The 55,897-nt window shown below is 74.2% G+C and carries 55 protein-coding genes (1 of these 55 cut by a window edge); 32 read left to right on the top strand and 23 right to left on the bottom strand.

The genetic code is table 11. From position 1 onward, the window contains the following. On the bottom strand, positions 1-398 hold the 5' portion of the coding sequence (locus tag ACR9E3_RS30805) for a phosphotransferase family protein (protein ID WP_460384792.1). The gene continues 619 nt to the left of window position 1, outside the view; the window shows 398 of its 1,017 coding nt (coding positions 1-398); the start codon lies at positions 396-398; the stop codon falls past the left edge of the window. A gap of 34 nt (positions 399-432) precedes the next feature. Here ACR9E3_RS30805 and ACR9E3_RS30800 point away from each other — a divergent pair, with 34 nt between their 5' ends. After that, a complete protein-coding gene (locus ACR9E3_RS30800) occupies positions 433-1,176 on the top strand; it encodes an SDR family NAD(P)-dependent oxidoreductase (protein WP_460384791.1) in 744 nt (247 codons plus the stop codon). 18 nt (positions 1,177-1,194) lie between these two features. On the opposite strand, the gene ACR9E3_RS30795 is transcribed toward ACR9E3_RS30800, so the two are convergent. Beyond that, the gene (locus ACR9E3_RS30795; RefSeq protein ID WP_460384789.1) at positions 1,195-2,058 is read right to left on the bottom strand and encodes an alpha/beta hydrolase; all 864 of its coding nucleotides are present in this window, start codon (positions 2,056-2,058) and stop codon (positions 1,195-1,197) included. A gap of 118 nt (positions 2,059-2,176) precedes the next feature. On the opposite strand from ACR9E3_RS30795, the gene ACR9E3_RS30790 reads away from it, so the two are divergent. Then, the gene (locus tag ACR9E3_RS30790; protein ID WP_460384787.1) at positions 2,177-3,127 is read left to right on the top strand and encodes an AraC-like ligand-binding domain-containing protein; all 951 of its coding nucleotides are present in this window, start codon (positions 2,177-2,179) and stop codon (positions 3,125-3,127) included. On the opposite strand, the gene ACR9E3_RS30785 is transcribed toward ACR9E3_RS30790, so the two are convergent. Continuing rightward, on the bottom strand, positions 3,124-3,285 hold the full coding sequence (locus ACR9E3_RS30785) for a DUF1059 domain-containing protein (RefSeq protein ID WP_285659129.1): 162 nt from the start codon (positions 3,283-3,285) through the stop codon (positions 3,124-3,126). The genes ACR9E3_RS30790 and ACR9E3_RS30785 overlap by 4 nt on opposite strands. Positions 3,286-3,441: 156 nt before the next feature. On the opposite strand from ACR9E3_RS30785, the gene ACR9E3_RS30780 reads away from it, so the two are divergent. Beyond that, complete coding sequence (locus ACR9E3_RS30780; RefSeq protein ID WP_460384785.1) at positions 3,442-4,200, top strand: AfsR/SARP family transcriptional regulator; 759 nt, start codon at positions 3,442-3,444, stop codon at positions 4,198-4,200. 13 nt (positions 4,201-4,213) lie between these two features. Here the strand turns inward: ACR9E3_RS30780 and ACR9E3_RS30775 are convergent, their stop codons facing one another. Next, a complete protein-coding gene (locus tag ACR9E3_RS30775) occupies positions 4,214-4,999 on the bottom strand; it encodes an alpha/beta fold hydrolase (RefSeq protein WP_460384784.1) in 786 nt (261 codons plus the stop codon). A gap of 87 nt (positions 5,000-5,086) precedes the next feature. Continuing rightward, positions 5,087-5,902, bottom strand: coding sequence for an SDR family NAD(P)-dependent oxidoreductase (locus tag ACR9E3_RS30770; RefSeq protein ID WP_460384782.1), 816 nt, complete (start codon positions 5,900-5,902; stop codon positions 5,087-5,089). A gap of 75 nt (positions 5,903-5,977) precedes the next feature. Between ACR9E3_RS30770 and ACR9E3_RS30765 the strand changes: the two genes are divergently transcribed. Both ACR9E3_RS30765 and rox read left to right on the top strand, forming a co-directional pair. Next, a complete protein-coding gene (locus tag ACR9E3_RS30765) occupies positions 5,978-8,341 on the top strand; it encodes a xanthine dehydrogenase family protein molybdopterin-binding subunit (RefSeq protein WP_460384780.1) in 2,364 nt (787 codons plus the stop codon). A gap of 107 nt (positions 8,342-8,448) precedes the next feature. Beyond that, positions 8,449-9,978 carry a rifampin monooxygenase gene (gene rox / locus ACR9E3_RS30760; RefSeq protein WP_460384779.1) on the top strand — a complete coding sequence of 510 codons (1,530 nt, stop codon included), beginning with the start codon at positions 8,449-8,451 and terminating at the stop codon, positions 9,976-9,978. Here rox and ACR9E3_RS30755 read toward each other — a convergent pair. After that, positions 9,950-10,252: a hypothetical protein gene (locus tag ACR9E3_RS30755; protein WP_460384777.1), complete on the bottom strand. Its 303-nt coding sequence runs from the start codon at positions 10,250-10,252 to the stop codon at positions 9,950-9,952. The two genes, rox and ACR9E3_RS30755, sit on opposite strands and share 29 nt — an antisense overlap. 91 nt (positions 10,253-10,343) lie before the next feature. Then, positions 10,344-10,979, bottom strand: a complete 636-nt coding sequence (locus ACR9E3_RS30750) for a TetR/AcrR family transcriptional regulator (RefSeq protein WP_460384775.1) — start codon at positions 10,977-10,979, stop codon at positions 10,344-10,346. 261 nt (positions 10,980-11,240) lie between these two features. Between ACR9E3_RS30750 and ACR9E3_RS30745 the strand changes: the two genes are divergently transcribed. Together ACR9E3_RS30745 and ACR9E3_RS30740 are read left to right on the top strand one after the other, a co-directional pair. Further along, the gene (locus ACR9E3_RS30745) at positions 11,241-11,621 is read left to right on the top strand and encodes a hypothetical protein (protein WP_460384774.1); all 381 of its coding nucleotides are present in this window, start codon (positions 11,241-11,243) and stop codon (positions 11,619-11,621) included. Between the two features lie 29 nt (positions 11,622-11,650). Next, a complete protein-coding gene (locus ACR9E3_RS30740) occupies positions 11,651-12,403 on the top strand; it encodes an SDR family NAD(P)-dependent oxidoreductase (protein WP_460384772.1) in 753 nt (250 codons plus the stop codon). Here the strand turns inward: ACR9E3_RS30740 and ACR9E3_RS30735 are convergent. After that, positions 12,391-13,494 (bottom strand): LLM class flavin-dependent oxidoreductase, encoded by a 1,104-nt coding sequence (locus tag ACR9E3_RS30735; protein WP_460384771.1) that lies wholly within the window; start codon positions 13,492-13,494, stop codon positions 12,391-12,393. The genes ACR9E3_RS30740 and ACR9E3_RS30735 overlap by 13 nt on opposite strands. Before the next feature lie 68 nt (positions 13,495-13,562). Here ACR9E3_RS30735 and ACR9E3_RS30730 point away from each other — a divergent pair, with 68 nt between their 5' ends. After that, positions 13,563-14,885 carry a phytoene desaturase family protein gene (locus ACR9E3_RS30730; protein WP_460384769.1) on the top strand — a complete coding sequence of 441 codons (1,323 nt, stop codon included), beginning with the start codon at positions 13,563-13,565 and terminating at the stop codon, positions 14,883-14,885. On the opposite strand, the gene ACR9E3_RS30725 is transcribed toward ACR9E3_RS30730, so the two are convergent. Together ACR9E3_RS30725 and ACR9E3_RS30720 are read right to left on the bottom strand one after the other, a co-directional pair. Next, the gene (locus tag ACR9E3_RS30725; RefSeq protein ID WP_460384767.1) at positions 14,861-16,582 is read right to left on the bottom strand and encodes a class I adenylate-forming enzyme family protein; all 1,722 of its coding nucleotides are present in this window, start codon (positions 16,580-16,582) and stop codon (positions 14,861-14,863) included. The two genes, ACR9E3_RS30730 and ACR9E3_RS30725, sit on opposite strands and share 25 nt — an antisense overlap. A gap of 60 nt (positions 16,583-16,642) precedes the next feature. Further along, positions 16,643-17,398, bottom strand: a complete 756-nt coding sequence (locus ACR9E3_RS30720; RefSeq protein ID WP_460384803.1) for an enoyl-CoA hydratase/isomerase family protein — start codon at positions 17,396-17,398, stop codon at positions 16,643-16,645. 52 nt (positions 17,399-17,450) lie between these two features. On the opposite strand from ACR9E3_RS30720, the gene ACR9E3_RS30715 reads away from it, so the two are divergent. Next, complete coding sequence (locus ACR9E3_RS30715) at positions 17,451-18,653, top strand: enoyl-CoA hydratase-related protein (protein WP_460384765.1); 1,203 nt, start codon at positions 17,451-17,453, stop codon at positions 18,651-18,653. Here ACR9E3_RS30715 and ACR9E3_RS30710 read toward each other — a convergent pair. Genes ACR9E3_RS30710 through ACR9E3_RS30700 form a run of 3 tightly spaced genes read right to left on the bottom strand, consistent with a single transcriptional unit; the run spans position 18,607 to position 21,261 of the window. Next, positions 18,607-19,248 (bottom strand): TetR family transcriptional regulator, encoded by a 642-nt coding sequence (locus ACR9E3_RS30710; RefSeq protein ID WP_460384764.1) that lies wholly within the window; start codon positions 19,246-19,248, stop codon positions 18,607-18,609. The genes ACR9E3_RS30715 and ACR9E3_RS30710 overlap by 47 nt on opposite strands. Next, on the bottom strand, positions 19,229-20,773 hold the full coding sequence (locus ACR9E3_RS30705; protein ID WP_460384763.1) for an AMP-binding protein: 1,545 nt from the start codon (positions 20,771-20,773) through the stop codon (positions 19,229-19,231). The genes ACR9E3_RS30710 and ACR9E3_RS30705 overlap by 20 nt, the downstream gene beginning before the upstream one ends. After that, a complete protein-coding gene (locus ACR9E3_RS30700; protein WP_460384762.1) occupies positions 20,770-21,261 on the bottom strand; it encodes an ester cyclase in 492 nt (163 codons plus the stop codon). The genes ACR9E3_RS30705 and ACR9E3_RS30700 overlap by 4 nt, the downstream gene beginning before the upstream one ends. Positions 21,262-21,337: 76 nt before the next feature. Between ACR9E3_RS30700 and ACR9E3_RS30695 the strand changes: the two genes are divergently transcribed. The 5 genes from ACR9E3_RS30695 to ACR9E3_RS30675 are packed head-to-tail and all read left to right on the top strand — an operon-like array spanning position 21,338 to position 24,738. After that, complete coding sequence (locus ACR9E3_RS30695; RefSeq protein WP_460384761.1) at positions 21,338-21,967, top strand: TetR/AcrR family transcriptional regulator; 630 nt, start codon at positions 21,338-21,340, stop codon at positions 21,965-21,967. A gap of 58 nt (positions 21,968-22,025) precedes the next feature. After that, a complete protein-coding gene (locus ACR9E3_RS30690; RefSeq protein ID WP_460384759.1) occupies positions 22,026-23,300 on the top strand; it encodes an aromatic ring-hydroxylating oxygenase subunit alpha in 1,275 nt (424 codons plus the stop codon). Further along, entirely contained in the window at positions 23,297-23,797 is a 501-nt protein-coding gene (locus ACR9E3_RS30685; RefSeq protein ID WP_460384758.1) for an aromatic-ring-hydroxylating dioxygenase subunit beta, read from the top strand. The genes ACR9E3_RS30690 and ACR9E3_RS30685 overlap by 4 nt, the downstream gene beginning before the upstream one ends. Positions 23,798-23,810: 13 nt before the next feature. Beyond that, the gene (locus ACR9E3_RS30680; RefSeq protein WP_460384756.1) at positions 23,811-24,074 is read left to right on the top strand and encodes a hypothetical protein; all 264 of its coding nucleotides are present in this window, start codon (positions 23,811-23,813) and stop codon (positions 24,072-24,074) included. Positions 24,075-24,084: 10 nt separating this feature from the next. Beyond that, positions 24,085-24,738, top strand: coding sequence for a TetR/AcrR family transcriptional regulator (locus ACR9E3_RS30675; protein WP_460384755.1), 654 nt, complete (start codon positions 24,085-24,087; stop codon positions 24,736-24,738). Here the strand turns inward: ACR9E3_RS30675 and ACR9E3_RS30670 are convergent. Next, positions 24,725-25,534 (bottom strand): enoyl-CoA hydratase/isomerase family protein, encoded by an 810-nt coding sequence (locus tag ACR9E3_RS30670; protein WP_460384753.1) that lies wholly within the window; start codon positions 25,532-25,534, stop codon positions 24,725-24,727. The genes ACR9E3_RS30675 and ACR9E3_RS30670 overlap by 14 nt on opposite strands. Positions 25,535-25,591: 57 nt before the next feature. Here ACR9E3_RS30670 and ACR9E3_RS30665 point away from each other — a divergent pair, with 57 nt between their 5' ends. From ACR9E3_RS30665 to ACR9E3_RS30630, 8 genes are all read left to right on the top strand, one after another. Continuing rightward, on the top strand, positions 25,592-26,386 hold the full coding sequence (locus ACR9E3_RS30665; protein WP_460384751.1) for an SDR family NAD(P)-dependent oxidoreductase: 795 nt from the start codon (positions 25,592-25,594) through the stop codon (positions 26,384-26,386). A 63-nt stretch (positions 26,387-26,449) separates the two neighbouring features. After that, positions 26,450-27,622 (top strand): acyl-CoA dehydrogenase family protein, encoded by a 1,173-nt coding sequence (locus tag ACR9E3_RS30660; RefSeq protein WP_460384750.1) that lies wholly within the window; start codon positions 26,450-26,452, stop codon positions 27,620-27,622. A 21-nt stretch (positions 27,623-27,643) separates the two neighbouring features. Continuing rightward, a complete protein-coding gene (locus ACR9E3_RS30655) occupies positions 27,644-28,249 on the top strand; it encodes a TetR/AcrR family transcriptional regulator (protein ID WP_460384748.1) in 606 nt (201 codons plus the stop codon). Further along, a complete protein-coding gene (locus tag ACR9E3_RS30650; RefSeq protein ID WP_460384747.1) occupies positions 28,246-28,977 on the top strand; it encodes a YoaK family protein in 732 nt (243 codons plus the stop codon). The genes ACR9E3_RS30655 and ACR9E3_RS30650 overlap by 4 nt, the downstream gene beginning before the upstream one ends. 40 nt (positions 28,978-29,017) lie before the next feature. After that, on the top strand, positions 29,018-29,815 hold the full coding sequence (locus tag ACR9E3_RS30645; RefSeq protein ID WP_460384746.1) for a class I SAM-dependent methyltransferase: 798 nt from the start codon (positions 29,018-29,020) through the stop codon (positions 29,813-29,815). 184 nt (positions 29,816-29,999) lie between these two features. After that, positions 30,000-30,404: a hypothetical protein gene (locus ACR9E3_RS30640; protein ID WP_460384744.1), complete on the top strand. Its 405-nt coding sequence runs from the start codon at positions 30,000-30,002 to the stop codon at positions 30,402-30,404. A gap of 148 nt (positions 30,405-30,552) precedes the next feature. Further along, positions 30,553-31,161 carry a DUF3159 domain-containing protein gene (locus ACR9E3_RS30635; protein WP_460384743.1) on the top strand — a complete coding sequence of 203 codons (609 nt, stop codon included), beginning with the start codon at positions 30,553-30,555 and terminating at the stop codon, positions 31,159-31,161. A gap of 11 nt (positions 31,162-31,172) precedes the next feature. Then, on the top strand, positions 31,173-32,612 hold the full coding sequence (locus tag ACR9E3_RS30630) for a carotenoid oxygenase family protein (RefSeq protein WP_460384742.1): 1,440 nt from the start codon (positions 31,173-31,175) through the stop codon (positions 32,610-32,612). Positions 32,613-32,674: 62 nt separating this feature from the next. On the opposite strand, the gene katG is transcribed toward ACR9E3_RS30630, so the two are convergent. Next, entirely contained in the window at positions 32,675-34,858 is a 2,184-nt protein-coding gene (gene katG / locus ACR9E3_RS30625) for a catalase/peroxidase HPI (protein WP_460384802.1), read from the bottom strand. A 308-nt stretch (positions 34,859-35,166) separates the two neighbouring features. Between katG and ppdK the strand changes: the two genes are divergently transcribed. Both ppdK and ACR9E3_RS30615 read left to right on the top strand, forming a co-directional pair. Beyond that, positions 35,167-37,854 (top strand): pyruvate, phosphate dikinase, encoded by a 2,688-nt coding sequence (ppdK, locus tag ACR9E3_RS30620; protein ID WP_460384740.1) that lies wholly within the window; start codon positions 35,167-35,169, stop codon positions 37,852-37,854. 46 nt (positions 37,855-37,900) lie between these two features. Then, the gene (locus ACR9E3_RS30615; RefSeq protein WP_460384739.1) at positions 37,901-39,475 is read left to right on the top strand and encodes an adenylate/guanylate cyclase domain-containing protein; all 1,575 of its coding nucleotides are present in this window, start codon (positions 37,901-37,903) and stop codon (positions 39,473-39,475) included. Between the two features lie 25 nt (positions 39,476-39,500). Here the strand turns inward: ACR9E3_RS30615 and ACR9E3_RS30610 are convergent, their stop codons facing one another. After that, on the bottom strand, positions 39,501-41,276 hold the full coding sequence (locus ACR9E3_RS30610; protein ID WP_460384738.1) for a pyruvate dehydrogenase: 1,776 nt from the start codon (positions 41,274-41,276) through the stop codon (positions 39,501-39,503). Positions 41,277-41,399: 123 nt separating this feature from the next. On the opposite strand from ACR9E3_RS30610, the gene ACR9E3_RS30605 reads away from it, so the two are divergent. After that, a complete protein-coding gene (locus ACR9E3_RS30605; RefSeq protein ID WP_460384736.1) occupies positions 41,400-42,614 on the top strand; it encodes an alpha/beta hydrolase in 1,215 nt (404 codons plus the stop codon). 6 nt (positions 42,615-42,620) lie between these two features. On the opposite strand, the gene ACR9E3_RS30600 is transcribed toward ACR9E3_RS30605, so the two are convergent. Continuing rightward, positions 42,621-43,265, bottom strand: coding sequence for a TetR/AcrR family transcriptional regulator (locus ACR9E3_RS30600; protein WP_460384735.1), 645 nt, complete (start codon positions 43,263-43,265; stop codon positions 42,621-42,623). Positions 43,266-43,357: 92 nt separating this feature from the next. On the opposite strand from ACR9E3_RS30600, the gene ACR9E3_RS30595 reads away from it, so the two are divergent. Further along, positions 43,358-44,575, top strand: coding sequence for a cytochrome P450 (locus ACR9E3_RS30595; RefSeq protein WP_460384734.1), 1,218 nt, complete (start codon positions 43,358-43,360; stop codon positions 44,573-44,575). On the opposite strand, the gene ACR9E3_RS30590 is transcribed toward ACR9E3_RS30595, so the two are convergent. Further along, a complete protein-coding gene (locus tag ACR9E3_RS30590) occupies positions 44,576-45,391 on the bottom strand; it encodes a mycofactocin-coupled SDR family oxidoreductase (protein WP_460384733.1) in 816 nt (271 codons plus the stop codon). It lies immediately after the preceding gene. 27 nt (positions 45,392-45,418) lie between these two features. Between ACR9E3_RS30590 and ACR9E3_RS30585 the strand changes: the two genes are divergently transcribed. Then, positions 45,419-46,051, top strand: a complete 633-nt coding sequence (locus ACR9E3_RS30585) for a hypothetical protein (RefSeq protein ID WP_460384732.1) — start codon at positions 45,419-45,421, stop codon at positions 46,049-46,051. Continuing rightward, complete coding sequence (locus ACR9E3_RS30580) at positions 46,048-47,517, top strand: protein adenylyltransferase SelO (protein ID WP_460384731.1); 1,470 nt, start codon at positions 46,048-46,050, stop codon at positions 47,515-47,517. Before ACR9E3_RS30585 ends, ACR9E3_RS30580 begins: the two co-directional genes overlap by 4 nt. A gap of 13 nt (positions 47,518-47,530) precedes the next feature. Here ACR9E3_RS30580 and ACR9E3_RS30575 read toward each other — a convergent pair whose 3' ends face one another. Together ACR9E3_RS30575 and ACR9E3_RS30570 are read right to left on the bottom strand one after the other, a co-directional pair. Next, positions 47,531-48,631 carry an FAD-dependent monooxygenase gene (locus tag ACR9E3_RS30575; protein WP_460384730.1) on the bottom strand — a complete coding sequence of 367 codons (1,101 nt, stop codon included), beginning with the start codon at positions 48,629-48,631 and terminating at the stop codon, positions 47,531-47,533. Beyond that, the gene (locus ACR9E3_RS30570; RefSeq protein WP_460384729.1) at positions 48,621-49,169 is read right to left on the bottom strand and encodes an FAD-dependent monooxygenase; all 549 of its coding nucleotides are present in this window, start codon (positions 49,167-49,169) and stop codon (positions 48,621-48,623) included. Before ACR9E3_RS30570 ends, ACR9E3_RS30575 begins: the two co-directional genes overlap by 11 nt. Positions 49,170-49,436: 267 nt before the next feature. Here ACR9E3_RS30570 and ACR9E3_RS30565 point away from each other — a divergent pair, with 267 nt between their 5' ends. Next, positions 49,437-50,153 carry an ANTAR domain-containing protein gene (locus tag ACR9E3_RS30565; RefSeq protein WP_460384728.1) on the top strand — a complete coding sequence of 239 codons (717 nt, stop codon included), beginning with the start codon at positions 49,437-49,439 and terminating at the stop codon, positions 50,151-50,153. Between the two features lie 6 nt (positions 50,154-50,159). Here ACR9E3_RS30565 and ACR9E3_RS30560 read toward each other — a convergent pair whose 3' ends face one another. Further along, entirely contained in the window at positions 50,160-51,917 is a 1,758-nt protein-coding gene (locus ACR9E3_RS30560) for an MFS transporter (protein ID WP_460384727.1), read from the bottom strand. A gap of 58 nt (positions 51,918-51,975) precedes the next feature. Here ACR9E3_RS30560 and ACR9E3_RS30555 point away from each other — a divergent pair, with 58 nt between their 5' ends. Further along, positions 51,976-52,635 carry a TetR family transcriptional regulator gene (locus tag ACR9E3_RS30555; protein ID WP_460384726.1) on the top strand — a complete coding sequence of 220 codons (660 nt, stop codon included), beginning with the start codon at positions 51,976-51,978 and terminating at the stop codon, positions 52,633-52,635. Next, the gene (locus ACR9E3_RS30550) at positions 52,632-53,831 is read left to right on the top strand and encodes a cytochrome P450 (protein ID WP_460384725.1); all 1,200 of its coding nucleotides are present in this window, start codon (positions 52,632-52,634) and stop codon (positions 53,829-53,831) included. The genes ACR9E3_RS30555 and ACR9E3_RS30550 overlap by 4 nt, the downstream gene beginning before the upstream one ends. Before the next feature lies 1 nt (position 53,832). On the opposite strand, the gene ACR9E3_RS30545 is transcribed toward ACR9E3_RS30550, so the two are convergent. Then, complete coding sequence (locus ACR9E3_RS30545) at positions 53,833-54,600, bottom strand: alpha/beta fold hydrolase (RefSeq protein WP_460384723.1); 768 nt, start codon at positions 54,598-54,600, stop codon at positions 53,833-53,835. A gap of 59 nt (positions 54,601-54,659) precedes the next feature. On the opposite strand from ACR9E3_RS30545, the gene ACR9E3_RS30540 reads away from it, so the two are divergent. Next, positions 54,660-55,271, top strand: a complete 612-nt coding sequence (locus ACR9E3_RS30540; RefSeq protein WP_460384721.1) for a TetR family transcriptional regulator C-terminal domain-containing protein — start codon at positions 54,660-54,662, stop codon at positions 55,269-55,271. A 12-nt stretch (positions 55,272-55,283) separates the two neighbouring features. On the opposite strand, the gene ACR9E3_RS30535 is transcribed toward ACR9E3_RS30540, so the two are convergent. After that, a partial coding sequence (locus ACR9E3_RS30535) for an HNH endonuclease signature motif containing protein (RefSeq protein ID WP_460384720.1) occupies positions 55,284-55,897 on the bottom strand: 614 nt, incomplete at its 5' end.

Raw genomic sequence — 55,897 nt, 5'->3', positions numbered from 1 at the left:
ACCATCGCCGGACCCAGCCCGTACCGCAGGCCCGCGTCGGCGGCCTGCGCCGGCGACACCCCGGTCGCGACGTTCACGCCCGGCACGTCCGCCATGGCGTAGACGACGCGTCCCGGCAGGACTCCGTCGGCCGGGGCCGTCGCGAGCAGGCGCGGGTGCGGGACGTCGGTCGTCGCGAGGGCGCCCAGCACCCGGATCTCGCGCTCGATGGCCGCGTTGCTGCCCTTGCGCAGGTGCCGGGGCCCGGTGCGGACGACGAGCCGCCGGTCGGGCCCCGCCGCCCGCACCATCAGGTTCTGCGTGCCGCCGGCGAGCGGCTCGAACGTCCACGGCCCGTCGCCGAGTCCGGAGGACGCGAGCCACGCGGCGACGGCGTCGGTCTCGTCGCGTGCCAGCATGCGTCCATCTTCACCGGAGGGGGGATCGCCGCGCATGGGCGGGTTCGAGCGCCAGGTCGTGGTCGTCACCGGCGGCAGCCGCGGCATGGGCCGGGCCATGGTGACGGCCTTCGCCGCCGCCGGCGCGTCCGTGGTGATCGCGAGCCGCAAGATCGAGGCGTGCCGCGAGCTGGCCGAGGAGGTCACCGCCGAGCACGGCGTCGACGCGCTGCCCGTGGCCTGCAACGTCTCGCGCTGGAGCGACTGCGACGCCCTCGTCGACACCGTGTACGACCGGTTCGGACGGGTGGACGTGCTGGTCAACAACGCCGGCCTCTCGCCGCTCTACCCCGCGCTCGACGAGGTGTCGGAGGCGCTCTTCGACAAGGTCGTCGGGGTGAACCTCAAGGGCCCGTTCCGGCTCGCGGCCGCGATCGGCACGCGGATGGTCGCCGCCGGCGGCGGGGCGATCGTCAACATCAGCTCGATCGCCGCGATCCGGCCCGGGCCCGCCGAGCTGCCGTACGCGATGGCGAAGGCCGGTCTCAACACCATGACCGAGGGACTGGCGCAGGCGTTCGGCCCGACCGTGCGCGTCAACGCCGTCCAGGCCGGCCCGTTCCGCACCGACATCTCGACGGCGTGGTCCCCCGACGCCGTCGCGCACTTCGAGCGGAGCGCGGCGCTCGGCCGGATCGGCGAGCCCGAGGAGGTCGTGCCCGCCGTGCTGTACCTCGCCTCGGCGGCCGCCTCGTTCACCTCGGGGGCGGTGCTACGGGTCGACGGGGGCACCGCCTGAGCCCCCGCCGACCGCCGCCTACTTGACGAAGCGCCCGACGAAGTCGAGGCAGGTCCGCGCGACGTCCGGCCAACCCGCGTCGATCGTCAGCGAGTGGCCCCGGCCCTCGATCTCGGTGAACTCGGTCGGGAAGTGCTCGTTGCGCTTCTGCGCCTCGTAGGTCGCGTACGCGATCGCGTGCGGGGCCTGGTGGTCGAGCTCCCCCGACACGACGAGCATCGGACCGCGGTCGTCGCCGGTCTTCTCGGCCGCCACCTCGGTGGACGGGTTGATGTTCGCGAAGGCCGCCTGGAAGACGGGCACGCCCGACCCGGCCACGTGGTACTGCTCGTAGAGCTCGCGGGCCTCCTCCTCGCCCACCGCGTTCGCGAACCCGAAGCGGAACTGGTCGAAGGTCAGCGTCACGGCGCGGTGCCGGTTCGCCGGGTTGCCCAGCACCGGAAAGGACGCCTTGAGCGCGGCCAGCGGCAGCGGGAGCACGCCCCGCGACGGCGCGGGGTCGATCGCGCAGGTGACCGCGGACAGACCCCGGCCGGCGAGGATCTGCACGAGCACCCCGCCGAAGGAGTGCCCGATCAGCGCGGGCTTCCTGTCGAGCCGCTCGATGATCATCTGCTGGTAGGCGGCGACGTCGCCGACGCTCTTGCCCGCGAACACCTCGGGGTGGGCGTGGGCCTCCTCGACCGAGAGCGGGTCGTCGGGCCAGCCCGGCGTGACCGCCACGTAGCCGGCGTCCTCGAAGAACCTCGCCCACTGGTCCCAGCTCGAGTCGAGCAGCCACAACCCGTGCACGAACACCACCGGCTGCTTGCCGGAGGCGTTCGCGCGGTCGATCTCCTCCTGCTCCCCGGGGGTCGGCCCGGTGGGCGCTGATGCGGTCATGGTGTGCTCCCGTCGCCTCGATGACGGGATCGACCCTGGACGACTACAGCCCGCTCGGATGGACTGGCACTGCACGGCGCTGTGCAGAACGTGCAGACCACCGTGGAGGAGACCTCACGTGCCGTCCTCGCTGCGCTTCGCCGACGTCCCCGTGCGCGACCGGATCGAGGTCCTCCACGAGACCGTCTGGACCCACGTCGTGCCGGTCGAGATGACGTTGCCGGCGCCCGCCGCCGTCGACGTCGAGCTGCGGGTCGCCCAGGCGGGCGCCCTGAACGTCTCGTCGGCGCGGACGAGCCCGATCGCCATGGAGCGCACCAGCGCGCTCGTGCGCCGCGACCACGTCCCCCAGGTCTTCCTGGCCGTCCAGGTCGCTGGGACGACGGTGGTCGAGCAGGACGGGCGGCAGGCGCTGCTGCGGCCCGGCGACATGTCCTTCTACGACAGCACCCGGCCGTACCGCATCGAGAACCGCGGGCGCAGCGAGGTGCACTACGTCCGCATCCCGCGCGAGGCCCTGGGCCTGCCCGGACGCCGGCTGGACCCGATGGTGGCCCGGCGGATCGACGCGGCCGGCAACCCGCTCGCCGGGGCCGTCGGCTCGTTCTTCACCTCGCTCGCGACCTCCGACGCGCTCGACCACCCCGACGCCGCCCGGCTGGTGGCGGAGCCCGGCATCGAGCTGGTCCGGGCCCTGCTCGCCGTCCACGCGGACGCCGTCGAGCGTGCCCCTCTCGAGCGCTCGCTGGTCGTCCGCGTCGAGCAGTACGTCCGCGACCACCTGCGCGAACGCGACCTGACCCCGCAGCGGATCGCCGCGGCGCACCACGTCTCGCTGCGCCACCTCTACGCCGCGCTCGCCGCGTCCGGCGTGAGCCTGCACGACACCATCCGCGACCAGCGCCTCGAGGCGGCGCGGCGCGAGCTGCGCGACCCCCGCCACGCCCACCAGGCGGTCGCCACCGTCGGGCGCCACTGGGGCTTCGTCGACCCCTCGCACTTCGGTCGCGCGTTCAAGCAGGCCTTCGGCGTGACGCCCGCGGAGTGGCGCCGATCAGCGGGCCGCTAGTCGGGCACGAGCTCGATCCACCCGCGCACGACCTCCGGCGTCACCTGCCCGACGAGATCCGGGTGGTCCTGGCGCACGTGGGCCAGGACCTGGTCCACGACCTGCCCCTCCGCCGCGCCCCGCGCCGCGTACCCGCACTCGCACGTCACCTGGTTCATCGCCCGCTCCTCTCGTCCTCCCTCGTCCCGACGGTGACCACCCTGGCCGGGCGCGTTGCCGAATTCCTGCCGCGCGACGGTCGCCCGACGAGCGGTCCGTCGTGTCCGGTTCCGCGCACTAGAATGCCGCGGCATCACGGCCCCGGGGGGACGCTCATGGCCGACGAGGACGCTCCGCCGGTACGGATCCAGCTCCACGGCCGCTTCGCCGTGGCCGTCGACGGCCGGACCGTCGAGCAGTCCCTGCCCGGGCGCCGGGCCCGTCTCCTCGTCGCGGTGCTGGCCCACGCGCACCGGGGCGCGGTCGAGCGCTCGGCGCTGCTGGACGTCCTGTGGCGCCCCGCCGAGCCGGGCGACGGCGCCGCCGCGACCTTCTCCGCGTTGCTCTCGAAGGTGCGGACGCTGCTGGCACCCGCCGAGATCCGGGGCCGCGGCTGCCTGCAGCTCGTGCTCCCGGCCGGATCGGTCGTCGACGCGGCGGTGGCCGAGGGCGCGCTGCACGCCGCCGAGTCGGCGAGCGCGCGGGAGGACTGGCCGCGGGCGTGGACCGAGGCGCTCAGCGCCCTGTTCGTGACCCAGCGCGGTTTCCTCGGCGACTTCGACGACCCTTGGAGCGAGGACCGCCGCCGCGACGCCGCGCACCAGCACCGCCGGGTGCTCGCCTGCTACGGCGAGGCGTGCCTGCACCTGGGCCCGGGCGAGCTCGGTGGCGCCGAGCGCAGCGCCCGGGCGCTGATCGAGCTCGACCCGCTCGCCGAGACCGGCCACCGGCTGCTCATGCGCGCCCTCGTCGCCCGGGACGACCGGGCCGCCGCCTTGGGCGTCTACGAGCAGATGCGGCGGGCACTGCGCGAGCAGCTCGGGACGGCCCCGAGCGCGAGCACCCGCGAGCTCCACGCCGCTCTGCTGCGCTGACCGCCGCCCGGACTCAGCCCGCGAGGAACGTCGTCACGACGTCCAGCACGAGCGCCGTGCGAGCCAGGCCGGAGAAGTGCGTGGTGCCCGGCAGCACCGCGAGCTGGGAGGACGGCACGCCGATGAAGTCGCCGTTGACGTCGCCGCCACGCAGGCGCAGGAAGCGCACGGCGTGCTCGAGCCGCACGGCGTCGCAGTCGCCCACGGTGATCAGCGTCGGGGCGGCGATGCCCTCGATCTCGGCGTCGCTCCACCCCGGCCCGCCGTCGAAGGCGCCGAGCTTGTCCAGCAGGCCCTGCAGGCCCTCGGGGTGCGGGGACTTCGCACGGTAGGAGTCCGCCATCGGCGTGCCCTCGATCATGTCGACGGTCATCGCGCCCACGGCCTCGGCGTTCTCGGGGCGCATGCCGTCCGGCGTGAACGACACCGACGACACGACGATCCGGCGCACCAGCTCCGGGTGCCACACCGCGAGGTCCAGCGTCACGGCACCACCGACGCTGAACCCGAAGACGTCGACACGTTCGACACCGAGGTGCGCGAGCAGGCCGACGACGTCCTCGGCCAGGGCGGCGCTCGACAGCGGGCGGTCGAGGTCGTTCGTGCGGCCGTGGCCCTGGAAGTCGGCGGCGATGACCTGCCGGCCGGCCGACAGCCCCGGCAGCAGGGCCCCGAACTGCAGGTCGATGTCGAACAGGCCCCCGTGCAGCAGCAGGAGCGGCGGCGTGCCCTCGCGAGACTCGCCGTGGATCTCGTAGTCCATCCGCAGGTCGCCGACGGGGGCGTGACCGGTGATCATGGAACTTCTCCGTTCGGGGCGGGCCGGTGATCTCACCTCCGCGTCGAACGACCCGGCCGTCCTTCGACAGGCCCTCGGAGAAACTTCTCAGTCCAGCAGGCGCATCCCCGCGTCGAGGGCGGGCAGCAGCACCGACCGTGGCGTGAACCGGCCGCCGAGGGTGCTGAGCTGGTTGATCAGCCCCGGGGTGACGCTGCGGTCGCCGCGGGCCATCGCGGCGACGCCGGCCTCGGCGACGTCCTCCGCCGCGCCGACGACGAGGTCGGGCACCCGGTCGAACCCCTCGGTGTCGGCCGCGTCCGCGAAGCCGGTGCGGGTCAGGCCGGGGCTGACGGTGGTGAGGGTGACGTCGGTGCCGGACAGCTCGGCGTGCACGGCCTCGGAGAACGACTGCACGAAGGCCTTGCTCGCCGCGTAGCTCGCCGCGCCCGGCAGCGGCTGGAACGCGGTGATCGACGAGACGTTGAGGACGGCGCCGGGCCCACCCCGCCGGACCAGCGCCCCCACGGCGGCGACGGTCAGGTCGTGCAGGGCGAGCACGTTGAGCCGGACGAGGCCGTCGAGCGCGGCCCGCTGTTCGACGTCCCCGGCGAGGTCGGCCACCCGGCCCGTGACACCGAACCCGGCGGCGTTGACGAGCCCGACCACGCGCTCGTCGTCGACGAGCTCGCGGACCGCGGCGAGGCCGGCGTCGGAGCCGAGGTCCGCGGGGTGCACCTCCGCCTCGAGACCGGACAGGCGCGTCAGCTCCTCGGCGAGCTCGGCGAGCGCGTCGCCGCTGCGGGCGACGAGCGTGGTCGGGTGCCCGCGGACGGCGAGGGCCCGGGCGACGGCGGCGCCGATCCCGGAGGAGGCACCCGTGACGAGGACACGGGCGAGGGGCCCGGGCGGCGGCAGTGGCATGGCCCCCGAGTACCCCCCGAGCTTGCGTTCGAGCGCACTCGAAGGCATAACGTCGAGGACGTGCCAGGTTCGATCATGGGAACGGCCGTCCGCCGCGTCGAGGACCCCGAGCTCCTCCGTGGCCACGCCACGTACGTCGACAACATCGTCCCCGCGGGGACCCTCCACTGCGTCTTCGTGCGCTCCCCGCTCGCGCACGCGCGCGTCGGGGCCGTGGACGCCGCGAAGGCACGGGAGGCGCCCGGGGTGGTGGCCGTGCTGACCAGCGAGGACGTCGCGGACATCCCCGACCACCGCCCGTTCATGGTCCTCAACGACGCGTGCGCGCGGCCGCTGCTGGCCCGGGGCAAGGTGCGCTTCGTCGGCGACATGGTGGCCGCGGTCGTCGCGACCACCCGCGCGGAGGCGGTCGACGCCGCGGAGCTCGTGGAGATCGACTACGACCCGCTCGAGCCCGTCGTCGACGCCGAGGCCGCCCTCGGCGACGGCGCGCCGCTGCAGTTCGAGGAGCTCGGGTCGAACCTCGCGGCCGGCGTCCGCGACCCCGACGACGTGCACCCGCTCGACGGCGCCGACGTCGTCGTGCGCGCCCGGATCGTCAACCAGCGCCTGGCCGTGGCGTCGATGGAGGGCAACGCGGTCACCGCCACGCCCGGCGGGGCCGACCAGCCCTACGACATGACCGTGCACGTCTCCACGCAGATGCCGCACGGGCTGCGCGGGCAGGTCGCGGCGCAGTGGGGCTGGGACAGCGAGCGGGTGCGGGTCATCGCCCCGGACGTCGGCGGCGGCTTCGGCGGCAAGGCGGGCATGGCGCCCGAGCACGCCGTCGTCATCGAGGCCGCGCGGCAGCTGGGCCGGGCCGTGACCTGGACCGAGACGCGCTCCGAGAACCTCACCGCGATGCCGCACGGCCGCGGCCAGGTGCAGTACGGCGAGCTCGGGCTGCGCCGCGACGGGACGATCGTCGGGCTGCGGGCGCGGGTGGTCGGCGACGCCGGGGCCTACGCCGGGTTCGGCGGCGCGCTCGCCCTCGGCCCGACCCGCAACATGGCCCAGGGCGTGTACCGCATCCCGACGATCGCCTACGACGCCGCGGCCGCGCTGACCACGACGACGCCCATGGGCGCGTTCCGCGGGGCCGGGCGCCCGGAGGCCGCGGCGATGCTCGAGCGCCTGGTCGACATGGCCGCCCGCGAGCTCGACGTCGACCCCGTGGAACTGCGGCGGAAGAACTTCCTCCAGCCCGACGAGTTCCCGCTGACCACGCAGACCGGATCGCTCTACGACTCGGGCGACTACGCGACCGCGCTGGACAAGGCGCTGGAGATCGCCGGGTACGAGGAGCTGCGCCGCGACCAGGCCGAGCGCCGCGCCCGCGGGGACCGGGTCGCGCTCGGGATCGGCCTCGCGGTCTACGTCGAGGTCACCGCCGGGGGCGGCGGCGCGGAGTACGGCTCCGTCGCCGTCGACGCCGACGGCGGCGCGACCGTGTCGGTGGGGACGTCGGCGCACGGGCAGGGCCACGCGACCTCGTTCGCGATGATCGTCGCCGACCGGCTCGGCATCCCGATGGACCAGGTGCGGTTCGTGCAGTCCGACACCGCGGCGGTGCCGCGCGGCGGCGGGACGGGCGGATCGCGGTCGCTGCAGCTCGCCGGCTCGAGCGTCCTCGTCGCCGCGGAGACGGTGCTGGAGCGGGCCCGGGAGGTCGTCGCCACCGCGCTCGAGGCCGACGCGGACGACATCACTGCAGTTGACGAAGGTCTCGGCGTCGCGGGCGTGCCCGACCGGGCGCTGTCCTGGCGGGAGATCGCGGCCGCGGCGGGCGAGCAGGGTGTGTCGCTCACCGAGGTCCGCGACGAGGCGCAGGCCGGGGCCACGTACCCCTTCGGCGCCCACGTGTCGGTGGTCGAGGTCGACCTCGACACCGGTCGGGTCACCCCGGTGCGCCACGTCGCGGTCGACGACTGCGGCACGGTGCTCAACCCGACCCTCGTCGCCGGCCAGCAGCACGGCGGGCTCGCCCAGGGGATCTCGCAGGCGCTCTGGGAGGGCTTCTCCTACGACGCCGACGGCAACCCGTCGACCGGCAGCTTCGCGGCCTACCTGCTGCCGACCGCCGCCGAGCTCCCGAGCTACGAGGCCGCGAGCACCGAGACGCCGACGCCCTACAACCCGCTCGGGGCCAAGGGCATCGGCGAGGCGGCGACGATCGGGTCGACGCCCGCGGTGCAGAACGCCGTGGTCGACGCGCTCGCCCCGCTGGGCGTGCGCCACGTCGACATGCCGCTGACGCCCGACCGCGTCTGGCGGGCGATCCGCGACGCCGAGGCCGGGACCGCGGCCGACCCGTGGACGGAGCCGCCGGCCTTCTTCGCGGCGCTGCCCGTGCGCGGGGACTCGGCGGACCCGGAGGCCGCGGCCGTCGACGTGTGAGCACGTCCCCCCGCCCACTTCAAGCTATAGCGGGCGGGGGGACTTGCCGCAAGACCCGGGTCGTTCCCCAGAATCGCCGCCTCGACGGCGGTGGACAGGGGGAACGCGTGATCGACGTGATCGTCGCCGGCGGTGGCCCGACCGGCATGATGCTGGCCGCCGAGCTGCGGCTCCACGGGGTGCGGGTCGTCGTCCTCGAGAGGGCGACCGAACGCGCGCCGTACGTCCGCTCGCTCGGCCTGCACGTGCGCAGCATCGAGCTGATGGACGCGCGGGGGCTGCTCGACCGGTTCCTCGAGCACGGCACGATCCACCCGCTGGGCGGGTTCTTCGCCGGGATCCCGAAGCCGGCCCCGACCGGGCTGGACACGGCCCACGGCTACGTGCTCGGCATCCCGCAGACGATCACCGACCGGCTGCTCGAGGAGCACGCAGGCGAGGTCGGTGCGGACATCCGCCGCGGGTGCGAGCTGGTGGGGCTGGAGCAGGACGAGCACGGCGTCTCCGCGGAGCTCGCGGACGGCACCCGCCTGCGCGCCGGCTGGCTCGTCGGGTGCGACGGCGGCCGCAGCCCGGTGCGCAAGCTGCTCGGCGTCGGTTTCCCCGGGGAGCCCGCGACGCTCGAGACGCTGATCGGTGAGATGGAGGTCGGGGTCCCGGCCGAGACGGTGACCTCGGTGGTCGCGACGGTCCGGGAGACCGAGCGGTGGTTCGGCCTCGGGCCCGCGGGCGAGGACGGCGTGTACCGGGTCGTGGTGCGGGCCGCGGGGACCACCGGCGAGCGGGGGGCGCCGACGACGCTCGACGAGATCCGGACACAGCTGCGGGCGGTCGCCGGCACCGACTTCGGCGTCCACTCCCCGCGGTGGCTCTCACGCTTCGGTGACGCCACGCGACAGGCCGAGCGCTACCGCGTCGGGCGGGTCCTGCTCGCCGGCGACGCGGCGCACATCCACCCGCCCACCGGCGGCCAGGGGCTCAACCTCGGCATCCAGGACGCGGTCAACCTCGGCTGGAAGCTGGCCGCCGAGGTCCGGGGCGAGGCACCCGCCGGGCTGCTCGACACCTACGGCGCCGAGCGGCACCCGGTCGCCGCCGATGTCCTGGAGAACACCCGCGCGCAGGTGGAGCTGATGCGCCCTGAGACCGGGCCACGCTCGGTGCAGCGGCTGGTGGCCCGCCTCATGGATTTCCCGGAGGTCAGCCGCCACCTCACCGAGATGATCACGGCCATCGGGATCCGGTACGACCTCGGCGACGACCACCCGCTCGTCGGGCGCCGGCTGCGGGACGTCCCGCTGACCGACGGCCGTCTCTACGAGCGGATGCGCGCGGGACGCGGCCTGCTCCTCGACCGCACGGGCGGGCTGACGGTCGGCGGCTGGGCGGACCGGGTCGACCACGTCGTCGACCACCGGGCGGATCTCCCCGTGGCACGGGGCGCGGACCCCACCGTGTCCGCGGTGCTGCTGCGCCCGGACGGCCACGTCGCGTGGGCCGGCGGCGAGCAGGACCGGGAGCAGCTGACCCAGCGGTTGGCGGCGTGGTTCGGGCCCGGTCGTCCCGGGCACGGCCCGGACCACGCCCCGGGCCGTGCCACCGCGACGATCAGGAGTGTGCGCGCGGGCGGGGCGTGAGCGGGAAGACCGGAGCCGGCGAGCAGACGCCGCAGCGGCGGCGCTGGGCCTCGAGATCCCCGCCGTCGGCCCAGACGCGGACGACGTCGACCGCGTGCGACCGGCGCGGGGCCGGGATCTCGTCGTAGCGGTGGTGGTGCAGCGAGCCGTCGCGCAGCGCGGCGCGCAGGCGGGCGATGCCGGCGCGCAGCCGGGTGCCGTCGGGGGCTGTGACGGTGGCGGCGACGGGGGTGGCGGTCGCGGGGACGGGGGAGAGCTCCGGGGACGCGGTCATGTCCCCGGCAACGGCCGGCGCAGCCCCGAACTGGATCACCCACAAGGTGCGGCGCGCCGACTGGACACCTCACACGGGACACACCCGGGACTCACCCCGGCACGCCGCCGCAGGCCGCCCACACCATCGCGGCGGTGCGTCGCGCCCAGTCGTCGCCGAGGTCCTCCCCGCAGGCGGCGTGCGCCAGCCACGATCCGGCGAGGAGGTCCTCGGCCGTGGCGTGGTCCGCCTGCGCCCGCAGGGCCCCGGCGGCGACCCCGGCCGCCAGGCAGTCCCGCAGGCGCCGCCTGCGGGGCTCCACGAGCTGGTGGCGGACCTGTTCGCGCACGCGCGCGTGGGTCCCCTGCAGCAGCGCCACGGCCACGAGCGCGGTCGCGTCCGTCTCGGCGACGAAGCGACGGAAGCGCTCGAGCTCGGCCACCAGGTCGGCGTAGGAGTCCCCCGTCGCCGGCGCGAGGCCGCCGTCGGCGATCGTGCCGAGCGCGGCCACGGCCAGCTCGGTGCGGCCGGTCCAGCGGCGGTACACGGCCGCCCGCGTGGTCCCGGCCTCCTCGGCGACCGCCGCGACCGACAGACCCGGGAGCCCGGCACTGCGCAGGTGGCGCAGCGCGACCTCCAGGACGTGCCGGTCGATCTCGGCGTTGCGCGGCCGGCCCCCGACACCGGCCGAGGCGGCGCGCTCGATGTCCTGCTCCGCGGGCGGCACCCCCATCAGGTGACCCAGCACCCGGGATACACAAACGTTGTGTAACCCCGCTTCCCGGCACGACGCGGACGTCGAACGTCGAACTCTCACGTCAAGCGACAACGGCTAGGCCGTCCGAGTGAGGAGCGAGCGTGGACAACCCTGAGGACACCTGAGAGCTGCCACGGTCCGTGTTGTCACCGCACTGTGACGATGTTAACGTTTCGATCCGATTCGATACATGTCTGCCGTGTATCGCCGGGGGTGCGGCGAGGCGAATCGCACGGCAGCGGGGAGGGCTGCATGATCACGAACCGCGATCTGGACGTCATCGGCCTGCGCGGCCTCACCCCTCCGGCCGCCGCGGCCCCCAGCCCCCGCTCCGCCCCCGACGAGGCGGACACCTACGAGCTCGTCCGCGACGTGCCGACCCTGCACGGCGGCTGGTCGCTGCGGTGCCGGCACGCCGGACGCGTCGCGTGGTCGATGCCCCTGGCCTCCCGGGGCGCCGCTCCCGGCGTGCGACCGGGCGTCGCCCAGGCCGTCGCGGTGCGCGTGCTCTCCGAGCTCGGCGTCTTCGTCAGCGGGTGGAACCAGCTCGACGACGGCGACGACGGCTCCCTCGACGACGCCTGGCGCTTCGTCGCGCGCCGCCCGCGCGGCGCCGACGCCGTGCCCGTGTAGGCCTCCACCGACTCCTTACGATCATCGGGGTGGGCACACCCTGGGCACTGGTGGCAGGCGGGTCCGGCGGCATCGGGCGCGCGATCGGGCGGCGTCTGGCCGCCGACGGGTGGGACGTCGCGCTGACCTACCGGAGCCGGCCGGAGGCCGCCGCCGCCGCGGCCGCGGAGGTGGAGGCGTCCGGGCGCCGGGCGATCACGGTGCCGCTCGACCTCGAGGACGCGGCGGCGACCGCCGAGGTCGTGCGCACCGCGACCCCCGAGCCCGTGCGGGCGGTCGTGTACGCCGCGGGCCCGCACATCCCCATGCGCTACCTCTCGTCGATCACCCCCGACGAGTACCGCCGGCAGATCCTCGGCGACACCGTCGCCGCCTACAACCTGTTCCACCCGTCTCTCGAGGTGCTGCGCGCGACGCGGGGCTGCCTCGTCGCCCTGGTGACCCCGGCGATCGAGCGCTACTCGAAGAAGGACGCGCTGTCGTCGGCGCCGAAGGCCGGCGTGGCCGCGACGATCCGGGGCATCGCGGCCGAGGAGGGCCGCTACGGCGTGCGCGCCAACTGCGTGGGCGTCGGGCTCGTCGAGGGCGAGGGCATGTGGCGGGAGCTCGTCGCCCGCGGCGACTACACCGACGAGCTGCTCGACACCGCGCGCCGCAACCTCGCGCTGCGGCGCTTCGGCTCGGTCGACGACGTCGCCGAGGTCGTCGCGTTCCTGGCGTCGTCGCGGGCCGGGTGGATCACGGGGCAGACCGTCGACGTCGACGGCGGCTACGCCCTCTGAGCCGCCGCGGCCCCGATGTCGCGCTGCGGGTCGATCCCCGCGAGCTTCGGCAGGACCTGCTCGCCGTAGACGTCGAACGACCGCTCCGCGACGTCCTGGGGCATGCCCCCGAACGCGAAGAGGTTGACGACGCCGCCGGCGTCGAGCGCCCGGACCCGCTCGACGGTCTGCTCGACGAGCTCGTCGGGCGTGCCGCCCATCTGCAGGTCGGCGAGGAACCGGTTGAACGCCGGCAGCCCGTGCTTGGTGATGTTGCGCCGCAGTCCCGCGTAGTACTCGTAGCCCGGGACGTGCTCGAGCCGGGAGTTCGTGAACTCGTAGTGGTCGATCGTCGAGCGCGCGTAGGCCGTGGCGTACTCGTCGTGCAGCTCGCGCGCCCGCGCCGGGTCCGGGTCGACCGTCGTGAAGTTGACCAGCACCGGGGCGGGCGGGTCGACGCCGTGGATCCCGCGGAACAGCTCGGCGTACTCACGGGTCTCGCGGACGGTGACGTCCCACGGCTTCTGCGCGATGAGCATGAGCCCGTAGCCGAGCGTCGCCATGATCTGCGCGGACTCGGGGGACACCGCCGAGGCGTAGGTCCGCCCGCGGAAGCTGGTGAAGGCCGGCGGGTGCAGCTCGGCACATGGCTGGCGGTAGAGCTCGCCGTCGGCCTCGATGGCCCCGGTCTCGAACGCCGACGAGATCGCGCTCGCGTACTCGACGAACCGTTGCCGTGACTCGCCCATGTCGAGGCGGAACCCGTCGAACTCGATCGATCCCAGGCCGCGGCCGAGCCCGAGTACCACCCGCCCGCCCGACACCGAGTCGAGCCACGCGATCTCCTCGGCCACCCGCACCGGGTCGTGCCAGGGCAGCACCATGACCATCGTGCCCAGCCGCGCGTGGGTCGTGCGGCCCGCGAGGTAGGTCAACAGCTGGGCCGGGTTCGGCATCATGTGGTAGCGCGTGAAGTGGTGCTCCGCGGTCCAGATCGACCGGAAACCCCGCGGCTCGGCCTGGTCGGCCAGCGCGAGCCCGCCGCGGACCACGTCGTGGTCGTCGCGCCCGTCCTCCAGGCCCTGGAAGAACAGCCCCATGCCGACGTGCACGCCGACCGCCTCCTCGATTTCTGAACTCAGACTAGAAAAAGTCGCGGCGGTGGGCAACGATCCGGGCCATGGAGCAGCACGACACCATCCACGACGTCGACGTCCTCGTGATCGGAGCCGGGGCGGGCGGGCTGTTCACCGCCGCGCGGCTGGCCCACCGCGGCTACCGCACGCTGGTGGTCGAGCGCCGCGACCGCGTCGGCGGGCGCGCCTCCAGCGAGGTGATCGACGGCTTCACGGTCAACAACGGCGCGATCGTCATCGAGACCGGCGGGATCACCGAGCAGACGTTCGCCGAGGTGGGCGCCCGGTTCGACGTCCGCCCCGCGAAGCCGCCGATCCTCTACCGGATCGGCGGCAAGGACGTCGACGTCACCGGCGGCGGCTGGGGCTTCCTGCTGGGCAAGCTCACCCGCCAGGGCGCGAAGCTGCTCGAGGGCCTCGGTGCGGCGCGGACCGACGACGGGCTGCCCGAAGGCCGGCTCTCGACCGCGGACTGGGTGCGGCGGTACACGGACAACGAGAAGGTCCACGGGATCTTCCGCAACATGTGCGCGTCGATCTTCGCGGTGAGCTCCGCGGACCTGCCGGCCGCCGTCTTCCTCACGTACTTCACCCGGCGCAGCGCGTTCAAGAAGTTCGGCTTCTGCCCCGAGGGCACGATCGGGATCTGGCGCTCGCTGGCCGACGCGGTGGAGGGGACGGGGTGCGGCGACGTCTGGCTGGACAGCGAGGTGCGCTCGCTCGAGCGCGGCGACGACGGCACCGTCACCGGTGCCACGGTCGTGCGGGACGGGCGCGAGGTGGCCGTGCGCAGCCGGGTCGTCGTGAGCGACGCCGGGCCCGCCGCGACCGCCGACCTCGTCGGCCGCGAGCACCTGCCCGGCGACTACACCGCCACGGTCGACACCACGCCGTGCGCCATGATCGTCGTGAACTTCGCGAGCCGCGAGCCGCTCGTGACCGCACCCGGCCTGCTGAGCTTCGCCACGACCCGGCGCCTGTGCTACGTCGCGAACTTCACCGCGACCTGCCCGGAGATGGCCCCCGAGGGCTGGCACCTCTACAACGGCACGTCGGTGCCCGAGCCCGCGACCGGGGACTTCGACGAGGACTCCGAGCGCGCGCTCCTGTACGCCGACCTCCGCGAGCAGATCCCCGGGTTCGACACCGCGCGCGTGCTCTCCGAGACCGTGTGGCGCGACGGGTGGCCCCCGCAGCGAGCCGTCGCCGGCCACGACCTGCCGCACACGACGCCGATCGCCAACCTGTGGAACGTCGGCGACGCGGTCAAGCAGTACGCGAACGGGGGCACCACGGCGTGCGCCGAGACCGCGGCGCTCGTGACCGACGAGATCGTCGCGCGCTACCCGGCGACCACACCGGCCTGAGCCGGCGCGACCATCCGCGCCAGCCGGAACTTCTGGACCTTGCCGGTCGGGGTGGTCGGGAGCTGCGCCGCGTCGAGGAACACCACGCGGCGCGGGACCTTGAAGCGCGCGAGCTCGGCCTTGCAGAGCGCGATCAGGTCGTCGGCGGTGACCTCGGACCCCGGCTTGGCGACGACGCACGCGACCCCGATCTCGCCCCACCGTTCGTCGGCGACGCCGACCGCGAACGCCTGGCTGACCCCGGGATGGCGGGAGAGGACCTCCTCGACCTCCTTGGGCATGACGAGCTCGCCGCCGGACTTGTAGAGCTCCTTGCTGCGCCCGGTGAGCACGACGTAGCGGTCCTCGGTGACGTAGCCGAGATCGCCCGAGCGCACCCAGCCCTCGTCGTCGAGGGCGAGGGCGGTCTCCTCGGGCTTGCCGTAGAACCCGAGCATGTTCGTCGGGCCGCGGGCGGCGAGCTCGCCCTCCTCGCCGGCGGGCAGCGGCTCGCCGGTCATCACGTCGATCGTCCGGTACTCCGTGAGGTCCCCCGACCCTGGCAGCCCGGCGGACCCGGCGAGCTTGACCCGTCCGACCGTGCCGGACAGGCGCTCGAAGGGGTCCTCGGGCAGCGACAGGGTCATCGCGCCGCCCTGCTCGGTCATGCCGTAGCCGGTGACGATCTCGTCGACGCCGAGGGCGTCGCGCACCTTCTCCCACAGCCACACCGGGGCGGGCGCGGCGCCGGAGAGGATGGCGCGCAGGCTCGACAGGTCGCGCGTGGCGAGGTCGGGGTGCTCGAGCAGCGCGACGGTCATCGTCGGCACGCAGAGGATGTCGGTGGCCCGGTGGCGCTCGATGCCCTCGAGGTAGCGGCCCGGGTCGAACGCGGTCTGCGGGATGATCGCGCCGCCGACCATCATCGCCGCCATGAGGCCCTCGACGTAGCCGAACATGTGGTAGCAGGGAAGGCTGAACAGGATGCGCCGGCCGTCCTCGAACGCCCGCGTCAGCGCGGACGCGTAGCCGGTGCGCTGGCTCGCGTCGTGGGTGATCAGCACGCCCTTGGGCGAGCCGGTGGTGCCCGAGGTGTAGAGGATGTCGGCGACGTCGTCCGGGCCCTGACCCTGATCGGCCCCGCGTCCCGCGCTGCCACCCGGGTGCTCGCGGCCGAGCTGCTCCAGGTCCTCCACCGATCCGACGCCCGCCCGCGAGCGGCCGTCGGTGGAGAACGTGACGACGCCCCGCAGCTCCGGGAGCGCGTCCTGCTCGCCGCTGTCCCAGCCCGGCGCGATCTCGTCGAGCATCCCCAGGTGGTCGAGCCCGGCGAACCCGGTCATGGTGATCAGCAGGTGCGCCTCGGACTGCTCGAGGACGTAGCGCAGCTCGTCGGTGCGGTAGAGGTAGTTGAACGGGATCGCGACCGCGCCGGCCCGGGAGATCGCGAACTTCAGCGGCACGAACTCGACGTAGTTGGCCATGACGAGCCCGACCCGGTCGCCGGGCCGGACGCCGAGCGCCACGAGCCCGTCGGCGAGCCGCTCGGTCCACGCCGCGACGTCGGCGTAGCTCACGGTGCGCTCATCGGTGATCACCATCGGCCGGTCGGCGAACTCCTCGGCGCACCGCTCGAGCCGCTCGTGCAGCGTCATCGGCGTCCACGTCGCGAACCGCCGCCGCAGCACGTCGCGCCGCTCGTCCAGGCTCGCACCCATCGCCCACCGCTCCTTCGGGTTCGTCCCCCGATTTTTTAGTCGCGAGAAGAATACAGAGCTTCAGCGGGTGCGGAAGCCCTGCAGCCGCGCGCTGACCGCGGGGTCGGCGAGGTGCTCCAGCACGACCTCCGTCTCGCGCGCCAGCCCGTCCTCGAGCGACCCCCGCAGGCCCTCGTGCACCAGGGCCTTCGTCCGCGCCGTCGCCGCGGGGTCGGCGCGGAGCAGCCGCGCGACGACGTCGTCGACCAGGGCCTCGAACCCCGCGGCGGGCGCGCTGCGCCAGGCCAGTCCGAGCGCGACCGCCTCGGTCCCGGAGAGCCGCTCGCCCAGCAGGATGTGGGTCAGCGCGCGCTGCGCCCCGAGCAGGCGCGGCAGACGCTGCGAGCCGCCACCGGCCGGGACCTGGCCGAGGCGCGCGTGGTTGTCGGCGAGCAGGGCGTCGTCGCGCACCACCACGACGTCGGCGGCCTGGGCGAGCTCGAAGCCGCCGGCGGTCGCGGAGCCCTCGACCGCCGCCACCACGGGCACCGGCAGCGTCGCCACGACCGAGCAGGCGCGGTGGAAGGCGTCGAACAGCCCGCGCAGCTCATCGGAGGCGCCCAGGCGCGTGACCTCCTCGACGTCGCCGCCCGCGCAGAAGTGCCCGCCCGCGCCGCGCACGACGATCACCCGGGCCCGTCCGGCGAGGTCGACGAGCGCGTCGTGCACGCCGTCGGCGAGCGCGATCGTGATCGCGTTGCGGGCGTGCGGGCGGTTCAGGACGACGTGGCCGACCTCGCCGTCGAGCCGGGTGAGCACCACGTCGGACAACACCATCACCTCGTCGGCAGGATATTCTCATCCACATTAGAAGAACGAGGAGGCCGGCATGGAGTCGCCCGAGAAGACCGCGCGCCTGCTGTACGACGCCCTGGCCACGGGCGACCGGGCGATCCTCGACACGCTGCTCGACCCGGCGTTCGCCGGGCAGGCCACCGAAGGGCTCCCGTTCGACCTCGGTGGCACGCACGACGGCGCCGAGGCGATGATCCGCGACTTCTGGTGGGCGATCGGGCGGCACTACCGCGCCCGCGCCGAGCCCGCCGAGTTCCTCGCGCTCGCCGACGGCGGCCTCGTCGTGCTCGGGCGCTACACCGGCACGGCGCGCGACGGCGGCCGGGCGCTCGACGCGGCGTTCGCGCACGTCATCACGTTCACCGACGACGGCCGCATCGCCTCGCTGCGCCAGTACACCGACAGCGCCCGCTGGGCCGGCGCTGCCCGGTCGACACCGGCCGGGCAGCGCGAGCTGCGCGTCGTCCGGTACGACGTCGCCGACGGCGTCGCCACGATCACGCTGGACCGCCCCGAGGCGGGCAACGCGATCGACCCGACGATGGTCGAGGACCTCGACGAGGCCACGTTCCGTGCCGCGCACGACCCGGCGGTGCGCGCGGTCCTGGTCCGCGGCACCGGTCGGAGCCTGTCGGTGGGCGGCGACCTCGCGTTCTTCGCCGGTGCCGCCGACGCCATCCCGGAGCGGCTGCGCGGCATCATCGACCGCTACCACGTGACGCTCGACCGCCTGGCCACGCTCGACGCGCCGGTGGTGTGCGCGGTGCACGGCGCGCTCGCGGGCGGCGGGCTCGGGCTCGCGCACGTCGCCGACATCGTCGTCGCCGCCGACGACAGCCGCTTCGCGGTCGGCTACGGCGCCATCGGGCTGGCCTCCGACGGCGCCAACACCTGGTACCTGCCCCGGCTGGTGGGGATGCGGCGCGCCCAGGAGATGTTCCTGCTGAACCGGATGCTGACCGGACCCGAGGCCCTCGACGCCGGACTCGTCACCGAGGTCGTGCCCGCCGACGCGCTCGCCGCCCGGGCGCAGGAGCTGGCGGCGACCCTCGCCGCGGGCCCGACGCAGGCGTTCGGCCACATGAAGCGCCTCCTGCTGCGCAGCCAGGACGCCGATCTGTCCGATCAGCTCGCCGAGGAGACCCGGCGCATGACCGCCTCGGGCGCGACGGACGACGCCCGCGAGGGGATCACGGCGTTCGTGGAGCGCCGGCGTCCGGACTTCCGGGGTCGCTAGCCGGGGGCGGGAGGCGCAGCAGCGCGGCGACGGACTCCGCCGTGCGCGCGGGCGACCGTCCCGCGAGGCCCGCGGCGTTGAGCGCGCCGAGCAGCAGGTCGCGCACCTCGGCGGGGTCCGGGCCGGCCGCGAGCGTGCCGTCCGCCTGCGCGGCGGCGATGAGCTCCGCCCACCGTCGCAGGTACTCGCGGCGCAGGGCGCGGAAGCCGGCCGCGTCCGGGCGGGACGCCGCGAACGGCGGCGCGAGCACCACGACCGCGTAGTCGGCGAGCTCCGCGAGGGCGCGCAGGTGGGCGCGGACACCCGCGCGCAGACGGTCCGCCGGCGGCCCGGCGGGCACCGCCATCGCCTCGTCGAGGCGCTCCAGCGACGCCCGGATGCCCTCCTCGAGCACGGCCTCGACGAGCTGCTGCTTGGACGCGAAGTGGAAGTAGAGGCTGCCGGTGCGCAGCCCGGCCGCGGCCGCGATCGCGCCGAGGCCGGCGCCCGCCGGGCCGTGCCGGGCGATCTCGGCCGCGGCGGCGTCGAGGATCCGGCGCCGGGTCAGATCCCCTTTGCTGCCGACCGCCGGATCGTCAGTGGATGCGCCTGTCATGTCCGCGCCAGTATGGCTCGCGCAGCACCGGCTTGATGACCTTGCCGGTGGCGGTGCGCGGGAGCGCGTCGACGAGGTCGACGGACTTCGGGCTCTGGAAGCCGGCGAGCCGTCGGCGGGCGAAGGCGGCGATCTCGGCGGGGTCGGGAGACGCGCCCGCGGGGACGACGACGGCCTTCACCGCCTCACCCCACCGGTCGTCCGGGACCCCGATGACGGCGACCTCCGCGACGTCCGGGTGCAGGGCGACGACCTGCTCGACCTCGGCCGGGTAGACGTTCTCCCCGCCGGTGACGATGCGGTCGCCGGCCCGGTCGACCAGGTGGATCCGGCCGGCCTCGTCGAGCCGGCCGAGGTCGCCGGTGCACAGCCAGCCCTCTGGGGTGATGGCCGCGGCGGTCGCGTCCGGACGGTGCCAGTAGCCGACCATGTTCTGCGCCGAACGGGTCCGGATCTCGCCGATCGCGCCGTCGGCGACCTCGTCGCCGGTGGCCGGGTCGACGACCCGCACCTCCACCCACGGGTACGCGCGCCCGGCGGAGCCCAGGGCCTCGCCACCCGCCCGGTGCTCCGCGGCCGAGAGCTGCGCGAACGCGCCGGTCGCTTCGGTCAGACCATAGATCTGCACGAAGTCGCAGCGCAGCGCGGCCATCGCCCGCTCCAGCGCGTCCTCGCCGATCGGGGACCCGGAGTAGATCATCTGCCGCAGGCCGAGGTCGCGGCCGTCGACGCCGGGCACCGCGCACAGCGCCGCGAGCATCGTCGGGACGCAGAACGCCGTCGTGACACCGTGCGCCTCGATCACGTCGAGCACGTCGCCCGGCACGAAGTCGCGGACGACCACGGCGCGGGCGCCGCGGGCCATCCCCGCCAGGGCCCACGCGAGCCCGCCCATGTGGAACAGCGGCATCGCGACGAGGCTGACGTCCCCGTCGCGGAACCCCCACGCCGTGGCGATCTCGTCGATCAGTACCGCGAGGTTCGTGCCCGCGAACATCGCACCCTTCGGCCGCCCGGTGGTGCCCGACGTGTAGAGCTGGAAGGCGACGTCGCCGGGCGCCACCGACCGCTCGGGGTCGTGCGCCGGCCCCACCCAGTCCGCGAACGACCGCCAGGACGCGTCCCCGTCCACCGGGACCTCGCCGAGGACGACCACGTGCCGGCCGGACAGGACGTCCGCGAGCGCCGCCGCGAGGGCCTCGTCGACGAGCACGACCGTCGCCCCGGAGTCGTCGATCATCGACAGGAGGTCGTCGGTGGCCAGGCGCCAGTTCAGGGGCGTGAGCACCGCCGCGGCCAGCCCGGCGCCGAAGAGGATCGGGAAGTACGACGGGTCGTTGCGCGCGACCAGCACGACCCGCTCGCCCGGCGCCACGCCGTCCCGCACGAGGGCCGCGGCGACCGAGCGCGCCTGGTCGCGCAGCGCTGCCCACGTCGTCCCCTCGCCGGGTCGTCCCGCGGCCTCGACGGCGATCGCATCCGGAGCCTCGGCGCACCGGCCCTCGAGCAGCGCGCGCAGGCTCATGACCGCCCGCCTCCCCGGTGCACCCCGATCTGCTTCATCAGCCCGAGCAGGTCGTAGGTGGCGTTGAGGTAGCACGCGCGCCCGCCACGGAAGTCGAAGACCTCCAGGCCGGCGAAGGAGAACGCGCGCCCCGTCCCCTCGATGCCGGGCGGGTCGAGACGCCCGGAGAAGTGCCCGGTGCCGCGCCAGTGGAACGCCGCGCGGGCACGGTCGTCGGCGTAGAGCGGCGGGGCCGTCACCTCCCACTGCAGGTCGGGGTAGGCGCCGAGCACGTAGGCGATGTAGCCCTCGGCCGCGGCCGGGCCCCGCACCTGCCAGCCGGTGTGGCGCGTGGTGGGGCTGTCGAGCAGGAAGTCGTCGGTCAGCAGCTCGCGGCAGAGCTCCGGGCGGTTCTCGTTCCATGCCGCGATCCAGCCCTCGTACCAGCGCACGGCGAAGGCGCGGTCGAGGACCGTGTCGTCGCACTCCGGGACCACCACGGCGGTCATGCGGCCTCCTCGTCGTCTAAATCACGTTAGAATCTAACGAGACTCAGATTCGAGGGCAAGAAGTACGTTGGGCCGCGTGGCATCGGTGACCCGGCGAGCGCAGGGCTCCCGCGCCCGGCGGAGAGCAGAGAACCTCGCCAAGCTCCTCGATGCGCTCGAGGCGATGCTCGCCGAGGGCGAGTCGTTCACGGAGGTCAGCGTCGAGCGCCTCGCCGCCCGCGCAGGCGTCTCGCGGTCGACGTTCTACGTGCACTTCGCGGACAAGGGTCAGCTGCTCAACGAGCTGACCGCCGACGTCGTCGAGCAGCTGCTCGAGGCCGGTCGCGGCTGGTGGGGCCACGAACCGCCGGCGACGCGCGCGGAGCTCCGAGCCCGCGCGGCGACGATCGTCGCCACGTATCGCCCGCGCGCTGAGCTCATGCGGGCGGTCATCGACTCGTCGAGCCACGACCCCGCGGTCCGCGAGGTCTTCCGGGAGCTCACGGGCCGCTACGTCACCGAGATCGCCGCCCACATCGCCGCCGGGCAGGAGGCGGGCCGCGTACGCCGGGACGTCCCGGCCGGGCCGACCGCGCAGATGCTCACGTCGATGGCCGAACGCGGGCTCGACCGAATGCTGCGCGGCGCCGACGACGCCGCCGCCGAGGACGCCGTCGAGGCGTTCACCGCGATCGTCTGGAACACCCTCTACCGCGACGCGCCCTGAACCTGGACACTGTGTCCAGACAATGCGTCCAGTTCCGGGGTGTCCTGAGGGGGAGCCCATGACCACCACCGACGTCGGCCGGGATGCCGAGGCGGACCGGATCCGCTCGCTCGTGCGTCCCGACGCCGTCCACGGCTCGCTCTACACCGACCCGGCCGTGTACGCCCGGGAGCTCGAGCGCATCTGGTACTCGACCTGGGTGTACGTCGGGCACACGAGCGAGGTGCCGGAGCCGAACGACTACGTCCGCACGACGATCGGGCCGCAGCAGGTCGTCATGACCCGCGACAGGACCGGCGCGATCCACGTCCTGCACAACCGGTGCTCGCACCGCGGGAACCTCGTCTGCGACGCCGACCGCGGCAACGCCGGATCGTTCCGCTGCCCGTACCACGGCTGGACGTTCGCGAACACCGGCGACCTGCTCGGCTTCCCGTTCAACCAGGGCTACGGCGGCTCGAGCGCCCGCGACCGGCTCCCGGGTCTCGCCGCGGCGCCGCGGGTCGAGGTCTACCGCGGGTTCGTCTTCGCGAGCCTCGCGGCGGAGGGGCCGACGCTGCGCGAGCACCTCGGCGCCGCGGCGGAGCGTCTCGACCGGCTCTGCGCGCTCTCCCCCGCCGGCGAGGTGGAGATGACGGCGGGCTGGGTCCGCCACGAGGTCAGCGCGAACTGGAAGATGCTCGTCGAGAACGAGACCGACGGGTACCACCCGCAGTTCGTCCACTCCTCGATCTTCTCGATCTCCGGCAGCGGCATCGGCGCGCTCTACAGCGACAAGTCCACGGCGGTGACGCGGGCCCTCGGCGGGGGGCACACCGAGAACGACCTCTCCCCCGAGTTCCGCCGCCTCGGCGTCCCGATGGGCTGGGCGGGCACGCCCGAGGCGAAGATCCCGGACTACGTCGCGGCCATGCGGCGGGCGCACGGCACCGCGGCCGCCGACGAGATCATGATCAACGGCTCGCCGCACGTCATGATCTTCCCGAACCTCTTCATCGCGGAGATCCAGCTCTTCGCGATCCAGCCCCTCGCCGTCGACCGGACCGTCCAGCACGTCACGGCGATCCAGTTCAAGGACGCGCCGGACCTCAACCGCCGGCTCGTCACCCAGTGCGTCGGCTCGGTCGGGCCCGCCGGGATGCTGCTCGCCGACGACGCGGAGATGTACGAGCGCAACCAGCGCGGCGTCGCGGCGCGGCAGCCGGAGTGGCTGGACCTCAGCCGCGGTCTGCAGCGCGAGGGCGTCGACGACGACGGGTTCACGATCGGCACCGCGACCGACGAGACGTCGATGCGGGCGATGTGGGCGCACTACCTGGAGCTGATGACGTGACCGCGCTCCCCGACGTCGACGCCGCCCTCGACATCGATCTCCGCGAGGCCGAGCGGTTCCTCTACCGCGAGGCGCGGCTGGCCGATGCGTTCGCGCTCGAGGAGTGGGAGGCGCTCTGGACCGACGACGCCGTCTACCACGTGCCGGTGGACCCGGAGGCCGACCCGCGGACCCACATGTCGATCATCTTCGACAACCGCGCCCGGATCGCGACGAGGATCCAGCAGCTGCAGACCGGGCGCCGGCACTCCCAGCGCCCGCCGTCGCGGCTGTGCCGGTCGGTGACGAACGTGGAGATCCTCGGCCAGGAGGAGGACGACACGATCGTCGGGTCCGTCGTCCAGATCCTCGAGTCGCGCGACCGCGGCACGACGTGGTGGGTCGGGCGGGTCACCCACCGGCTGCGGCGGGTGGACGGCGGACTGCGGATGGCGGCGAAGACGATCGTGCTCGTCGACAGCGACCGCTCGCTGCCGACGATGTCGTTCCTCATCTGATGGACTGCCGCTGATGGAACCCGACATCGTCGCCAACGAGTTCGCGGCCGTCGCCGTCTCGGTCGACGACCGGGGCAACGGCACGCGCCTGCGCCTCGAGGACCGGCGCACCGGCACGGTGCGCTACCTCGACGCGCTCGAGCTGGAGTCGATCGTGTGGGCCCCGGAGGAGTGGATGCGGGCGCTGCTGGATCCGTCGCGACACCGGTGGCGCGACGCGGACCGCGGCCCGGCGCGGGAGTCGATCCACGAGTCACGGCCGGAGTCGCCGACCTAGGATCACGCGCGTGCCCCGCGAGCGGACCGCCCCGCCGTCGCCCGACGCCCCCTCAGCCGGCGGGCGGAAGTCGGCCCGCACCCGCGAGCGGATCCTCGCCGCCGCGGCGCAGATCCTCAGCCGCCAGGGCTGGGCGGGCACCCGGCTGGTCGACATCGCCGAGGTCGCGGCCGTGCAGGCGCCCGCCGTCTACTACTACTGGCCCTCGCGCGAGGACCTGCTCGCCGAGGTCGTCACCGTCGGCCAGCAGGCGACGCACGCCCACGTCGTCGCGTCGCTCGAGGCGCTGCCCCGCGACGCGGGCGCGTTCGACCGGATCGACCGGGCCATCGCCGCGCACCTCGAGGTCGTGCTGGACCGCTCCGACTTCGCCCTCGCCGCGATCCGCAACGCCGCGCAGCTGCCCCTCGACATCCGCGAGCGCCAGCTGGTCGGTCAGCGCGACTACGCCGACGTCTGGCGCGGGCTCGTCGAGGACGCCGTCGCCGCCGGCGAGCTCGCCGCCGACGTCGACGCCCGCGCCGCGCGCATGCTCGTGCTCGGGGCACTCAACTGGGCGCCGGAGTGGTGGAACCCGGACCGCGGGTCGCTCGACGAGGTCGTCGCGACGACCCAGCACGTGGTGCGCAGCGGCTTGGGTCGGTCGGGGGCTACTCCCCGCTGAAGCGCGGCGCCCGGCGCTCGATCACGGCGTCGAGGCCCTCGCGGGCGTCGGCGGTGCCCGAGAGCTCGGAGACGGTGCGCGCCTCCTCCGGGAGCTGCGCCTCGACCCGCGAGCCGATGCCCGACCACAGCAGCCGCTTCGTCGCCGCGAGGGCGCGCGGCGCCCCGGCGACCAGCGTCGCCACCAGTTCCTCGGTCCGTGGGGCGAGCTCCTCGTCGGGCACGACCGCGGTGAGCAGACCCGCGTCGAGCGCCTCGGCGGCCGTGAGGACGGGGTTGGTCAGCGCGATCTCCAGCGCCTTGCGCATCCCGACGAGCGCAGGGAGGGTCACCGTCGCGCCCGCGTCCGGCGCCATCCCGACCCGCGTCGCCCCGCCGAGGAACTTCGCCGACTCCGCGGCGACGACGAGGTCGCAGGCGCACACGAGACCGAAGCCGCCGCCGCCCGCCGCGAAGCCCTGCACCGAGGCCACCACCGGAGCCGGCAGCGCGAGCAGGGCGGAGACGACCATCTGCAGCCGCGCCGTCGCCTCGCGCAGGTAGTCGGGCAGCCCGGTCCCCTTGCTCGCGAACGTCTTGACGTCGCCGCCCGCGCAGAAGTGCCGTCCCTCGCCGGTGATCACCAGGGCCCGCAGGCCCGGGCGCGCGTGGCAGGTCATCACCGCGTCGTGGAACGCGGTCAGCAGCTCGACGTCGAGCCCGTTGGACGCCTCCGGGCGGTTGAGCCGCAGCCGGGCCACCCCGCGGTCGTCGACGTCCAGCAGCACGGGACCGGACGCGACCAGCTCCTCCGTCACCGGTAGCCTCGCTTTCTAACGCAGATTAATCAGGGCGGACCCTACACGGGAGGACCCATGGACCTCGGCCTCGCCGACGCCCGCGTGATCGTCACGGGCGGCGCGTCGAACATCGGCCGCGGGATCGTGCACGGCTTCGCCCGCGAGGGCGCCCGGATCGTCCTCGCCGACCGCGACGCGGACCAGGCCGCGACGGTGCGCGGGGAGGCGCTCGACCTCGGCGCCGCGGCGGTCGAGGTCCTGGTGATCGACCTGACCACCGACGGCGCGGGCGGCCGGGTCGTCGGCACCGCGGTGGACGCGTGGGGCGGGGTCGACGTGCTGGTCAACAACGCCGGGTGGAGCGTGCCGGGCTTCCTCACCGAGCAGACCGACCGCGCGCTGTGGCAGCGCACGATCGAGACCAACCTCTACACCGCCATCGACTGCACGCAGGCCGCGCTCAGGCCGATGGGCGAGGCCGGCGACGGCGCGGTCGTGTTCATCTCCAGCGACGCCGCGTTCGGCGCGATCCGCCAGGGCGTCTACGGCACGACGAAGGCCGGCCTGATCGCGCTCGCGCGCACCACCGCGCGCGAGCAGGGCCGCCGGGGCGTGCGGTCCAACGTCGTGTGCCCCGGCCTCGTGCTGCCCGAGGACGACGGCATCGGCGCCGACAGCCTGTGGGCCGGTGGCCGGGACGCGGTGTTCGACGAGGACCAGATCGCGTCCGTCCTCAAGCAGCAGGCGCTGCGCCGGCTCACGACGCCGGCCGACGTCGCCGACGCGGTCGTCTGGCTGTCCTCACCGCGCGCGGCCCGACAGGTGACGGGCCAGGTGGTCGCGGTCGGGGGCGGCTCGTCGATGCCGTGAGCACGTTGACGCCGACCCGAGCATTTTTTACTCTGCATGAAATTCGAGCAGCCGGGAGCACGCGTGAACAGGTCGTCCATCGTCCCCGAGTCCGACGAGCGCGCTGCGCTGCGCGACGCCGTCACGGCGCTCGTCTCCCGGTACGGGCACTCCTACTTCGTCGCGCGCGCCCGCGCGCACGAGGAGCCGGCCGCGCTGTGGAAGGAGCTCGGGGCCGCCGGGTTCCTCGGGGTGCACCTGCCCGAGGAGTACGGGGGTGGCGGCGGGACGCTGGGTGACCTGTCGGTGGTCGTCGAGGCCGCGAGCGCGGCGGGCTGCCCGCTGCTCATGACCGTCATCTCGCCCGCGATCTGCGGCACGATCCTCGCCCGCCACGGCTCGCACGCGATGAAGCAGCGCTGGCTCACCGGCATCGCCGACGGCTCGCTGAAGATGGCGTTCGCGATCACCGAGCCCGACGCCGGGTCGAACTCCCACGAGATCACGACGACGGCGCATGAGGACGGCGACGGCTGGCGGCTGACCGGCACCAAGTACTGGACCTCCGGTGTCGACGAGGCCGACGCGATCCTGGTCGTCGCGCGCAGCGGCTCCGCGGAGTCCGGCGGTCCGCGGCGCCCGCTCTCGCTGTTCGTCGTGCCCACCGACTCCCCCGGCCTGAGCTGGCAGCCGATCGAGGCCGCGCTCGTGCAGCCCGAGCACCAGTTCACGGTGTGGTTCGACGACGTCGCGCTCGAGCCCGACGCGCTGATCGGCGACGACGGCAACGGGCTGCGCCAGGTGTTCTCCGGGCTCAACCCGGAGCGGATCACGGCCGCCTCGATCAGCAACGGCATCTCGCTCTACGCCCTGGCGAAGGCGACCGAGTACGCGAACCAGCGCGCGGTGTGGAAGGGCGTGCCGATCGGGGCGCACCAGGGCGTCGCGCACCCGCTCGCCGAGGCCTACATCGGGGTGACGCAGGCTCGGCTGATGACCGCCCGCGCCGCCGACCTGTTCGACGAGGGTGCCGACGCCGCCGAGGCGTCGAACATCGCGAAGTTCGCGGCGGCCGACGCCTCGCTGCGGGCGCTCGACCAGGCCATCCAGACCCACGGCGGCAACGGGCTGTCCCACGAGTACGGGCTCGCCGACCTGTGGTTCCTCGCGCGGATGCTCAAGACCGCGCCGGTGAGCCGCGAGATGGTGCTGAACTTCGTCGCGCAGCGCAGCCTCGGCCTGCCGTCGTCCTACTGACGTGCGACCTACGCTGGGCCGGTGACCGAGGCGGCCGTGCGCGACACCAAGTCCGCGCGCACCCGACGGCGCGTCGTCGACGCCGCGGCGCACGTGCTGCTGCGCCGCGGCTACGCGGGCACCCGGCTCTCCGACGTCGCCGAGGTCGCGCAGGTGCAGGCGCCGGCGATCTACTACTACTTCTCCTCGCGCGACGAGCTGATCGACGAGGCCGTGGCCGTCGGGCTCGACCGTGCGCGCTCGCTGGTGTCCGAGGCGCTCGCCGCGGCGCCCCCGGACCTGCCCGCGATCGACCGGCTCGCGATCGCGGTGTCCGCACACCTGCGCACCCTGCTGACGCACTCCGACCACGCCGCCGCCGCGATCCGCACGGTGCCGCAGCTGCCCGAGGCGATGCGCGAGCGTCACCGCCAGGCACAGCGCGACTACGTCGGCGTGTGGCGGGAGCTCATCGCGCAGGTGCAGGACGAGGGCGACCTCGACGCCGGCCTCGCGCCGGGCACCGCGCTGATGGTCGTGCTCGGCGCGCTGAACTGGACCGCGGAGTGGTGGGACCCCGCCCGCGGCTCGCTCGACGCCGTCATCGACGCCGCGCAGAGGCTCGTCCGGCACGGGCTCGCGACGTGAGCGCCCCGGCCGGCGGTTCGGCATTGCGCCGTGCGCTGGTCGACGAGAAGGACGGCCCGCTGCCCGCCCTGCTGCTCGGGTTCACGGCACTCGCCGGTGTCGTCGACGCGACGAGCATCCTCGCGCTGGACCACGTCTTCGTCGCCGCGATCACCGGCAACATCGTCTTCCTCGGGCTCGGGGTCGCGGGTGCGAGCGGCTTCTCGATCGTCTCCCCCGCCGTCGCGGTCGGCGGTTTCGTGGTCGGCGCGATCGTCGCGGGCCGCGTCTGCCGGCGCCCCGGCGGCCACCACCGCGGCCGCGCCGTCCGCGACGTCGCGGTGTTCAAGACGGTCCTCGCGGTGCCGGTGACGGTCGTGGTGGTCCTCGCCGCCGAGCCGCTGCACCCCGCGGTCCGGCTCGCCGTGACGGTCCTGCTCGCCGCGTCGATGGGCGGGCAGCTCGCGCTCATCCGCTACCTCAAGGTCCCCGACCTGCTCACCGCGATGGTCACGCTCACGACGATCGGGATGCTCACCGAGCGCGGCGCGGAGCACCACGACCCGCTCGTGCTGCGACGCGGGCTCGCGATCGCGGCGTTCGTCGTCGGCGTCGTCGCCGGCGGTCTGCTGGCCCGGCTGGTCGCCCCGGGTGCGGCGCTGGCCCTCGGCCTGCTGATCATCCTCGCCGTCGGCGTGGGCAGCCACACGGTGTCGCGGGCCGAGCAGCCCTGGGTGGCGCCGCGGTAGGAGGTCTTGCCCCCCGGCGTCCGGTCTGGGACAAGGACCCATGGGCGTCGACGAGAGCACGCGCTGGGTCGGGTCGATGCCCGAGGTCTACGAGCGCTGCCTGGTGCCGCCGGTGTTCCGCCCGTTCGCCCGCGAGCTGGCGTCCCGGGCCGCCGGGCACCGCGTCCTGGAGATCGCCGCCGGCACGGGCGTCGTGACCGCGGAGCTGCTCGCCGCGCTCCCCGGCGTCGACCTCACCGCCACCGACCTCAACCCGGCGATGGTGGAGCTGGGCGCCTCGCGCGTGCCCGGGGCGGTGTGGCGGACCGCCGACGCGTCGGACCTGCCGTTCGCGGACGCGTCCTTCGACCTCGTCGTCTGCGGCTTCGGCGTCATGTTCCTGCCGGACCGCCCGGCCGCCTACGCCGAGGTCGCCCGCGTCCTCGCGCCGTCGGGACGCTTCCTGTTCACGACGTGGGACACGCTGCCGACGCACGGCTTCGCCGACTCTCTCGCCCGCGCGCTGGACCAGGTGTTCCCGGGCGACGTCCCGGCGTTCCTCACCGCCGTGCCCCACGGCTACACGGACCCGGAACGGATCACCGCCGACCTGCGCGCGGGCGGGTTCGACGGCGTCGACGTCGACACCGTGACGCTGTCCGGGCGGGCGGAGGAGCCGACGCAGATCGCGGTCGGCTTCGGCACCGGCTCGCCGCTGCGCGCCGAGCTCGCGCGCCGGGGCGACCTCGACGACGTCGTCGCGCGCGTCGCGGCGGCGATGACCGCGGACCTCGGAGACGGTCCCGTCACCGCGGCGATGACCGCGCACCTGGTGGAGGCGGCGCTCCCGCGACCGTGATCAGCAGGGCGAAAGGCACCTCTGAGGGACTCGCGGAGGTGTCTTTCGGCCTGGTGATCTCCGCGGCGCGCGCCGACGAGCCCCAGCAACCCCAGAAACCCCAACTGCCTCAGAGAAGGGGCTCGCCCCGCGGGCCGCGGCAGGGAATCATGGGCCCCGGCGCCGGGAGCGGGGAGGGCGGATCGTGCACGCTGACCTGCTGGCCCAGCGCGTGGTCGAACTGATCGAGGGCGCGGCCTTCCCCCACCTCGACCCCGCCTCGGTGATCAGCGTGATCGCACTGCTGCTCGCGGGCGCCGGGCTGGTCACCGTGCGGGACTACGCGCTCGGAAGCGGCGACCGCCTGCCCCTGCTGGTCGCCGAGCCGTTCCCCCGGGTCGAGGCCTCGATCGGGATCGTGCCCGCGCTCGCCGGTCTCGACGACGCGACCATCGCGCGCCTCACCCGCTACGCCCAGCACCCCGCGGTGGACGGCCTCGTCGTGGTCGGTGCGACACCGAACCCGGTGCCGATGCCGCGTGCGGTCGGCGGGGTGCCGCTGCGGACCGTCCTCGCGACGCCCTCCCGCGCCACCGGACCCGCCCACTGACCCGAACGGCGATCATTCGCCCGTCCAGGTGACACCCCACCGCGCGATCGTTACCCAGCGCCGGTCAGATCTCCGACCGGGACCTTGAATCCTCCGGCCGCCTCCTTTCATGATGACGGAGAGTCATCAGCATCGGCAGGAGGCCGTCGTGCAGAAAGCGTCCATCTTCCTGGGTTTCGTGCCCTGGATCGTCTTCTCGGTCGTCGCGGGGCCGAGCACCTGGGAGTGGGCGGCGCTGGCCGCGCTGGCCTGCTCGCTCATCCTCGCGGTGCCGGACTGGCGCCGGAGTCGCTCGATCAGCATCCTCGACGCGGCGGCGCTCGTGTTCTTCGCGGTGCTGTTCGTCCTCTCGCTCGTGCTCGACCGCGCGGCCCTGCAGCCGATCGAGGACCGTGCGCAGCTGCTCTCCAGCGTCGTGATCGCCCTCGTCGCGCTGGGCTCGCTGGCCGTCGGCCGGCCGTTCACCGAGTTCTACGCCAAGAAGCAGGCGCCGCCCGAGGTGTGGAACACGCCGACGTTCAAGCAGGTCAACCGCGTGCTCACCGGCCTGTGGGGCGTCGTGTTCGTGATCAACGCGCTGTGTGACGCGGCCGTCGGCTACTGGGGGGCGAACCCCGACGTCTTCAACTGGGTCGTGCCGATCGTGGCGATCGTCGTCGCGGTCAAGATCACCGCCTGGTATCCGGAGCACGTCCGCTCCCGCCTGCACGCCGGCGGGAGCCACGGCGCGCACGAGGCCCCGGCCCAGCCGGCCTGACGGGAGGCACCGTGACCACCACCGTCCCCGGCGGACCCCCGCCCGTCGACGCCGCGCACGACCCGCACCTGTCGGGCGTCTTCGAGCCGGTGATCGACGAGATCGACGCAGGCGACCTCGAGGTCACCGGCGAGCTCCCGTCCGAGATGGACGGAATGTACGTGCGCAACGGCCCCAACCCGCGCTTCACCCCGCTCGGCTCGTACATCTATCCCCTCGAGGGCGACGGGATGGTGCACGGGCTGTGGGTGTCGGGCGGGAAGGCCCGCTACGCGAACCGCTTCGTGCACACGCCGATGCTCGACGCCGAGATCGGCGCCGGCCGGGCGCTGTGGGGCGGGCTGATGACGGGGTACACGCCCGGCGAGGACGAGGTCGGGCCGAGCCTCGCGCACGTCGCGAAGGACCTGCCCGACATCAACGTCGTCCGGCACGCCGGGAAGCTCCTCGCGCTCGCCGAGTCGAGCCCGCCGTACGCGCTGACCCCGGAGCTCGCGACGGTCGGCAAGGAGACCTTCGGCGGCACGATCCCCGCCGGGCTCTGCGCCCACCCGAAGGTCGATCCGCGCACCGGCGAGATGATCATGTTCTGCTACGGGCTCGAGGCGCCGTACCTCACGTGGGCGGTCCTCGGCCCCGACGGCGGCACGCGCCGGGCGCCCACGCCGATCCCGGACGTCGACCAGCCGGTGATGATCCACGACATGGCGATCACCGAGCGCTACGTCGTCCTCGTGCTCGGACCGCTGTACTTCGACATGGCCGCGGCGATGCGCGGCGGGTCGCTGCTCGCGTGGCGCCCCGAGGACGGCACGCGGATCGCGCTGATCCCGCGCGACGGCAGCGCGGTGCGGTGGGCGCACACGGAGGCGTTCTGGAGCTGGCACAACGCCAACGCGTACGACACCGTCGACGACCGGGGCGACGGCAGAGTCGTCCTCGACCTCGTCGCGTGGGCCTATCCCGGAGGCCTGGCCCGCGACCCACACCCCAACGTCGGCGGCATCGCGCGGGCGGAGATCGACCCGACGACGGGCTCGATCACCCGCCGGTTCCTCACCGACCCGCACGGCATGGAGTTCCCGCGCGTCGACGACCGCCGGATCGGCCGCCCGCACGGCGTGGTCGCGCTCGGGGCCAAGACGGGGAAGGTCGAGCTCGCGAACGGCAACTTCGACGCGGTCCTCTGGCTCGACTCCGCCACCGAGCGGGCCGTGACGTGGGACGCCGGTGACCTGTCGGTCGGCGAACCGTGCTTCGTGCCGAAGCCCGGGGCGGACGACACCGCGCAGGGCTGGTGGGTCACGTTCGCCACCGACCGCACCGACCGGTCGAGCTGGTTCGTCGTGTTCGCCGCGGCCGACCCCGGCGCCGGCCCGGTCGCGAAGGTCCGGATCCCCGTGCGCGTCCCGCTGGGGCTGCACGGGGCGTGGCTGCCGACGGAGGAATAGCCCCGACGCACGAGGGCCCCGGCCGCACCGCAGCGACCGGGGCCCTCGTCGTCGGTGCCGGATCAGTTCAGGTCGTAGCGGTCCAGCATCATGACCTTGTCCCACGCGGCGACGAAGTCGCGGACGAACTTCTGCGCACCGTCGGACGAGGCGTAGACCTCCGCGACCGCGCGCAGCTCGGAGTTCGAGCCGAACACGAGGTCGTTGCGGGTACCGGTCCAGTGGACCTCGCCGTCGGCCCCGCGGGCCTCGAAGATCCCGTCCTCCTCGGCCACCTTCGCCCACTGGGTGTTCATGTCGAGCAGGTTGACGAAGAAGTCGTTCGTCAGCTGCCCGGGACGGTTCGTCAGCACACCGTGCGTCGAGCCGGCGGTGTTGGCGCCCAGCACGCGCAGGCCGCCGACGAGGACCGTCATCTCCGGGGCGGAGAGGTTGAGCAGGTTCGCGCGGTCGACGAGCAGGTACTCGGCGGGGAGCTGGTGGCCCTTGCCGAGGTAGTTGCGGAACCCGTCGGCCGTCGGCTCGAGGTGGGTGAACGAGTCGACGTCGGTCCACTCGAGCGAGGCGTCCGTGCGGCCCGGGGTGAAGGGCACGCTGACGTCGACCCCGGCGTCCTTCGCGGCCTTCTCCACCGCCGCGACACCGCCGAGCACGATGACGTCGGCCAGCGAGACGTTCCCGGAGAACGCCTTCTGGACCTCCTCGAGGGCCGCGAGGGTGCGGCGCAGCTCCTGCGGGTCGTTGACCTCCCAGTCGATCTGCGGCTCGAGGCGGACGCGGGCGCCGTTGGCGCCGCCGCGCTTGTCGCCGATGCGGAACGTCGACGCGGACGCCCAGGCGGCCTTGACGAGCGACGACACCGACAGGCCGGCGTCGAGGATCCGCTTCTTCAGGTCGGCGATCTCGGAGGAGCTGACGACCGGGCCCTCGTGGGCGGGCACCGGGTCCTGCCAGATCAGCGTCTCCTGCGGCACCCAGGGGCCGAGGTAGCGCTGGATCGGGCCCATGTCGCGGTGGGTCAGCTTGTACCAGGCGCGGGCGAACGCGTCGGCGAGCTGCTCCGGGTTCTGGTGGAACCGCTGCGAGATCTCCTTGTAGACCGGGTCGACCTTCAGCGAGACGTCGGTGACGAGCATCGTCGGCTGGCGGGTGAGCTCGCCGGTCTCCGGGTCGGGCACGGTGTTCGCGCCGCCGTTGTCCACCGGCCGGTACTGCCACGCGCCGGCCGGCGACTTGTGCAGCTCCCACTCGTAGCCGAAGAGGTTGTCGAAGTAGGCGTTGCTCCACTGCGCGGGCGTGGAGGTCCAGGTGACCTCGAGCCCGGAGGTGATCGCGTCACGGCCCTTGCCGGAGCCGAAGCTCTGGTGCCAGCCCAGGCCCTGCTCCTCGATGCCCGCGCCCTCGGGCTCGGCACCGACGTACTGGTCGGGGTCGGCCGCGCCGTGCGTCTTGCCGAACGTGTGCCCGCCGGCGATCAGGGCGACGGTCTCCTCGTCGTTCATCGCCATCCGGCCGAAGGTCTCGCGGATGTCGCGCGCGGCGGCCAGCGGGTCGGGGTTGCCGTCCGGGCCCTCCGGGTTGACGTAGATCAGGCCCATCTGCGAGGCGCCGAGCGGCTGCTCGAGCCGGCGGTCGCCGCTGTAGCGCTGGTCGCCGCCGAGCCAGTAGTTCTCCGGGCCCCAGTAGGTCTCGTTGTCGGGCTCCCAGACGTCGGGACGCCCGCCGGCGAAGCCGAAGGTCGTGAAGCCCATGGTGTCGAGGGCCCGGTTGCCCGTGAAGATCATCAGGTCGGCCCAGGAGACCTTCTGGCCCCACTTCTGCTTGACCGGCCACAGCAGGCGGCGCGCCTTGTCGAGGTTGCCGTTGTCCGGCCAGCTGTTGAGCGGGGCGAAGCGCTGCATGCCCATGCCGGCGCCGCCGCGGCCGTCGGCGAGGCGGTAGGTGCCGGCCGAGTGCCAGGCCATGCGGATCATGAAGCCGCCGTAGTGGCCGAAGTCGGCGGGCCACCAGTCCTGCGAGGTCGTGAGGACCGCGTCGACGTCCTTCGCGAGCTCGTCGAGGTCGACGGTCTTGAAGGCCTCGGCGTAGTCGAAGCCGTCGTCCATCGGGTTGGACGCGGGGGCGTGCGAGCGCAGGATGCGCAGGTTCAGCTGGTTGGGCCACCAGTCGACGTTGCCGCCGCCCTCGGTCGGGTGCGCGAGACGGCCGGCGTGGACGGGGCAGCCGCCCGCGTCCTCGGTGTTCATCTCGGTCTCGCGGGTCACGTGGCTCTCGGACACGGGGAGGTCCCTCCGGATCACTGAACGGTCACTGGACGGTCGGACTGGGTGGTGTGGCGGTGGTTCGGCCTGCGGAGCCCGTCCGGGCGGGGGAGGCCGGTGGTGACACGGGTCGCAGTGTCGCGCCTAGTCTGGAATGAATCAAGTTTCCGTCATGGTCAGCATCATCTGCGCGTCGGGGTCTGGCCGCCGTGACGTGCCTCGGCCACGCTGGCACGGTCGGCGCCCGAGGACGGAGCCGGCGGGGGACCAGGCGTCGCGCAGACGGAGGCAGCATGCCCAAGCTCGTGTACTCGTTCGGCGAGGGCGACAAGGACCAGAAGGACCTGCTCGGTGGCAAGGGCGCCAACCTGGCCGAGATGACCAACCTGGGGCTGCCCGTGCCGCCCGGGTTCACCATCACCACCGAGGCCTGCCGGGCCTACCTCGCGGACGGTCACGAGCCCGCCGGCCTCGCCGACGAGGTCAGCGAGCACCTCGCGGCCCTCGAGAAGTCGATGGGCAAGCAGCTGGGCCAGGCCGACGACCCGCTGCTGGTGTCCGTCCGCTCGGGGGCGAAGTTCTCGATGCCCGGGATGATGGAGACCGTCCTCAACGTCGGCCTCAACGACTCCTCGGTCCGCGGCCTCGCGACCCAGGCCGGCGACGACCGCTTCGCCTGGGACTCCTACCGCCGCCTCGTGCAGATGTTCGGCGCGACCGTGCTGGACATCTCCGCCGAGCACTTCGCCGAGGCGCTCGACGCGGCGAAGAAGGCGAAGGGCACGGCGAACGACCTCGACCTCGACGCCAGCGACCTCGCCGCGCTCGTGGAGACGTTCAAGGGCATCGTGCGCGAGCACGCGGGCCGTGACTTCCCGCAGGACCCGCGCGAGCAGATGGACCTCGCGATCCGCGCGGTCTTCGAGTCGTGGAACTCCCCCCGCGCGAACGTCTACCGCCGCCAGGAGCGCATCCCCGCCGACCTCGGCACGGCCGTGAGCGTCTGCTCGATGGTCTTCGGCAACCTCGGCATGGACTCCGGCACCGGCGTCGCGTTCACCCGCGACCCCGCGTCGGGCGCCCAGGGCATCTACGGCGACTACCTGCAGAACGCGCAGGGCGAGGACGTCGTCGCCGGCATCCGCAACACCCTGCACCTCACCGAGCTCGAGCGGATCGACAAGGCGTCGTACGACCACCTGCTCGAGATCATGGCGACGCTCGAGAACCACTACCGCGACCTGTGCGACATCGAGTTCACGATCGAGCGCGGCAAGCTCTGGATGCTGCAGACGCGCGTCGGCAAGCGCACGGCCGCGGCGGCCTTCACCGTCGCCTGCCAGCTGGTCGACGAGGGCCTCATCGACGCCGACGAGGCGCTCCAGCGCGTCACCGGCCAGCAGCTCGCGCAGCTGATGTTCCCGCGCTTCGACCGCGATGCGGAGAAGGAGCTGCTCACGACGGGGATGAACGCCTCCCCGGGCGCGGCCAGCGGGATCGCGGTGTTCGACTCGCCCACCGCGGTCCGGCGGGCGAAGACCGGCGAGAAGGTCGTGCTCGTCCGCCGGGAGACCAACCCCGACGACCTCGACGGCATGATCGCCGCGGAGGGCGTGCTGACGAGCCGGGGCGGGCGCACCTCGCACGCCGCGGTCGTCGCGCGCGGCATGGGCAAGACCGCCGTGTGCGGCGCCGAGGAGCTCGAGGTCGACGTCCGCGCGAAGACGATGACCACGCCCGACGGCCGGGTGGTGGCCGAGGGCGACACGATCTCGATCGACGGCACGAACGGCGAGGTCTACCTCGGGCGGGTCCCCGTGGTGTCCAGCCCCGTCATGTCCTACTTCGAGGGCTCGACGGGGCTCGCCGAGAACGACGACCTCGTCGCGGCGGTCGACCGGATCCTGCGCCACGCCGACGACCGGCGCCGGCTGCGGGTGCGCGTCAACGCCGACACCGGCGAGGACTGCGCGACCGCGCGGACGTTCGGCGCCGAGGGCGTGGGGCTCTGCCGCACCGAGCACATGTTCCTGGGCGAGCGCCGCGCGCTGGTCGAGGCGCTGGTGCTGGCCGAGACGCGCGAGGAGCGCGAGAAGCAGCTCGCCGCGCTCCTGCCGCTGCAGATCGAGGACTTCACCGCGATCTACCGGGCGATGGAGGGCCTGCCGGTGACGATCCGGCTGCTCGACCCGCCGCTGCACGAGTTCCTGCCGGACTACACCGAGCTCTCCGTCGAGGTGGCCGTGGCCCGCGAGCGCGGCGAGCTGACCGAGGAGAAGGAGGAACTGCTCGCCAACGTCCGGCGCCTGCACGAGCAGAACCCGATGCTCGGCCTGCGCGGGGTGCGCCTCGGCATCGCGGTGCCCGGCCTGTACGCGATGCAGGTCCGGGCGATCACGCGCGCCGCGGCGACGCTCGCGGCCGAGGGCGTGACGGTGCTGCCGGAGATCATGGTGCCGCTGGTCGGCACGGTGCAGGAGCTGCAGGCGGTCGCGGCCGAGATCGCCGACGTGGTGGCCGAGCCCGAGTCGCTGGTGGACGGCGCGCCCGTCGAGCACCAGATCGGCACGATGATCGAGCTGCCGCGTGCGGCGCTGGTCGCGGCCCAGATCGCCGAGGTCGCGCAGTTCTTCTCCTTCGGCACCAACGACCTCACCCAGACGACGTGGGGCTTCTCCCGCGACGACGTCGAGAGCTCGTTCTTCTCCGAGTACCTCGAGACCGGCGTCTTCGGGGTGTCGCCGTTCGAGTCGCTCGACACCGAGGGCGTCGGGGAGCTCGTGGAGATCGCGTCGTGGCGGGGCCGGGAGGTGCGCCACGACCTCAAGCTCGGCATCTGCGGCGAGCACGGTGGCGACCCGGACTCGGTGCACTTCTTCCACCGGTCGGGCCTGGACTACGTGTCCTGCTCGCCGTTCCGCGTGCCGGTCGCCCGGCTCGAGGCGGGACGGGCCGCCACCGCGGGGTACGGCGAGAGCTGACTCCCTCTACGCGGTACCAGCGGTACCGCATGGCTAGCATCGAGGCATGACCGATCCCCCGGAGCGCGGTCCCGTGCACCGCGACTTCCGGCCGTCCACCAAGGCCGTGATCGGCGCGCAGGTGGTCGTGGCCAACGTCGTGGGGGCGGCGATCGTGCTCGGGCTGGCCGGCTGGCTGCTGCCGACGCAGTCGCTGGTGGGAGACGTCGAGGGCGTGCTGAGCCGCAACCTCTGGGCGTTCGGGATCTACCTGCTCGCCTCGGGCGTCGTCGGCCTGACCTGGGGTTTCCTCTGGGTCCGCGTCCCGCGGGCCCCCGCCGAGGACGCGGGCGAGGACGCGTGGCGACAGCACCGCCGGCTCGTGCGGCGCGCCGTCCTGGGCGCCCCGCTGCGGATCACGGTCGTCCAGGCCGTGCCGTGGGTGGTCGCGACGGTGCTGTTCACCGTCCTCAACGCGTTCTCCTCCGCCACCGTGGCGGTGACGGTCGGCTGCGTGGTCGGGCTCGGCGGCATCGCGACCGTCGCCGTGGTCTACCGGCTCTCCGAGCTGACGCTGCGCGGCGAGGTCGCCCGCGTGCTGGCCGAGGACCCGCCCACCCGGCTCGGTGTGCTCCCCGCCGTCGCGGCCCGGTCGCTCTCGGCCTGGGTGCTGGGTACGGGCGTGCCGCTGCTCGGGATCGCGCTGGCCGCCGCGGCGTCGCTGCTGTTCCGCGACTACTACACGGTCACCCGGCTCGGGCTCGTCGTGCTGGTGCTGGCCGTCGTCGCGCTCGCCGTCGGGTTCCTGCTCACGGCGCTGACGTCGACGTCGCTCGCGACGCCGGTCATGAACGTGCGCCGGGCGATGCGCCGCGTCCGCGACGGCGAGCTCGACACCCGGGTGGACGTCACCGACACCACCGAGCTCGGCATGCTCCAGGCGGGCTTCAACGAGATGGCGGGCGGTCTGCGCGAGCGCGACCAGCTCCGCGAGCTCTTCGGCCGCCACGTCGGCGAGGAGGTGGCGCGCGCGGCGCTCGCCGGCCGGCTCGATCTCGGCGGCGAGGTGCGCGAGGTCGCGGTGCTGTTCGTCGACCTCGTGGGATCCACCGAGATGGCGTTCGACCGCCCGCCCCACGAGGTCGTGTCGGTGCTCAACGCGTTCTTCGCCGAGGTCGTCGACGTCGTGGAGGGCCACGGGGGCTGGATCAACAAGTTCGAGGGCGACGCGGCGCTCGCGGTCTTCGGCGCGCCGGACGACACGGACGACCCGGCCGCCGCCGCCCTCGCCGCCGCGCGAGCGCTCGCCGACCGGCTCGAGGGGGGGCACGACCCCGCCGGGATCGCGGTCTCCGCCGGTCCCGCCGTCGCGGGCAACATCGGCGACGCCCGCCGGTACGAGTACACGGTCATCGGCGACCCCGTGAACGAGGCGGCCCGCCTCTGCGACGTCGCCAAGGGCCTGCCCGGACGCGTCGCCGCCTCCGACGCCGCGATCCGGCGCGCCGGTGACCGCGAGGCGGGGCAGTGGGTCGAGGTCGACGTCCTGCGCCTGCGCGGGCGCCACCGCGCGACCCACGTCCACGCCCCGCGGTCCCGCACCGTCGGCGTCGAGGAGGACCGGGCCGAGCTGCGGGCGTGACCTGCCGCAGCGTCCACCGAAGCGTCTATCGCAGGGGGTGGCGCGGGATCGAGCGCAGGTTCGACCGGGCGAGGTCGACCATCTTCCCGACCCCGCCGGCGAGCACGGTCCGCATCCCGGCGAGCGCGAACCCGCGGACCTGCTCGGCGGTGATGTGCGGCGGGATCGACAGCGCGTTCGGGTCGGTGCGCACGTCGACCAGCGAGGGCCCGCGGTGGTCGAGGGCCCCGCGCAGCGCGCCCCGCAGCTCGTGGGGGTCCTCGACGGTCACGGCGTGCAGCCCGGCGGCGCGGGCGATGGCACCGAGGTCGGCCGGGCCGTGATCGGTCTGGAACGACGGGAAGCCCGACACCATCATCTCGAGGCGGATCATGCCCAGCGAGCCGTTGTTGAAGGCGACCACCGTGAGGTCGAGATCGTGCTCGACCGCGGTCAGCAGCTCGCCCAGGAGCATCGTGAGCCCGCCGTCGCCGGACATCGAGACGACCTGGCGCCCGGGCTGCCCGTCGCGGTACAGCGTGGCGGCCCCGATCGCGTGCGGCAGCGCGTTGGCCATCGTCCCGTGGCGGAACGACCCGACGATGCGCCGCCGCCCGGTGGGGCTGATGTAGCGGGCGGCCCAGACGTTGCACATCCCGGTGTCGACGGTGACGACGGCGTCGTCGGCGAGCTCCTCGTCGAGCACCGACGCCACGTACTCGGGGTGCACCGGCCGGTGGTCCTCGACGCGCTGCGTGTAGGCGTCGACGACGTGCTCGAGCGCGTCGGCGTGGTGGCGCAGCATCCGGTCGAGGAAGGTGCGGTCGGCCTTCTCCTCGACGAGCGGCAGCAGTGCCCGCAGCGTGGCGCCGACGTCGCCCTCGACGCCGAGGTCGAGCACGGTGCGGCGCCCGAGGTGCCGCGCGTCGCGGTCGACCTGCACCGTGTGCGCCTGGGGCAGGAACCCGTCGTAGGGGAAGTCGGTGCCCAGCAGCACGAGCAGGTCGGCCTCGTGGCTCGCCTCGAAGCAGGCGCCGTACCCGAGCAGCCCGCTCATCCCCACGTCGTAGGGGTTGTCGTACTGGATCCACTCCTTGCCGCCGAGGGAGTGGCCCACCGGCGCCTTGACGCGCTCGGCGAGCGCGAGCACCTCGTCGCGCGCCTCGCGGACCCCGGCGCCGACGAAGAGCGTCACCGACGCCGCCGCGTTGATCCGCTCGGCGAGGGCCTCGACGCGGTCGGGCGGCGGCATCAGCACCGAGGACGGCGCCACGAGGTCGCCCTGCCCGGTGGGGTGCGCGGCGGGCAGGGCCGTGATGTCACCGGGCAGGACGAGCACGGAGACCCCGCGGTCGGCGAGCGCGGTCTGCAGGGCGATGCGCTGCAGGCGGGGCAGCTGCTGCGGCCGCGAGATCAGCTCGACCCACGAGGAGCACTCGACGAAGAGCCGCTCGGGGTGGGTCTCCTGGAAGTACTGGGTTCCGATCTGGAGCGAGGGGATGTGCGACGCGATCGCGAGCACCGGCGCTCCCGAGCGGTGCGCGTCGTAGAGGCCCTGGATCAGGTGGGTGTTGCCGGGCCCGCAGCTGCCGGCGCACACGGCCAGGGTGCCGGTGAGCTGGGCCTCGGCCGCCGCCGCGAGGGCGCCCGCCTCCTCGTTGTGGACGTGGATCCAGTCGATCCCGCCCGCCGCGGCGCCCCCGGAGCGCCGCACCGCGTCGACGATCGGGTTGAGGCTGTCCCCCACGAGCCCGTAGATCCGGCGGACCCCGGCCTGCAGGAGGACCTCGATGAGCTGATCGGCGACGGTGCGGGCGGCCATGGGCGCGATCTTCCACCCCGGTGCGCCTCCGGCGCACGTGAGCAGTTCGGCGTGCTCCGGCACTCGAAAGTGCTCACGGGCGCGGAGGCGCACCGCGCGTGCTTCGCTGGGACCGTGGTGCGCGTGAGCGAGGAGGACACGACGGCCCGCACGATGCCGCCTGCGGTGGTCCTCGTCGTGCTCGTCGTGCTGGGCCTGGCCACCCTGCTGCTGCTCGCCGCCGCGGTGACCGCGGTCGCACCGGGCTCGTCGCTGCTCGGCTCCACGGCCTCGCCGAACCTCGTCCACGTGTACGGCCCCCCGCTCGTGGTCCTCGGGGTGGTGGTGACCGCCGGGGCGTGGCTCGTCCGCCGGCGCCGGCGCCGCACCCGCGCGGTCACGACGGTCGTCGCCGCCGTCGCCACGGTCGCGACGCTCGTGCTCGCGGGCGCGGTCGGCGCGGTGGTGACGGCGACGCTCGGTGCGGGCGGGAGCGTCGACCCGCTGCGCGCGGTGGCGCTCTCCGGCCCGCCCGAGGGCTCGGCGCCGGACGCGCGCCCGGTCTACGCGACCGGCCCCGAGGGGCAGCAGCTGCACCTGGCGGTCACGCGCCCGCGGGCGGCCGCCGGTCCGGCTCCGGTGTTCGTCTGGGTGCACGGCGGCGGCTGGACCACCGGGTCGGAGCTCGACCGCGCCGCCGACATGCGCCGTATGGCCGACGCGGGCTGGCTGGCGGTGTCGGTCGAGTACACGCTGACCCGCCCCGGCCGCCCGACCTGGGACGTCGCCGGTCCCCAGGTCGCGTGCGCGCTCGCCCGCGTCGCCGAGCACGCGGGGGAGTACGGCGCCGACCCGTCCCGGATCGTCCTGGGCGGGGACTCGGCGGGCGGGCAGCTCGCCGTCACCGTCGGCCAGCGCGCGGCGGCGGGCGCGCAGCCCTCGGCGTGCGCGTCGCCGGTCCCGGTCCCCCGCCCGCGCGCGATCGCCACGATCTACCCGGCGGTCGACCTCGCCGACACCTACGTCCACGGCCGCGGCGCCCAGCGCTTCGCCGTCGCCTACACCGGCGCGACGCCCGAGCAGCGTCCCGAGCGCTACCGCGCGGTGACCGGCACCGACTCCCTGCGCGCCGGCGGGCCGCCCGTCCTCGCCGTCACCCCGAGCCGTGACCGCCTCGTCCCCCCGGGCGGCACGAGCCGCTACGTCGAGACCGCGCAGGGGTCGGGGGTCACCGCCGAGCGGGTCGCGATCCCGTTCGCGGACCACGCCTTCGACACGGGCCCGGACGGCTCGCTCGGGCACCAGGCCGCGTTCTCGGTGCTGGCGCACTGGGCGGGCGGGCAGGTCGGGCTGGGGTGAGCCCGCTCAGTCGGTGAGCGCGTCCCCGACGACGCCGTGGGTGGCCGCGCGGACGGCCTCCGAGAGCCGCGACATCCCGTCGGGCGGCGGGCTCGTCCCGTCCGCGACCCGCGCCGCGTGGTCCTCGGTGGTGATCCGCAGTGCCGCAGCGAGCGTGGCCGCCTGGACCCGCACCTCGAGCTCGTCGGGCGCGCGGCCGAGCCGCTCGGCGATGACCTCCGCGAGCACCGGCTCGGCGCGCTCGAAGACCACGAGCCAGATCGCGCGCAGGGCGGGCTCGGTCCGCGACATCGCGATCATCGCGAGCGACGCCTCGTCGTCACCCGGCGCCGCGTGCGCGGGCAGCCGGGCGTCGGCGACGAGGTGCTCCTCCAGCGACCGATCGCGCGGCCACCGGCGCAGCGTGGCGACGAACGCGTCGGCGGTCAGCGACAGCAGCGGCTCCGCGCAGCTCTCCTTGCTGCGGAAGTAGCGCCACAGGGTCCGCACGGACAGTCCCACGCCCTCGGCGATCTGCTCGCCGCTCGTGGCCGCGACGCCCTGGGCGCGGAAGAGCCGGGCGGCCTCCCGGGAGATCTCCAGGCGCTGCAGCCCGCGCCGCCGCTCGCTCATGGGGCGGCGGCCGCGCGGTGCGCGCAGCTGCTCGGTCACGGCGGGGGAGCCTAGCTCATCGTCGTGGTGCGACTTTCTGTCGCGGAGTGCCATAATAGACTCACGCGGGAATCCACCACGGAGGAGCACCGATGACCACCGAGGCGCGCACGTGCCCGTTCGCCCACGACTACCCCTTCGGCGAGGCCGAGGCGCTCGAGTTCGACCCCACCTACGCGCAGCTGCGCGCCGAGGAACCCCTGGCCCGCATCCGCATGCCCTACGGCGAGGAGGGCTGGCTCGCCACGCGCTACGACGACGTGCGCACGGTGCTCTCCGACCCGCGCTTCAGCCGCGCCGCCGTCGTGGGCGCCGACGTGCCGCGGGCGATCCCCGAGCGGGTCGAGCGCGGCGACACGATCACCAGCATCGACCCGCCGGAGCACGGCCGGGTCCGCCGCCTCGTGGCCTCGGCGTTCACCGCACGACGGGCGGAGGCGCTGCGCCCGCGGGTGCGGGAGATCGCCGAGGAGCTGGTCGACGGCATGCTCGCCGGCGGCGCGCCCGCGAACCTCGTCGAGGCCGTGGCCATGCCGCTGCCCGTGGTCGTCATCTGCGAGCTGCTCGGCGTGCCGCTCGAGGACCGCCCGCTGTTCCGGGCCGGCGCGGACGCCGCGCTGTCGACGTCGAAGGTGCCCGCCGAGGAGCGCCGGCAGGCGATGCGCGACCTGCAGACCTACATCGCCTCGCTCGTCGCCGACCGCCGCTCGCGCCCCGAGGGGCCGGGCGACGACGTGCTCGGCACGCTGGTCGCGGCGCGCGACGACGACGGCGACCGCCTCTCCGAGGCCGAGCTGGTGATGCTCGGCGTCGCCATCCTCGTCGCCGGCCACGAGACGACCATGAACATGACCAGCGACATGGTGCTGACGCTGCTGTCGGACCGCTCGCGCTGGGAGTCGCTGGTCGCCGACCCCGAGCGCGTGCCCGCCGCGGTCGAGGAGATGCTGCGGATCACCCCGCTCGGCCGCAATGCCGGCATGCCGCGCATCGCCACCGAGGACGTCGAGCTCACGGGCGGCACCGTGCGCGCCGGCGACGCCGTGCTCGTGTCGACGGTCGCCGCCAACCGCGACCCGGAGGTCTTCGACCGCCCCGAGGACCTCGACCTCGACCGCGAGCCCGGCAGCCACGTCGCGTTCGGCTTCGGCCCCCACCACTGCCTCGGCGCCTCGCTCGCCCGCATGGAGCTGCAGACGGCGATCACGACGCTGGTCACCCGCGTGCCGACGCTCGACCTCGCCGGCGACGTCACCTGGCGCGCGACGGCGCTGGTCCGCGGCCCGGCGGAGCTGCCGGTCCGGTGGTGATCAGTACTCGGTGACGCCCGCGTCCGGGGCGATCTCGTGGGCCGTGATCCACCGGGACTCGTCGGAGGCGAGGAACAGCACGGTCTCCGCGACGTCCTCGGGCGCCGTGACGTCGACCGGCAGCATGTTGGTGAACATGTGGCGGGGCCGGGGGTTCTCCGCCATCGCCGCGCCGAGCGCGGCCTGCATGGCCTCGCTGCCCATGCCGGTGGCCATGCCGGTGGGGTGCACGGTGTTGACGCGGACGTGGTGCGCGGCGAGCTCGGCGGCGAAGGCCTTGGCCATGCCGCGGACGGCCCACTTGCTCGTCGTGTACGGCACCATGTACGGCTGCACCTTCAGCCCCGCCGCCGAGCTGATGACGACCACCGAGCCGCCGCCCGCGGCGACGAGGTGCGGCGCGCCGGCCATGATCGTGTTCCACACGCCGGTCACGTTGACGTCGAGCGTGTCGCGGAGGATCTCCGGTGTCACGCGGTGCCAGGAGCGCGGGATGCAGATGCCGGCATTGGCGACCACGACGTCGAGGCGGCCGAGCCGGGCGACGGCGTCGTCGACCGCGGCGCGCAGCGCGTCGAGGTCGCGCACGTCGACCTGCGCCGCGACCACCCGCCGATCGGCCGCCTCGACGCCCGCCACCGTCGCCGCCAGGTCGTCCGGGGTCGCCGACGCGTAGTCCACGCCGGGCAGGGGTCCGCAGACGTCGACCGCGACGACGTCGGCGCCCTCCTGCGCGAGGCGCAGCGCGTCCGCCCGCCCCTGGCCCCGCGCCGCCCCGGTGATCAGTGCGACCTTGCCCTCCACCCGTCCGGTCATGCGGTCATCTTCGGGTAGCCCGGAACCATGCGCACCGACCGCTTCGACGGGTGGATCGCCGGCGTCGGGACGGCGGCGGGCCTGCGCGTCGTCGTCGGGCACTGGCCGTCGTCGCCGTTCGGGGCGTTCACCGACGTCATGGTCGAGCGGCCCGACGGGCGGCGGATCCTGCTCGCTCCCGACCCGCCGACCCGCGACTTCGTCACGGCGACCTACACGTTCGACGAGGTCCGCCTGGGGCCCGTGACGCACCGGCAGGACGGCGCCGCCCACCACGTCGACACCGCCGAGCTCGAGGTAACGCTGCGGGTGGGGCGGCGCTCCGCGCTGGGGTGGCTCCTGCGCGCCGTGCCGGCGCCGCTGGCGACCGCGCCCGCGTGGATCACCGCGATCGACGCGGTCGCGCGGCGGGTGCTGCCCGGGGTCCGCACGGTCGGCACCGCGGGCGGTGGTCGCCGCGAGTACTACGGCGCCCGGGACCTGCACCGCGTCACGAGTGCCCGGGTGCGCTGGGACGGCGTCGACCAGGGCCCGCTGACCGCGGTGTCGCCGCCGGTGCGGTTCGGCTTCGGGTCGACGCCGGCAGCCCCGTCGCTCGTACGCATCACGACCTTGATCAGGCATGACGGGCCGGCCGCGCGGTTAGCCTCGGAGACATGACCGTCGCCGCGTCGCCCCTCATCCTCGACGACTGGTTCGCCCGGGACCTCGGGGGGCTCCACCAACCCTGGCAGGCCGAGCCCGCGCCGTCGCCCGAGGCCGTGGTGGTCAACGACGGGCTGGCCGCCGAGCTCGGGCTCGACGCCGACGCCCTGCGCACGCCCGAGGGCGTCGCCGTCCTCGCGGGCGCGGCCGTGCCCGCGGGTGCGACGCCGGTGGCCCAGGCCTACGCCGGGCACCAGTTCGGCAACTACTCCCCCCGCCTCGGCGACGGCCGCGCCCTGCTGCTCGGCGAGCTCACCGACCCGGAGGGCCGGCGCCGCGACCTGCACCTCAAGGGCTCCGGACGCACGCCGTTCGCCCGCGGCGGCGACGGCAAGGCGCCGCTCGGTCCGATGCTGCGCGAGTACGTCATCAGCGAGGCGATGCACGCGCTCGGCATCCCCACCACGCGGTCGCTCGCCGTGGTCACCACCGGCGAGCCGGTGGTCCGCGACGGACGGCGCCAGCCCGGCGCCGTGCTCGCGCGGGTCGCGTCGAGCCACCTGCGCGTCGGCACGTTCCAGTACGCGGCCGCCTCCGGCGACGCCGACCTCCTGCGCCGGCTCACCGAGCACGCGATCGCCCGCCACCACCCGGAGGCCGCCGACGCCGAGAACCCGCCGCTCGCCCTGCTGCAGGCGGTCGTGGAGGCGCAGGCCCGGCTCGTCGCGCAGTGGATGGACGTCGGCTTCGTGCACGGCGTCATGAACACCGACAACATGACGATCTCCGGCGAGACCATCGACTACGGGCCGTGCGCCTTCCTCGACGCCTACGACCCGGCCACGGTGTACAGCTCGATCGACCACGGCGGCCGCTACGCGTTCGGCAACCAGCCACGGATCGCGCAGTGGGACCTCGCGCGGTTCGCCGAGTCGCTGCTGGCGGTGATCGATGACGATCCCGAGCACGCCATCGCCCCCGCCACCGACGCGGTCTCCGCGTTCGCCGAGAGCTTCACGCGTCATCGCACGGCAGGGCTGCACGCGAAGCTCGGCCTCACCGGCGAGCACACCGCGCTGGTGGAGGACCTCGTGTCGCTGATGGCCACCGAGCACCCCGACCACACGCGCTTCTTCCGGGGTCTGGCGACCGCCGCGCGCGGCGACGCCGGCCCGGTGCGCGACCTCGTCGTCGACCGCGACGCCGTCGACGCGTGGCTGGAGCGCTGGCGGACCGCGCTCGAGGACCAGGACCGCCCGGCGGACGAGAGCGCGAACGCGATGGACCGCGTCAACCCCGTCTACATCCCCCGCAACCACCAGGTGGAGGCGGCGCTGGAGGCGGCGGTCGGGGGCGACCTCGACCCGTTCCACCGGCTGGTCGACGTGGTCACGCGCCCGTACGACGAGCGCGCCGGGCTCGAGGAGTACGCCACCGGCGACCCGTCGGGCACGGGCTACGTCACCTACTGCGGGACCTGACCCGACGCCTCGCTCAGGTCCAGCACACCCGTGAGCACGGCGAGGTGGGCCCCGAGCGCCCGGCCGTGACGGGGCGGGCCGTCCAGCCGACGTAGCCGTCGGGGCGGATCAGCACGGCGTCGCCGCCGCGCATCCCGTACGCCGCGGCGAGGTCCCCGGCACTGTCGACGAGACACGGCTCGCCGGCGTCGGCGAACGCGGCGCCGAGCTCGGGCGCGACCACCACGTGCACGCGCAGCGGCAGTGCCGACGACGCGGCGAGCGCGCGCACCTCGGCGATCTCGTCCAGCTGGGCGGCGGCGTCGTCCTCGACATCGGGGCCGTCGTCCTCGTCCACGTAGGCGAGCAGCGCGAACTCGGTCGCGGCGAGCACCGCGTGCAGGCGGATCGGGTCGGTGACCGCCGTGCGGCGCAGGCCCCGCGCGTCGGGAGCGCGGCCGCCGGGCCGCACGGCGAGGTTCCCGCCGGTCGCGCCGACGATCGGGCTGTCCGGGTACGCCACGAGCAGCTGCGCCTCGCGGCTCAGCATCGCCACGGGGTCGGACGTGTCGAAGCCTTCCCGGGCGTGCCGCACGGTGCGCCCGACGACCTCCTCCCCGACCGGGTGGCGCTCGGCGTGATAGGTCTCGAGCAGCGTGGGCGCGGCGATCCCGTCGACGACGAGCGCGAGCTTCCACGCGAGGTTGAGCGCGTCCTGGATGCCGGTATTCATGCCCTGCCCGCCGGTGGGCGGGTGGATGTGGGCGGCGTCGCCGGCGACGAACACGCGCCCGCTGCCGTAGCGGTCCACGAGCCGGTGGCTGATCCGGAACACCGACGACCAGCGCAGGTCGGACACGGTCACCGGCTCCGGCGAGAGACGGTCGACGACGGCCTGGAGGTGGTGCAGCGCGGGCGGCTCACCCGCCTCGAGGCCGTGGACGATCCCGTCGGTGGACCCGCCCGCCGGCGGGCGGCGCAGCTCCGGCGGCGCCAGCATCGAGAGGCGGTAGCGCCCCCGTCCGGGCAGGGGGATGGCGACCAGGCCGTCCTCCGTGCCGTCCGGGCCCCGGCGCGTGCAGCGCACGGCGTATCCCGGGGGCATCGACCAGTCGAGCACGACGTCACCGAGCATGTACTCCTCGGGGAACGCGTCGCCGGAGAAGGACAGCCCGAGGCCCCTTGCGCACCACGCTGTGCGCCCCGTCGGCCCCGACGAGGTACGCGGTGCGCACGACCTCGTCGCCCGCCGGCGTGCGCAGGCGCAACGCGACCCCGTCGGCGTCCTGGGAGAAATCGACCAGCTCGGTGGAGCGCTCGATCCTCCCGCCGTGACGGTGCAGCTCCTCGGCGATCAGACGTTCGGTCGTGTACTGCGGGAGCGCCGTGAAGCCGTACGGCACGTCCGGGGGCAGCGCCATCTCCGTGCGCGCGACCTGGACGCCGTCGCGGTACACGATCTGGCCGCGCATCGTGCGGGCCTCGTCGAGCACCGCGGTCAGCATGCCCGTGCGTTGCCAGTGCTCCAGCGTGCGGGGCTGGAGGCCGACGGCCTTGGCGTACTGCCGCGGCTCCGCGAGCGCGTCGATCACGCGGACCCGCACGCCCCGGCGCGCGAGCTCGGTGGCGACGGTCAGACCGACGGGCCCGGCCCCGGCGACGACCACGTCCATGACACGCTCCCGTCCGTCACACGAGATGGCCGCGTCCCGACCCACTAGGCCGTTCGTGATCGTGTTCTGACCTCTTCAGCCACCCTGAGTAAAACGCACAGCTCGGATGGCCGTCAACGGCGGAGATCCGGAACGGGTGGCGGGTCAGCCGCTGGTCGGCTCGCGACGTTTCCGGGGACGCCGTCGACGGGCACAGGCATAGGAGCGAAGGGATTGTTCGATCAGCGACCCCGCGCCGGGCCCGTTCCGGGAGAGGGGGCGACAGCCATGACGCCCAACGAGGACGTGGTGACGGCCCTGCGCCGCGCCGCCCACGAGCTGGCGGCGAAGCGCTCGATCCGCGACCTGGAGCAGACGCTCACCGACATCGTCGCCGCGGCCGTCGAGACGGTTCCTGGAGCCGACGCGGGCGGGATCTCCATCACGCAGGACGGCGACATCACGTCACGCAATCCGACGCACGCCGCCGTGACGAAGCTCGACCGCCTGCAGAGCGAGCTCGAGGAGGGCCCGTGCATCACGGCGATCCTGGAGCCACCGGCCGACGGCATCGTCGTGGCCCCGGATCTCGAGGGTCCCGACGGTGAGCGCTGGCCCCGCTTCGCCCCGCACGCGGTCGAGGCCGGCTACCATTCGATGCTCTCGGCCCAGCTCACCCAGGACACCGGTGAGCTGCGGGCAGCGCTCAACCTGTACGCGGGCGACCGGGATGCGTTCGACGAGGAGGCGCGGCTGGTCGCCGGGCTCTTCAGCGTCCAGGCCGCGATGCTGCTCTACGGCAGCGAGCACGCCATGAACCTGCAGCGGGCCGTGGAGAGCCGCGACCTCATCGGCCGGGCGAAGGGCATCCTCATGGAGCGCTTCTCGGTCGACGACGACGGTGCCTTCCAGATGCTCGTGCGCTCGTCCCAGGAGACGAACCTCAAGCTCGTCGAGGTGGCCCAGTGGCTGCACGACGAGGTGGCGCAGCGCAGTCGCCGCTGACCGCGCTCAGCCGGCGACGGTCGACGGAGACGGTGTCGCCGGCGCCGGCGCCGGGCGCGTGTCGGGCAGGTCGACGTCGCGCACGAGTCCCGGGGCGGTGCCGGACAGCGACTCCGCCCGAGAGATGCCGCGCCACTGCACCACCAGCAGGTGAGCGCGGCCGGCGCCCGCCCGGGGCAGCACGAACGCTCCGTCGTCGCCGGCCCGGGTCCGTCCCAGCTGCTGGCCGTCGGTCCCGACGACGGTGAGCACCGCCCCCGGCGCCGGAGCGTCGTGGTGGCGCACGGTCCCGCGGAGGAGCGGTTCACCCGCGGTCGGCGCCGCGGAGGGAGGCTGGATGACGGGCGGGGTGGCGGGCCGGGTCGCGGGCGGGGAGCTCGCGGCCCGTCGCTGCGGCGGGATCCCCGCGACGATCGCGACGGCCACGACGGCCGCGCCCGCTCCGAGCAGCATGACGATGACGAACGCGGACTCGGTGGGCACGCCGGCGGACGTCACGAGCGAGGCCAGCAGCACGCCCGCGACCGCGCTGGCGAACGACGTGCCCAGCGCGCGCATGAGGTTGTTGAGGCTGTTGGCCGCGGCGGTCTGCTCGACGGGCACCGCCGCCATGATCAGCGAGGGCATCGCCCCGTACCCGAGGCCGATGCCGCAGGCGATGACGATCGAGCTGACCACCAGCTGCCACACCGCGCCGTGGAACACCGCACCGACGCCGTAGCCGACCGCCACGACGGTCGCCCCGAGCATGAGCGTCGTCCGCGGGCCCGACGCGGCGCTGATCCGCGCGGAGACGGGCGACATCGCCATCATGCAGAGCCCGCCGGGGGCCAGGACGAGTCCGGCCACCAGGATCGACTGCCCCAGGCCGTAGCCGGTGGACGTCGGCAGCTGCAGCAGCTGCGGGTAGACCAGCGACATCGCGAACATCGAGAAGCCCATGACCACCGACGCCGTGTTGGTCAGCAGCACCTGACGGCGCCGGCTCACCCGCAGGTCGACCAGCGGCTGACGGGTGCGCAGCTCCCACCACGCCCACAGGGCGAGCACCGCGGCGGCGACGACGAACAGCGTCACGGTCGTCGCGCTGCCCCAGCCCCAGGAGCCACCCTTGGACACCGCGAGCAGCAACGACACGAGGGCGACGGCGAGCCCGACCGCGCCGACGAGGTCGAACCGCCCGCCGGCCCGCTGCGCCGACTCGGGCACGAGCGCGATCACCCCGACGAAGACCACGGCACCGAGGCCGCCGGCCGCCCAGAAGAGCACGTGCCAGTCGGCGGTCTGGGCGATGAGCGCCGCGAGCGGGAGCCCGAGCGCGCCGCCGACGCCGAGCGAGGCGCTCATCAGCGCCGTCGCCGACCCGAGGCGCTCCGGGGGCAGCTCGTCGCGCATGAGGCTGATGCCCAGGGGGATGACGCCGGTCGCGAGCCCCTGCAGGGCGCGACCCACCACCAGGGGGATCAACGACGTCGACAGCGCCGCCACGACCGAGCCGGCGATCAGCGTGGCGAGGCAGATCAGCAGCATGCGGCGCTTGCCCACCATGTCCGCGAGCCGCCCGACGATCGGCACCGCGACGGCGGCGGTGAGCAGCGTCGCGGTGACGACCCACGCGGTGTCGGCGGCGGGCGCGTCCAGCAACCGCGGGAACTGCGGCACCAGCGGCACCACGAGGGTCTGCTGCAGCGAGACCGTGATGCCGGCCAGCGCGAGCACCGGGACGAAGGCCGGGGCGCGCTGGGCCACCTGTGGTGAGGTCACGGCGACAATCTAAATCAGTCGATTGACAGATGCGAGGTGGGCCCGTTCACTCGTCGTCGTGCCCGCCCGAGCCAGGACCGATCGCAACGCCGCGACGCGCACGAGCATCCTCGACGCCGCCGAGCGCCTCTTCGCCGAGCACGGCGTCCACGAGGTGTCCAACCGCCAGGTCGCCGAGGCCGCGGGTCAGGGCAACACCGCGGTCGTCGGCTATCACTTCGGGTCGAAGCACGACCTGGTGCGGGCGATCGTGCGGCGCCACTCGGAGGACATCGAGCGCTCGCGGGAGCAGATGCTCGCCAGCGTCGAGGGGTCCGACGACCTGCGCGACTGGCTCGCCTGCCTCGTGCGCCCGACCTTCGACCACCTCGGCGCCGCGGGCACGCCCACCTGGTACGCCCGCTTCGGCGCGCAGGTCATGAGCGACCCGGCGCTGCGCGCGATCATCGTCGACGAGCACCTCGGCTCCCCGGGCCTGATGCGCATCCTCGACGGGCTGCACGCCTGCCTGCCGAGCCTGCCGCCCGCGGTGTTCCGCGAGCGGGGCGACATCGCACGCTCCCTGCTCGTCGACGTCCCCGCCGAGCGCGAGCGCGCCGTGGCCGAGGGCACCCCGACCGCCCGGGCAACCTGGGCCGACGCCGCCACCGGGCTCGTCGACGTCCTCGTCGGCGTCTGGCTCGCCCCCGTCACCACCACCGATCAGGAGCACGCGTGACCCCTCCCCCCACCACCGGTCTCGATCTCCGCCGCACGGGCTTCGGCCCCGCACCGGACGCCGGGTCCGTCCGGGACGGCGAGGGGATCGCGCGGGTGCCGACCCCGTTCGGCCCGACGGCCTGGATGCTCACGCGGCAGGCCGACGTGCGGCGGATGCTCGGCGACGCGGACGCCTTCGCCAACGGCTGGACGCCCGACGACCTGCACGGCGACGTGCGCCGCGATCCCCGCCAGCTCTCGGGCGACCGCAGCGGCAACCTGCTCTCGCTCGACCCGCCCGACCACACGCGGCTGCGGCGCATGCTGGCCGGCGAGTTCACGGTGCGGCGGATGCGACGGCTCGAGCCGCGGATCGTCGAGATCGTCGACGACCACCTCGACGCACTCGCCCGCTCCGGCCCGCCCGCCGACCTCGTCGCGCAGTACGCGCTGCCGATCCCGTCGCTCGTCATCTGCGAGCTGCTCGGGGTACCGCCGGGCGACCAGGCGGAGTTCCAGGAGCGCACCAACGCCCAGCTCGACACGGGGCTCGCCGAGGAGCGCCGGGTCGCCCTCGCCGCGGAGGCGCTCGCCTACATGCAGGGGCTGGTCGCCCGGGCCCGGCGCGAGCCCGGCGAGGACCTCATCGGCATGCTCCTCCGCGAACACTCCGAGAACCTGACGAACGATGAGCTGGTCGGCATCGCGAACCTCCTGCTCGTCGCGGGCCACGAGACCACCGCGAACATGCTCGGGCTCGGCACCCTCGCGCTGCTGCGTCACCCCGACCAGCTCGCGCGCGTCCGCGACGACGACGAGGCCGTGGCGCCGGCCGTCGAGGAGCTCATGCGCTGGCTCTCGATCGTCTCCAGCGGTTCGCCGCGCCTCGCGCGCCGCGACGTCGAGATCGACGACGTGACGATCCGGCGTGGCGACCTCGTGGTGTTCAACCTCCCGGCCGCCAACCGCGACCCCGCCGTTGTCGACGACCCGGAGCGGTTCGACATCACCCGGGACGGCCCGCCGCACGTCGCCTTCGGCCACGGCGTGCACCACTGCCTCGGCGCGCCGCTGGCGCGGATGGAGATGCGCATCGCCTACCCGGCCCTGCTCCGACGGTTCCCGACGCTGCACCTGGCCGTGCCCGACGAGGAGATCGCCTGGGCCACGACGCACGCCATCCACGGGCTGGAGCGCCTGCCGGTGGCGTGGTGATCTAGCAGTCGGCCCAGAAGTCGGCGAGCACGCCGGCCCCGCGCACCGGGTCCTCCCCCATCCACCAGTGCCCGAGGCCGTCGAGGACCTCCACCCGGGCACCGGCCCGGGTGGCCGCGGTGCGGCGCTGCTCGTCGGTGCCGACCATGGTGTCCTCGGTCGCGAGCAGGGCGAGGCCCGGACGCTGCGCGGCCGACTCCAGGTCGGCGCCGAGCTCGGCCAGCCGGGGCTGGGCGGCGTCGCGGTAGAGGGCGAGCACGGCACGGCCCATCGCCTCGTCCTGACCGGCGACGACCTCGCGCGCGACGGGCTCGGGCAGTCCCCGCGAGGCGAGGCCGGCGACGAGCGCCTCGGGCTTGCGCTCGGGACCGAACCACGCCTCGACGGCCGACTCACCGGCCCCCGGCGTCTGCCACGTCTGTGCGAGGTCGTGCCACACGTAGCCCGGGTCGAAGATCCCGATCACGTCGCTGACCCAGCTGCGCAGCAGGTCCGGGCGGGCCATCGCGACGGTCACGGCGTGTCCGCCGCCCCAGTCGTGCCCGACGAGGTCGACCGGCCCGTCGCGCACCGCGATCGTCTCGAGCTCCCCGATCAGCCAGTCTCGGTAGGCGTCCACCGTCGCCGGGAAGTCGTCGGGCAGGGCCGCGCCGAAGCCGGGCGGCGAGAGCCGGACGACGCCCGTCACCCCGCGCGACGCGAGCGCGTCGACGAGAGGGCCCCAGACCGCCGCGGTCTCCGGGTTGCCGTGGACGAGGACGACGGTCACCCGGCCAGCGTCACACACTTGTCAGCCGTCACTCAAGTCAACAGCTATGCTGCCCGCCCATGACCGCCCCACCCCGCCGGACCCAGCAGGAACGCCGGGAACGGACCGAGACCGCCCTCGTGGCCGCCGCGGCCGAGGTGGTCGTCGAGTCCGGGGTGCGGGCGCTGACCCTCGCGCGGGTCGGCGAGCGCGCCGGGTACAGCCGCGGGATCGTCACTCACCACTTCGGCTCGAAGCAGGGCCTCGTCGAGGCGCTCACGAGCTCGATCCAGGGCGGCTTCGTCCCCGGGCTCGCCGAGATGCCCCCCGGGCCGGAGCGGCTCCTCGCCCTGGTCGACGGCTACCTCGCCCAGCTCACCGAGCTGGGCACCGCGAACCGCGCCTTCCTGCTCCTCTGGGCCGAGGCCGCCACCGCCGCCGAGCTCGCGGCCACCTTCCGCGAGCGCGACGAGGGCTTCCGCGCCGACCTCCGCGAGGACGTGGAGGCCGGCATCGCCGCCGGCACGATCCGCGCGGACGTGCACGCCGCGGACGTCGCCGTCGCGGTCGTGGGGCAGCTGCGAGGCATCGGCATGCAACGCCTGCTCGACCCGGACGCCGTCGACACCGAGCGACTGCGCCGGTCCGTCACGGAGCAGTGGCGGCAGGCGCTGGCGCCCGAGGGCGCGTGAGCTCGCGTTCCCTCAGAGGGGGACGCGGGGTCGGCCGCCGGGGATGGGGTGTTGGTCGGTGTCGACGTACCAGGGTGGGGTGAACCAGGGCAGGCCGTCGACGATGGCGACGCTCCAGTGCCCGTGGTGGATCAGTTGGTGGTGGTAGAGACACAGCAGCACGAGATTGTGGAGCTCGGTGGGCCCGCCGTGTTCCCAGTGATCGATGTGGTGGGCGTGGCAGCGGCGGGGGCTGCGGGTGCAGTCGGGGAACGCGCAGCCGCGGTCGCGGATGTTCAGGGCCCGTCGTAGGGCGTCGGTGACGGTGCGTTGCAGGCGTCCGACGTCGAGGGGCTCGGAGCGGGAGCCCAGGATCATGGGGATGATCTCGGCGTCGCAGGCCAGGCGGCGCAGGGTGCGGATGTGGACCGGGGTGTCGTCGTCGAGGGTGCCGTGGCCGATCGCGTCCCGGAGCCAGCGGTGGTCGATGGTCAGCGTCAGCAGCGGCCGCGCCGCCCCGCGCACCGGGTGCCGCTTCGACCGAGCCGGAGCCGGCTCGGGGCGCCGCGGTTCGGGGATGAGGGCATCGAGCTCGGGCTCGGCGTCCGTACCGTCGGCGGCGGCGTCGCCACCGGTGTCGGTGGCGT

The sequence above is a fragment of the Actinomycetospora sp. C-140 genome, from assembly GCF_054796175.1.
This window is presented reverse-complemented; position numbering and strand designations above follow the sequence as displayed.

Bases quoted from the DNA above. Each gene is read 5' to 3' on its own strand.
- ACR9E3_RS30800 (WP_460384791.1), top strand. From the start codon at position 433: ATGGGCGGGTTCGAGCGCCAGGTCGTGGTCGTCACCGGCGGCAGCCGC.
- ACR9E3_RS30795 (WP_460384789.1), bottom strand. From the start codon at position 2,058: ATGACCGCATCAGCGCCCACCGGGCCGACCCCCGGGGAGCAGGAGGAG.
- ACR9E3_RS30785 (WP_285659129.1), bottom strand. From the start codon at position 3,285: ATGAACCAGGTGACGTGCGAGTGCGGGTACGCGGCGCGGGGCGCGGCG.
- ACR9E3_RS30780 (WP_460384785.1), top strand. From the start codon at position 3,442: ATGGCCGACGAGGACGCTCCGCCGGTACGGATCCAGCTCCACGGCCGC.
- ACR9E3_RS30775 (WP_460384784.1), bottom strand. From the start codon at position 4,999: ATGATCACCGGTCACGCCCCCGTCGGCGACCTGCGGATGGACTACGAG.
- ACR9E3_RS30770 (WP_460384782.1), bottom strand. From the start codon at position 5,902: ATGCCACTGCCGCCGCCCGGGCCCCTCGCCCGTGTCCTCGTCACGGGT.
- ACR9E3_RS30765 (WP_460384780.1), top strand. From the start codon at position 5,978: ATGGGAACGGCCGTCCGCCGCGTCGAGGACCCCGAGCTCCTCCGTGGC.
- ACR9E3_RS30755 (WP_460384777.1), bottom strand. From the start codon at position 10,252: ATGACCGCGTCCCCGGAGCTCTCCCCCGTCCCCGCGACCGCCACCCCC.
- ACR9E3_RS30745 (WP_460384774.1), top strand. From the start codon at position 11,241: ATGATCACGAACCGCGATCTGGACGTCATCGGCCTGCGCGGCCTCACC.
- ACR9E3_RS30730 (WP_460384769.1), top strand. From the start codon at position 13,563: ATGGAGCAGCACGACACCATCCACGACGTCGACGTCCTCGTGATCGGA.
- ACR9E3_RS30725 (WP_460384767.1), bottom strand. From the start codon at position 16,582: ATGGGTGCGAGCCTGGACGAGCGGCGCGACGTGCTGCGGCGGCGGTTC.
- ACR9E3_RS30720 (WP_460384803.1), bottom strand. From the start codon at position 17,398: ATGGTGTTGTCCGACGTGGTGCTCACCCGGCTCGACGGCGAGGTCGGC.
- ACR9E3_RS30715 (WP_460384765.1), top strand. From the start codon at position 17,451: ATGGAGTCGCCCGAGAAGACCGCGCGCCTGCTGTACGACGCCCTGGCC.
- ACR9E3_RS30710 (WP_460384764.1), bottom strand. From the start codon at position 19,248: ATGACAGGCGCATCCACTGACGATCCGGCGGTCGGCAGCAAAGGGGAT.
- ACR9E3_RS30705 (WP_460384763.1), bottom strand. From the start codon at position 20,773: ATGAGCCTGCGCGCGCTGCTCGAGGGCCGGTGCGCCGAGGCTCCGGAT.
- ACR9E3_RS30700 (WP_460384762.1), bottom strand. From the start codon at position 21,261: ATGACCGCCGTGGTGGTCCCGGAGTGCGACGACACGGTCCTCGACCGC.
- ACR9E3_RS30690 (WP_460384759.1), top strand. From the start codon at position 22,026: ATGACCACCACCGACGTCGGCCGGGATGCCGAGGCGGACCGGATCCGC.
- ACR9E3_RS30680 (WP_460384756.1), top strand. From the start codon at position 23,811: ATGGAACCCGACATCGTCGCCAACGAGTTCGCGGCCGTCGCCGTCTCG.
- ACR9E3_RS30665 (WP_460384751.1), top strand. From the start codon at position 25,592: ATGGACCTCGGCCTCGCCGACGCCCGCGTGATCGTCACGGGCGGCGCG.
- ACR9E3_RS30645 (WP_460384746.1), top strand. From the start codon at position 29,018: ATGGGCGTCGACGAGAGCACGCGCTGGGTCGGGTCGATGCCCGAGGTC.
- katG (WP_460384802.1), bottom strand. From the start codon at position 34,858: ATGAACACCGAGGACGCGGGCGGCTGCCCCGTCCACGCCGGCCGTCTC.
- ppdK (WP_460384740.1), top strand. From the start codon at position 35,167: ATGCCCAAGCTCGTGTACTCGTTCGGCGAGGGCGACAAGGACCAGAAG.
- ACR9E3_RS30615 (WP_460384739.1), top strand. From the start codon at position 37,901: ATGACCGATCCCCCGGAGCGCGGTCCCGTGCACCGCGACTTCCGGCCG.
- ACR9E3_RS30610 (WP_460384738.1), bottom strand. From the start codon at position 41,276: ATGGCCGCCCGCACCGTCGCCGATCAGCTCATCGAGGTCCTCCTGCAG.
- ACR9E3_RS30595 (WP_460384734.1), top strand. From the start codon at position 43,358: ATGACCACCGAGGCGCGCACGTGCCCGTTCGCCCACGACTACCCCTTC.
- ACR9E3_RS30590 (WP_460384733.1), bottom strand. From the start codon at position 45,391: ATGACCGGACGGGTGGAGGGCAAGGTCGCACTGATCACCGGGGCGGCG.
- ACR9E3_RS30585 (WP_460384732.1), top strand. From the start codon at position 45,419: ATGCGCACCGACCGCTTCGACGGGTGGATCGCCGGCGTCGGGACGGCG.
- ACR9E3_RS30580 (WP_460384731.1), top strand. From the start codon at position 46,048: ATGACCGTCGCCGCGTCGCCCCTCATCCTCGACGACTGGTTCGCCCGG.
- ACR9E3_RS30575 (WP_460384730.1), bottom strand. From the start codon at position 48,631: ATGCTCGGTGACGTCGTGCTCGACTGGTCGATGCCCCCGGGATACGCC.
- ACR9E3_RS30570 (WP_460384729.1), bottom strand. From the start codon at position 49,169: ATGGACGTGGTCGTCGCCGGGGCCGGGCCCGTCGGTCTGACCGTCGCC.
- ACR9E3_RS30565 (WP_460384728.1), top strand. From the start codon at position 49,437: ATGACGCCCAACGAGGACGTGGTGACGGCCCTGCGCCGCGCCGCCCAC.
- ACR9E3_RS30540 (WP_460384721.1), top strand. From the start codon at position 54,660: ATGACCGCCCCACCCCGCCGGACCCAGCAGGAACGCCGGGAACGGACC.